Origin of the sequence: Shewanella sp. 8A (assembly GCF_023475945.1) — a bacterium.
Classification (GTDB): domain Bacteria; phylum Pseudomonadota; class Gammaproteobacteria; order Enterobacterales; family Shewanellaceae; genus Shewanella; species Shewanella xiamenensis.
The window spans coordinates 230685-288355 of record NZ_JAMDJP010000002.1 but is presented as its reverse complement, the minus strand read 5'-3'; the positions used below and the strand labels follow the sequence as shown (position 1 = coordinate 288355).

At 46.0% G+C, this 57671-nt stretch carries 58 protein-coding genes (1 of these 58 only partly in view); 19 read left to right on the top strand and 39 right to left on the bottom strand.

Annotation, left to right across the window (positions count from 1 at the left end; genetic code table 11):
* The first annotated feature begins 181 nt into the window (after window positions 1-181).
* Both M0413_RS02815 and M0413_RS02810 read left to right on the top strand, forming a co-directional pair.
* Window positions 182-1177 carry a response regulator gene (locus M0413_RS02815; protein WP_037414066.1) on the top strand — a complete coding sequence of 332 codons (996 nt, stop codon included), beginning with the start codon at window positions 182-184 and terminating at the stop codon, window positions 1175-1177.
* A gap of 18 nt (window positions 1178-1195) precedes the next feature.
* Window positions 1196-2167, top strand: a complete 972-nt coding sequence (locus M0413_RS02810; RefSeq protein ID WP_037430146.1) for a GGDEF domain-containing protein — start codon at window positions 1196-1198, stop codon at window positions 2165-2167.
* 66 nt (window positions 2168-2233) lie between these two features.
* Here the strand turns inward: M0413_RS02810 and rraB are convergent, their stop codons facing one another.
* The 6 genes from rraB to M0413_RS02780 form a co-directional block, all read right to left on the bottom strand.
* Window positions 2234-2641 (bottom strand): ribonuclease E inhibitor RraB, encoded by a 408-nt coding sequence (gene rraB / locus M0413_RS02805; protein ID WP_037414069.1) that lies wholly within the window; start codon window positions 2639-2641, stop codon window positions 2234-2236.
* A gap of 43 nt (window positions 2642-2684) precedes the next feature.
* Window positions 2685-3428, bottom strand: coding sequence for a 1-acylglycerol-3-phosphate O-acyltransferase (locus tag M0413_RS02800; RefSeq protein ID WP_037414070.1), 744 nt, complete (start codon window positions 3426-3428; stop codon window positions 2685-2687).
* A 185-nt stretch (window positions 3429-3613) separates the two neighbouring features.
* Window positions 3614-4387 carry a metal ABC transporter permease gene (locus M0413_RS02795; protein WP_047536041.1) on the bottom strand — a complete coding sequence of 258 codons (774 nt, stop codon included), beginning with the start codon at window positions 4385-4387 and terminating at the stop codon, window positions 3614-3616.
* Between the two features lie 4 nt (window positions 4388-4391).
* A complete protein-coding gene (locus M0413_RS02790) occupies window positions 4392-5300 on the bottom strand; it encodes a metal ABC transporter solute-binding protein, Zn/Mn family (protein ID WP_249553114.1) in 909 nt (302 codons plus the stop codon).
* Window positions 5284-6465 (bottom strand): porin family protein, encoded by a 1182-nt coding sequence (locus tag M0413_RS02785; RefSeq protein ID WP_144376593.1) that lies wholly within the window; start codon window positions 6463-6465, stop codon window positions 5284-5286. The genes M0413_RS02790 and M0413_RS02785 overlap by 17 nt, the downstream gene beginning before the upstream one ends.
* Before the next feature lie 81 nt (window positions 6466-6546).
* Window positions 6547-6837, bottom strand: coding sequence for an ABC-type zinc uptake system zinc chaperone (locus M0413_RS02780; protein WP_249553112.1), 291 nt, complete (start codon window positions 6835-6837; stop codon window positions 6547-6549).
* A 245-nt stretch (window positions 6838-7082) separates the two neighbouring features.
* Between M0413_RS02780 and M0413_RS22915 the strand changes: the two genes are divergently transcribed.
* Window positions 7083-7208, top strand: coding sequence for a hypothetical protein (locus M0413_RS22915; RefSeq protein ID WP_011621366.1), 126 nt, complete (start codon window positions 7083-7085; stop codon window positions 7206-7208).
* 84 nt (window positions 7209-7292) lie between these two features.
* On the opposite strand, the gene M0413_RS02775 is transcribed toward M0413_RS22915, so the two are convergent.
* On the bottom strand, window positions 7293-7622 hold the full coding sequence (locus M0413_RS02775) for a hypothetical protein (protein ID WP_249553110.1): 330 nt from the start codon (window positions 7620-7622) through the stop codon (window positions 7293-7295).
* 221 nt (window positions 7623-7843) lie between these two features.
* On the opposite strand from M0413_RS02775, the gene M0413_RS02770 reads away from it, so the two are divergent.
* On the top strand, window positions 7844-9496 hold the full coding sequence (locus M0413_RS02770) for a mechanosensitive ion channel family protein (RefSeq protein WP_144376591.1): 1653 nt from the start codon (window positions 7844-7846) through the stop codon (window positions 9494-9496).
* Between the two features lie 81 nt (window positions 9497-9577).
* Here M0413_RS02770 and M0413_RS02765 read toward each other — a convergent pair whose 3' ends face one another.
* Window positions 9578-11290: a formate--tetrahydrofolate ligase gene (locus M0413_RS02765; RefSeq protein ID WP_249553109.1), complete on the bottom strand. Its 1713-nt coding sequence runs from the start codon at window positions 11288-11290 to the stop codon at window positions 9578-9580.
* A gap of 239 nt (window positions 11291-11529) precedes the next feature.
* On the opposite strand from M0413_RS02765, the gene M0413_RS02760 reads away from it, so the two are divergent.
* Window positions 11530-12420: an aldo/keto reductase gene (locus M0413_RS02760; RefSeq protein ID WP_249553107.1), complete on the top strand. Its 891-nt coding sequence runs from the start codon at window positions 11530-11532 to the stop codon at window positions 12418-12420.
* 68 nt (window positions 12421-12488) lie between these two features.
* On the opposite strand, the gene M0413_RS02755 is transcribed toward M0413_RS02760, so the two are convergent.
* Window positions 12489-13319 (bottom strand): MaoC/PaaZ C-terminal domain-containing protein, encoded by an 831-nt coding sequence (locus M0413_RS02755; RefSeq protein ID WP_249553132.1) that lies wholly within the window; start codon window positions 13317-13319, stop codon window positions 12489-12491.
* Between the two features lie 658 nt (window positions 13320-13977).
* Between M0413_RS02755 and M0413_RS02750 the strand changes: the two genes are divergently transcribed.
* Window positions 13978-14766 (top strand): methyltransferase domain-containing protein, encoded by a 789-nt coding sequence (locus M0413_RS02750; protein ID WP_088586184.1) that lies wholly within the window; start codon window positions 13978-13980, stop codon window positions 14764-14766.
* A 140-nt stretch (window positions 14767-14906) separates the two neighbouring features.
* Here M0413_RS02750 and M0413_RS02745 read toward each other — a convergent pair whose 3' ends face one another.
* Complete coding sequence (locus M0413_RS02745; RefSeq protein ID WP_241406752.1) at window positions 14907-15803, bottom strand: TraB/GumN family protein; 897 nt, start codon at window positions 15801-15803, stop codon at window positions 14907-14909.
* 48 nt (window positions 15804-15851) lie between these two features.
* Here M0413_RS02745 and M0413_RS02740 point away from each other — a divergent pair, with 48 nt between their 5' ends.
* On the top strand, window positions 15852-16160 hold the full coding sequence (locus tag M0413_RS02740) for a prephenate dehydrogenase (RefSeq protein WP_249553106.1): 309 nt from the start codon (window positions 15852-15854) through the stop codon (window positions 16158-16160).
* Between the two features lie 98 nt (window positions 16161-16258).
* Window positions 16259-18013, top strand: a complete 1755-nt coding sequence (locus tag M0413_RS02735; RefSeq protein ID WP_069453668.1) for a GGDEF domain-containing protein — start codon at window positions 16259-16261, stop codon at window positions 18011-18013.
* A 13-nt stretch (window positions 18014-18026) separates the two neighbouring features.
* Here the strand turns inward: M0413_RS02735 and M0413_RS02730 are convergent, their stop codons facing one another.
* Entirely contained in the window at window positions 18027-18551 is a 525-nt protein-coding gene (locus M0413_RS02730) for a DUF3016 domain-containing protein (RefSeq protein WP_037430174.1), read from the bottom strand.
* 270 nt (window positions 18552-18821) lie between these two features.
* Between M0413_RS02730 and M0413_RS02725 the strand changes: the two genes are divergently transcribed.
* Window positions 18822-19130 carry a hypothetical protein gene (locus tag M0413_RS02725; protein ID WP_037414101.1) on the top strand — a complete coding sequence of 103 codons (309 nt, stop codon included), beginning with the start codon at window positions 18822-18824 and terminating at the stop codon, window positions 19128-19130.
* A 150-nt stretch (window positions 19131-19280) separates the two neighbouring features.
* Entirely contained in the window at window positions 19281-19595 is a 315-nt protein-coding gene (locus tag M0413_RS02720; RefSeq protein ID WP_037414024.1) for a hypothetical protein, read from the top strand.
* 6 nt (window positions 19596-19601) lie between these two features.
* Here M0413_RS02720 and M0413_RS02715 read toward each other — a convergent pair whose 3' ends face one another.
* Window positions 19602-20111, bottom strand: coding sequence for a DUF4240 domain-containing protein (locus M0413_RS02715; protein ID WP_069453669.1), 510 nt, complete (start codon window positions 20109-20111; stop codon window positions 19602-19604).
* 125 nt (window positions 20112-20236) lie between these two features.
* Here M0413_RS02715 and M0413_RS02710 point away from each other — a divergent pair, with 125 nt between their 5' ends.
* The 4 genes from M0413_RS02710 to M0413_RS02695 all read left to right on the top strand — a co-directional run bounded on the left by M0413_RS02710 (window position 20237) and on the right by M0413_RS02695 (window position 22892).
* Window positions 20237-20620 carry a hypothetical protein gene (locus M0413_RS02710; protein WP_069455348.1) on the top strand — a complete coding sequence of 128 codons (384 nt, stop codon included), beginning with the start codon at window positions 20237-20239 and terminating at the stop codon, window positions 20618-20620.
* A gap of 73 nt (window positions 20621-20693) precedes the next feature.
* Window positions 20694-21491 carry a response regulator gene (locus M0413_RS02705; protein ID WP_069453670.1) on the top strand — a complete coding sequence of 266 codons (798 nt, stop codon included), beginning with the start codon at window positions 20694-20696 and terminating at the stop codon, window positions 21489-21491.
* A gap of 147 nt (window positions 21492-21638) precedes the next feature.
* Complete coding sequence (locus tag M0413_RS02700; RefSeq protein ID WP_249553104.1) at window positions 21639-21911, top strand: HU family DNA-binding protein; 273 nt, start codon at window positions 21639-21641, stop codon at window positions 21909-21911.
* Between the two features lie 288 nt (window positions 21912-22199).
* Window positions 22200-22892, top strand: coding sequence for a TorF family putative porin (locus M0413_RS02695; protein ID WP_037414015.1), 693 nt, complete (start codon window positions 22200-22202; stop codon window positions 22890-22892).
* A gap of 45 nt (window positions 22893-22937) precedes the next feature.
* On the opposite strand, the gene rimK is transcribed toward M0413_RS02695, so the two are convergent.
* The 4 genes from rimK to M0413_RS02675 all read right to left on the bottom strand — a co-directional run bounded on the left by rimK (window position 22938) and on the right by M0413_RS02675 (window position 28309).
* Window positions 22938-23843, bottom strand: coding sequence for a 30S ribosomal protein S6--L-glutamate ligase (gene rimK, locus M0413_RS02690; protein ID WP_037414013.1), 906 nt, complete (start codon window positions 23841-23843; stop codon window positions 22938-22940).
* 150 nt (window positions 23844-23993) lie between these two features.
* Complete coding sequence (locus tag M0413_RS02685; protein WP_144345921.1) at window positions 23994-25715, bottom strand: putative bifunctional diguanylate cyclase/phosphodiesterase; 1722 nt, start codon at window positions 25713-25715, stop codon at window positions 23994-23996.
* 9 nt (window positions 25716-25724) lie between these two features.
* Entirely contained in the window at window positions 25725-26159 is a 435-nt protein-coding gene (locus M0413_RS02680) for a response regulator (protein WP_055648652.1), read from the bottom strand.
* Window positions 26156-28309 (bottom strand): CHASE domain-containing sensor histidine kinase, encoded by a 2154-nt coding sequence (locus M0413_RS02675; protein ID WP_069453685.1) that lies wholly within the window; start codon window positions 28307-28309, stop codon window positions 26156-26158. Before M0413_RS02675 ends, M0413_RS02680 begins: the two co-directional genes overlap by 4 nt.
* Window positions 28310-28618: 309 nt before the next feature.
* Between M0413_RS02675 and M0413_RS02670 the strand changes: the two genes are divergently transcribed.
* Complete coding sequence (locus tag M0413_RS02670) at window positions 28619-28795, top strand: PA3496 family putative envelope integrity protein (protein ID WP_011621344.1); 177 nt, start codon at window positions 28619-28621, stop codon at window positions 28793-28795.
* Between the two features lie 502 nt (window positions 28796-29297).
* Window positions 29298-30653 carry a flavohemoglobin expression-modulating QEGLA motif protein gene (locus M0413_RS02665; RefSeq protein WP_069453686.1) on the top strand — a complete coding sequence of 452 codons (1356 nt, stop codon included), beginning with the start codon at window positions 29298-29300 and terminating at the stop codon, window positions 30651-30653.
* A gap of 44 nt (window positions 30654-30697) precedes the next feature.
* Here the strand turns inward: M0413_RS02665 and M0413_RS02660 are convergent, their stop codons facing one another.
* From M0413_RS02660 to M0413_RS02605, 12 genes are all read right to left on the bottom strand, one after another.
* Complete coding sequence (locus M0413_RS02660; RefSeq protein WP_069453687.1) at window positions 30698-32140, bottom strand: MBL fold metallo-hydrolase RNA specificity domain-containing protein; 1443 nt, start codon at window positions 32138-32140, stop codon at window positions 30698-30700.
* 117 nt (window positions 32141-32257) lie between these two features.
* Window positions 32258-33127, bottom strand: a complete 870-nt coding sequence (locus M0413_RS02655; protein WP_037413998.1) for a DUF2927 domain-containing protein — start codon at window positions 33125-33127, stop codon at window positions 32258-32260.
* A 4-nt stretch (window positions 33128-33131) separates the two neighbouring features.
* Window positions 33132-34400, bottom strand: coding sequence for an organoarsenical effux MFS transporter ArsJ (gene arsJ / locus M0413_RS02650; protein ID WP_249553101.1), 1269 nt, complete (start codon window positions 34398-34400; stop codon window positions 33132-33134).
* Window positions 34401-34409: 9 nt separating this feature from the next.
* Window positions 34410-35423: an ArsJ-associated glyceraldehyde-3-phosphate dehydrogenase gene (locus tag M0413_RS02645; RefSeq protein WP_069453690.1), complete on the bottom strand. Its 1014-nt coding sequence runs from the start codon at window positions 35421-35423 to the stop codon at window positions 34410-34412.
* Window positions 35424-35612: 189 nt separating this feature from the next.
* The gene (locus M0413_RS02640; protein WP_037413994.1) at window positions 35613-35849 is read right to left on the bottom strand and encodes a thioredoxin family protein; all 237 of its coding nucleotides are present in this window, start codon (window positions 35847-35849) and stop codon (window positions 35613-35615) included.
* Between the two features lie 9 nt (window positions 35850-35858).
* Window positions 35859-36854 (bottom strand): permease, encoded by a 996-nt coding sequence (locus M0413_RS02635; RefSeq protein ID WP_249553100.1) that lies wholly within the window; start codon window positions 36852-36854, stop codon window positions 35859-35861.
* A 41-nt stretch (window positions 36855-36895) separates the two neighbouring features.
* A complete protein-coding gene (gene arsB / locus M0413_RS02630) occupies window positions 36896-37915 on the bottom strand; it encodes an ACR3 family arsenite efflux transporter (RefSeq protein WP_037413989.1) in 1020 nt (339 codons plus the stop codon).
* Between the two features lie 9 nt (window positions 37916-37924).
* Window positions 37925-38443 carry an arsenate reductase ArsC gene (locus tag M0413_RS02625; protein WP_249553099.1) on the bottom strand — a complete coding sequence of 173 codons (519 nt, stop codon included), beginning with the start codon at window positions 38441-38443 and terminating at the stop codon, window positions 37925-37927.
* A 35-nt stretch (window positions 38444-38478) separates the two neighbouring features.
* Window positions 38479-38823, bottom strand: coding sequence for a metalloregulator ArsR/SmtB family transcription factor (locus M0413_RS02620; protein ID WP_037413988.1), 345 nt, complete (start codon window positions 38821-38823; stop codon window positions 38479-38481).
* 294 nt (window positions 38824-39117) lie between these two features.
* Complete coding sequence (locus tag M0413_RS02615; RefSeq protein WP_037413986.1) at window positions 39118-39462, bottom strand: cytochrome c3 family protein; 345 nt, start codon at window positions 39460-39462, stop codon at window positions 39118-39120.
* 66 nt (window positions 39463-39528) lie between these two features.
* A complete protein-coding gene (locus M0413_RS02610; protein WP_249553098.1) occupies window positions 39529-41199 on the bottom strand; it encodes an FAD-binding protein in 1671 nt (556 codons plus the stop codon).
* 400 nt (window positions 41200-41599) lie between these two features.
* Window positions 41600-42862: an OprD family outer membrane porin gene (locus tag M0413_RS02605; protein ID WP_249553097.1), complete on the bottom strand. Its 1263-nt coding sequence runs from the start codon at window positions 42860-42862 to the stop codon at window positions 41600-41602.
* 252 nt (window positions 42863-43114) lie between these two features.
* Here M0413_RS02605 and M0413_RS02600 point away from each other — a divergent pair, with 252 nt between their 5' ends.
* Window positions 43115-43840: a FadR/GntR family transcriptional regulator gene (locus tag M0413_RS02600; RefSeq protein WP_088586193.1), complete on the top strand. Its 726-nt coding sequence runs from the start codon at window positions 43115-43117 to the stop codon at window positions 43838-43840.
* Between the two features lie 766 nt (window positions 43841-44606).
* On the opposite strand, the gene M0413_RS02595 is transcribed toward M0413_RS02600, so the two are convergent.
* The 4 genes from M0413_RS02595 to M0413_RS02580 all read right to left on the bottom strand — a co-directional run bounded on the left by M0413_RS02595 (window position 44607) and on the right by M0413_RS02580 (window position 48251).
* Window positions 44607-44933 (bottom strand): putative quinol monooxygenase, encoded by a 327-nt coding sequence (locus M0413_RS02595; protein WP_249553096.1) that lies wholly within the window; start codon window positions 44931-44933, stop codon window positions 44607-44609.
* Window positions 44934-44976: 43 nt separating this feature from the next.
* Window positions 44977-45450, bottom strand: a complete 474-nt coding sequence (locus tag M0413_RS02590; RefSeq protein WP_249553095.1) for a GNAT family N-acetyltransferase — start codon at window positions 45448-45450, stop codon at window positions 44977-44979.
* A 124-nt stretch (window positions 45451-45574) separates the two neighbouring features.
* Window positions 45575-47182 carry a DHA2 family efflux MFS transporter permease subunit gene (locus M0413_RS02585; protein ID WP_249553093.1) on the bottom strand — a complete coding sequence of 536 codons (1608 nt, stop codon included), beginning with the start codon at window positions 47180-47182 and terminating at the stop codon, window positions 45575-45577.
* Window positions 47183-47195: 13 nt separating this feature from the next.
* Window positions 47196-48251 (bottom strand): HlyD family secretion protein, encoded by a 1056-nt coding sequence (locus M0413_RS02580; RefSeq protein WP_249553091.1) that lies wholly within the window; start codon window positions 48249-48251, stop codon window positions 47196-47198.
* 97 nt (window positions 48252-48348) lie between these two features.
* Here M0413_RS02580 and M0413_RS02575 point away from each other — a divergent pair, with 97 nt between their 5' ends.
* On the top strand, window positions 48349-49281 hold the full coding sequence (locus M0413_RS02575) for a LysR family transcriptional regulator (RefSeq protein WP_088586195.1): 933 nt from the start codon (window positions 48349-48351) through the stop codon (window positions 49279-49281).
* A 204-nt stretch (window positions 49282-49485) separates the two neighbouring features.
* Window positions 49486-49896, top strand: a complete 411-nt coding sequence (gene mscL, locus M0413_RS02570) for a large-conductance mechanosensitive channel protein MscL (protein ID WP_037413967.1) — start codon at window positions 49486-49488, stop codon at window positions 49894-49896.
* A gap of 85 nt (window positions 49897-49981) precedes the next feature.
* Here mscL and M0413_RS02565 read toward each other — a convergent pair whose 3' ends face one another.
* The 7 genes from M0413_RS02565 to M0413_RS02535 all read right to left on the bottom strand — a co-directional run.
* On the bottom strand, window positions 49982-50305 hold the full coding sequence (locus M0413_RS02565) for an antibiotic biosynthesis monooxygenase family protein (RefSeq protein WP_037413966.1): 324 nt from the start codon (window positions 50303-50305) through the stop codon (window positions 49982-49984).
* 128 nt (window positions 50306-50433) lie between these two features.
* Window positions 50434-53649 carry an efflux RND transporter permease subunit gene (locus M0413_RS02560; RefSeq protein ID WP_249553089.1) on the bottom strand — a complete coding sequence of 1072 codons (3216 nt, stop codon included), beginning with the start codon at window positions 53647-53649 and terminating at the stop codon, window positions 50434-50436.
* Between the two features lie 47 nt (window positions 53650-53696).
* Complete coding sequence (locus M0413_RS02555) at window positions 53697-55001, bottom strand: efflux RND transporter periplasmic adaptor subunit (RefSeq protein ID WP_249553087.1); 1305 nt, start codon at window positions 54999-55001, stop codon at window positions 53697-53699.
* A complete protein-coding gene (locus tag M0413_RS02550; RefSeq protein ID WP_249553085.1) occupies window positions 55001-56353 on the bottom strand; it encodes a TolC family protein in 1353 nt (450 codons plus the stop codon). Before M0413_RS02550 ends, M0413_RS02555 begins: the two co-directional genes overlap by 1 nt.
* Before the next feature lie 222 nt (window positions 56354-56575).
* The gene (locus tag M0413_RS02545; RefSeq protein WP_037428715.1) at window positions 56576-57025 is read right to left on the bottom strand and encodes a hypothetical protein; all 450 of its coding nucleotides are present in this window, start codon (window positions 57023-57025) and stop codon (window positions 56576-56578) included.
* Window positions 57026-57188: 163 nt separating this feature from the next.
* Complete coding sequence (locus M0413_RS02540) at window positions 57189-57392, bottom strand: DUF3012 domain-containing protein (RefSeq protein WP_249553083.1); 204 nt, start codon at window positions 57390-57392, stop codon at window positions 57189-57191.
* 36 nt (window positions 57393-57428) lie between these two features.
* A protein-coding gene (locus M0413_RS02535; RefSeq protein ID WP_023268861.1) for a SpoIIAA family protein crosses the window boundary here: on the bottom strand, window positions 57429-57671 show its 3' portion. It continues 123 nt past the right edge of the window; 243 of the gene's 366 nt are visible here — the last part of the coding sequence; its start codon lies off the right edge, out of view; the stop codon is at window positions 57429-57431.

Sequence of the window (57671 nt, the reverse complement as noted above, 5' to 3'; positions counted from 1 at the left end):
AATTTTAATCGCACTATGCCTTTAGAATTTAATGGCAAGATAAATAAAATTAGCTAATTAAATCTATAAGTTATATATAGATGATGTAAATCAAACTTGCCCGAAGCACATAATTCGTCACTCAAACATGAAGAATTAGTGTTATCTTCAATAAATGGGCAAATAAGGATCTGTAGTCAGCATGACAATCTCTGTACTCATCTGTGACGATTCCGCTATGGCGCGTAAACAAATGGCTCGCACCCTTCCCAAAGAATGGGATGTCGAGATTACCTACGCGACCAATGGTGCCGAAGGATTAGATGCCATTCGCGCAGGTAAAGGCGAAGTGGTCTTCCTCGATCTCAATATGCCCGTAATGGATGGTTATGAAGTACTACAAACCGTTCAACAAAACGATCTCCCCGCCCTTATCATTGTGGTCTCGGGTGACATACAAATTAAAGCTCATGAACGTGTTAAAGCTCTAGGTGCATTGGACTTTATCCAAAAACCCGTCAGTGCTGATGCCATCAGTAATATCCTCCAAGAGTACGGCATTCTTACCCTAACGCAGAAAGATCAGGTGGAAGACACGCCGATGATCAAAGTCGATATGCGTGATGCCTGCCAAGAGATCGCTAACGTTGCCATGGGCCGTGCAGCCGATTTGCTCGCCAAATTACTCGACGTATTTGTCCTATTACCTATCCCCAATGTGAACGTGCTCGAAGTCAGCGAACTGACCATGGCTCTGAAAGCAACAGAAGAAAGCTCAACTGTTTCAGCGCTTTGCCAAGGATTTATTGGTGCAGGCGTTGCGGGTGAAGCACTGTTGTTATTCCATGATTCAAGCTTTAAAGATATGGCCAAGCTCATGGGGGTTGCAAATCCTGAGGATAAGAATACCGAGATTGAAGTACTGATCGACACTGGAAACGTATTGATTGGTGCATTCCTGAATGGGATCTCAGAACAACTCGATATGAAATTCAGCCAAGCCCATCCTGTGGTGTTGGGCCGTCACTGTACAGTGAATGATCTTATCCATGATAATTCGGAAAAATGGCACAGAACATTAGCGATGGAAATCAACTATCGTATTGAAAATCATAATATTCAATGCGACTTACTGTTGCTCTTTACCGAAGACTCTATTCCGACACTGAGCTACAAACTCGGTTATTTACTCGATTAATCAGTTGGACTTTACCTTATGTCAAACGATCAAAGCGCAATGAACGAACTCCATTGGCTAATCGATATGGTACAAACCATAGAAGTGGGTCTCGTGGTATTAGATCGCGATTATAATATCCAACTGTGGAACGGCTTTATGGAAAACCATAGTGGCGTTTCACCCAATTCCATTAAAGGTCAAAACCTGTTTAGCCGCTTCCCTGATTTGCCAGCCACTTGGTTAAAACAAAAAATGGAATCGGTTTTTATGCTTAAAAATCGAGCTTTCATTAGCTGGGAACAAAGACCTTACGTGTTTCAGTTTAAAAACTATCGCCCAATTACTGGGCGCGCCGATTTTATGTACCAGAACGTGACTTTGCTGCCTCTCGCTTCATTAACTGGCAAAATTACCCATATCAGTGTGATTATTTATGATGTCACCGATATCGCCGTCAATAAGTTGCAGATCAAGGCCGCCAACGAACAGTTAGAGCGTCTCAGCCAAACCGATGGATTAACGCAACTGCATAATCGCCGCCATTGGCAACTATGCTTGGAACACGAGTACGATCTCTATGCCCGCTATTCCGGTGTAGCAAGCTTGGTGATGATTGATATTGATCATTTCAAAAATATCAATGACACCTACGGCCACCTTGCAGGTGACAAGGTTATTCAACATATCGCCCATCTTCTGAGTCATTCATTGCGGGAAACCGACTGTGTCGGTCGCTATGGCGGTGAAGAGTTTGCGGTAGTCATGCCCAATACCAGTGGCACCGATGCCCTCAACTTTACCGAGCGTTTGAGGGAAAAGATCGCTGAATCCACCGTAGTGTATGAGGGGCTGAAGATTAAAGTGACTGTCAGCCTTGGCGTATGTGAAATAGGCAAACATATTACGAGCAGTTCAAGTTGGATTTCCTGCTCAGACAAAGCGCTTTACGAGGCCAAACAGAAAGGCCGAAATTGTAGCGTCCTACATGCAGCAGCAATTTCCACTTAATTAGGCTTAATAAAGTAAAAGCCCATCATTGATGGGCTTTTACTTTATAAGAATTATGACAACGTATTAATGTGGAAAACCATCGTCCTGTTCGTCATCTTCTTCGTCTTCATCTTCTTCATCGCCAACAAAGTAAGTACCCCAACCGTCATAATCCACTTTTTGCTTGGCTGCGAGTTGCAATAACTGTTCAGTCGCTTTGTCTAATAATGGAATTTCTAACTTGTGATAAGCAACAGCGTCAAAACAGAAAATCACCGAACCATCTTCCAATTCCATTTCTTCAGCATCATTGACTTCAAATCCAAGTTTGAATGCATCAACCGCAGCCTTTTCTAAGCGCTCAAAATTGCTCGATGAAAAATGGTGCTCAATGGTGTATTCAGCATCTGGCTCTGAGCCATCGTCGAGCAAGGCTTGCACTATGTCACGATTCTCGGCGAATTGGGCTTTTAACTGACTTTCAATAGACATGGACTTGTCTCCGTTAAGATAAAACTGGCTCAAATTGGCGTTATTATACGTCATCAGCCGGGATAGTTTTACCCATTAATGTTGCCGCTTCGCGATTTATCTCGTTAAATTTTGCCGACATAATCTCGTGCACCTGTGCCGAAAAGGCTTTGGCATCAGCTTTATCCAAACCTTCAGTCGGGATTGGCGCCATCATCTCAATAATCACCACACCATTATCCCAACGGTTCAAATCAATATGACTTTGGCATGACGTCAACACGGGTACGACTGGCACACCAGCCGCAATCGCAGTGTGGAAAGCTCCCGCTTTGAAGGGCAACAGTCCGCGCCCCCGTGAGCGCGTACCCTCAGGGAAAATCCACACGGAAAGACGATTCTGCTTAATTTTTTCCGCCGTTTTCGCCATGGTATCAAAAGCACTATTGCGATTTTTTCTATCGATCAGAATATTACCTGAAAGCCAATAGATCTGGCCAAACAAGGGGATCCACACTAAGCTCTTTTTCCCTAAGCTCACAGTGCCTTTAGGTACCGCTTTAGTATGTGTGAATAAATCGAAGTTATTTTGATGATTTCCAAGAAATATATAGGGGCCATCCTGCACTTCCTTAGGCCGACGTACTATGACTTTAAGCCCTAAAATCGGCGCTGCGGATGAAAAGATCTTGGCGAACATATGTACATTGTCACGGTGACGAGGTCGTAATAGGCAAACCAAACCACCAAAAATAAATGCAAGTAACAATGACACCGCCAACAACACAGATCTGACAATTAATAGCACGACATACTCCAAGGGTGAAAGTGGCGACAGTATAGCCACCCAGCCCTAGGGACTCAATATAATGTTTACATCTGTTAGCTGAGTTGCTAACAATCAAACAAAAGCCCATCGTTACTCACGCAATAAGCGTATCGATGGGCTTTTAAATCAATATCAACGCCTAACACTCAGCATAAAACCTAGCGTTAGATCTGACTCACTGTAGCCATTTTGCTTAAGCCTACACGAAATACCAGTGCACTGACTGCCAAGGTTGCGACAATCGCCGCCCCACTCGGTAAATCCATGGTTGCCGATAATACCAGACCAAGTAAGTAACCCATAAGGCCGACAAGATAGGCGTAAAACAAGCCGTTTTTACCTTGGTATTTATTCAGGGCAAGTGCAGGTAAAATCAAGGTACTAAACACTAAATAGACGCCCACCAGCTCAACCGACAACGTAATAACTAGGGCAAATAGGAGATAGAATCCGGCGCCATTTAATATTTGTGGCCGCCAAAAAATCAACGCCAACACCCCTGCATAAACCACTGTCGGTAACACTAATTGCGACCAACTCACCCAAAGGATCTGGCCCGACATCAATTGTTTTAGCAGCTCTGCACCATGGGGATCGTTCGCCAGCAATAGCATAGCGGCCACGGCCGATAGTACATAAAAACAACCGATCATGGCTTCTAACTCACCCGCCATTCGCTTAGATAACCAAGCGATAAATCCCGCCCCCGCAAGGGCGAACAAGGCCGGCATCCACACATTAGAAAATGGCATGTCTTCTAACCTGTGGTCCATGTGGGCGACAATTGCTCCCAACGCGGCGACTTGCGCAATGGCTAAATCGATAAAGATAATCCCACGTTTAAGCACTTGTTTACCAAGTACAATGTGCGTTGAGAGCACTAAGATCCCCGCTGCCAGTGCAGGCAGCAGGATCGACATCAGTTCCAGATCCAACATAGGCTTATTTCACCCCGTTTAAGAGGGAAATCGCGCTGTCGTAGAGGCTAAAGAGATCTTGGCTGCTATCGTTTCCACCTACAGACATAGGTAACATCAGTACTGGAAGATTCGCTTTTTCACCCAACCACTTAGCACCACGTTCGTCCTGATAGGACGCCACAACCACCGCAAGAATATCACCCTGCTCGGCACGGCTGAGCAGACTTGCTAAATGGCCACTGGTCGGCGCTAGACCGGGTTTAGGTTCAAGATCAGCGGCTTGTTCAATCCCCAACCAGTTGAACAGATATCTAAAACTGGTGTGATAGGCGATGACCTTTTTACCCTTTAACGGTTTGGCTTGCTCTTCCCAACGAGGGATCGCCGCCTGCCAACGAGTGCTAAAGTCCGCTAAGGCCTTTTGATAATTAGCCACTTCACTCGGATCAATTTGGCTCATCTTAGCGCTGAGCGCATTCGCGACGCTAAGCAAACGATGCGGATCGAAGTGGATATGCGGATTTCCCTGAGCATGCACGTCGCCCATGCTGCGATCCACACTCGCTAACTTATCTAAGGTATCGATTTGATCGGCGGCGAAAAATAGCCCTTGATCGGTAGAGCGAACCTTGGCGTTGGCTGACTTCATTTGCAGCATCGGCAGCCAACCGACTTCTAAATCGGCACCTGCACAGACCACCAGATCCGCTTGACGCATTTTAGCAATCAAACTCGGGCGCGCCTGCACTTGATGCGGATCCTGTAAGGCCGTGGTTGCCGAATAAATGCTGGCGTTTGGAGCCAACTCTTTTGCCAATGCGGCATATTCGGGTTCACAGGCAAACACATTCAGCTCTGCGTGGGCAAAGCCTGAACAAGCGAAAGACAGGGCCGCTGCGGCCGCTTTAACAACATTAGAATTGATGCGCACCGTGAGCCCCCAGAGACATAATGTATTGAATAGTGAAAACATTGTCGTCTTCGATTCCATCGAAGTTAGTTCCCTTCTGATTGGTGTACTGGAAACGTACTGTCGAGAAATGGCTCGAATGCCACGCTAGACTCACCTCAGATTCCTTTAACTTCTGGCCATGAAAATGCTCGCCATGGAGCTCTTGGGTATCCACCTCGCCGTAACGCACACCCGCAGACCAGCTAGGAGTGAACTGATACACACTGCTCAGATACCAACCTTGATGATAGTCCTTGCTCGGTGCATCTTCGGGATGAAGATCGGTAGGCACAAAGTCAGTCACGCGGTAATACTCACCGCTTAACGTCAGGTTTTGGTATTTATAGTTACCATTTGGTGCCCATTTATACACAAAATCAGCACCATAGGTGTTTTTACCTGTGTAAGATGCCGCATGGCTGTGGTCATGACCTTCCTCAGCGGTTTCGTCTTCGTGCGCATCCCCTTCTTCATGGGCTGTGACTTGACCATTTTCGTTACGTAAGTAACTCAATCCCGCCTGCCATGAACTATTATCCCCTATATCGCCACCGATTTTTGAATATAAGGTGTACACACCGACATTTTTAAACTCACGTTCGCCATGTTCATCGGCGGCGCGCATGCTGTCGCCCTTGAACGCTTCAGCGCCAATGGTCCAATACAGATCAGTTGGAGCAACAAAGTTTAAGCGCACGCCATCATCGAAATAGTGGCCGCCGAAAAATGCACGGTAAGCAATCGGACGGTCGGTGAATGAATCGGTATGTAAATGCTGGTTATTTAGATAACCGATATCCGACAGGAAACGTCCGCCACGGATGGAAAAACCCGCAGGCATTGCCATGGTTTGGATAAAGGCTTCTTCAAGATTAAGCTCGGTTTCACCATCATGCATCTCAACGACGGCGGTCACTTTGCCGTAGAACATGTCGTCAATATTGGCACTCATCGCCAACTCAGTTTCACCTAAACCAAATCCTTCGGCGGTTTCTGCCAATGGGCGTTCAGCCGTTTGATAATAGCCATTCAGCACCGCACTGATCGCTGGATTGGTTAAACTTGAGTCAGCGGCAAATAACGTCGGCGAAGCAAATGCGCACGCCAAGGCCACCAAAGAAATTCGGTTGTTAAAAACAGTCATGATATCTCCAAAATACAACTAGCACTCGATGACTAAGTTAAGTCATCAAGAAATACAATAAGTTAAAATATTAAAGTTGATTTAATGGAGAATAGGCGGCGCACGGCTTAGGTAAACACTGACGTGTTCGAAGAAGGTAACGGGTAAGACAAACTCACAAACATCAAATCGCTGTATCGCTAAATTTAGCGTCTGCGGAGCTGTGAACAGAATTTTATTTAGCTGATGTTGATGGAAGCAGAGCGTACAGTGCGTCTTCGCCCCATCATCAAGGTGAGTCACACTATGGGCTGAGGCAACAAAAGACAGCAGTATCAATACGGCGGCAAGCCATATCGAAATTGTGCGTCTTAAGTGACTATCTAGTCTCACTCAGTCGTCCCCATAGTAAAAAAGTGGCACAAGTTTAAGTCAGGCCGCTAGTAAGTTGCAATAAGGTAATGGTCAAGCAATGCGTTACAAGATATTTACCATTGCAACTGATGACGCCTTAAAAAGAGCACATTATTGGCAAAAAGAGTTATTTAAGATTAGCTTAAGTCAGTGAATCTATTATGTGCCCAGTGTTATACAGGCTAAATATTTAATTCTATTCAACCCAGTAAAAGGCAACCAAAATGCTAGCATTCTTTCGTGAAAACTTAGGATTAATCTTAGGGATAGTGATTTTCGGCGCAGTCATTTTGGGCGGGATTTATTACGTAGAACACTCATTAGAGAGTCAAGAACAGGTTATTCAATAACAGGTTCACCCTGTAAAACAATGTCGAGCCTCAGTGGTAGGCCCCTAAACGGCTCGACAGGGTTAAACCAGTGTCATCCCATCTCTAGCGATACTTTTGCCGTTTATCGCTATCGTCTTCCTTCTCTGGTGCCTCAATCGTTTGCAGCTGATCCATAAAATGGCTCACCAGCAGCAACATCACACAGAAGATCATCACAGGGATCAAAAAATGCCGCGTCGAGGCATCGAAGTAACTGTATAAGCCCGTCAGGGCACTCGCATAAAAACCAAACAATTTTAACTTCAATAACTTAGGACTATGACCAAGCCACGCTGAACAATGGGGACATTGGACTTGGGCGTGAAAGCCCTTTCCGCGCTGCTGGGTAATTTGGGCAATTTTAATCGACTGATGACAATGGGAGCACAGCATGTAAAGTACATTCCTAACTATGGGGCGCTAAGTTTATCAGATCCTTATCCCATTCAGTCGAACTAATTAGCGTCGTAGTTTCAGAGCTTCATTCTATGGCCTAAAGCTGTAAACTGGCGCACAAATTTTAAACATTGTTAGTCTATTATGCTGTTGATATTTTACAGGGTTTAGCTCGACACCTATCATATACCTACCTCTTTTTGTCGAAGATAACGTCTATGCGCCGCTCGCTAATATTGATTCTTGCCCTAAGCTTTCCGCTACTGATGAGTGCCAAGGTATTCGCTGCAGATCCAGACCCCATTACGACCAGCCCAACCGCTTCGGCATCAAACGAAACCCAAAGTGAATTAACCACACTTCAGACCGCCATTAAAGAGGACATTGCGCGCTTAGCTCAATACCAAGGTGAATTACGCACCATTGTTGAATATCGCATTCAAAATAAGACCTTACAGTTACGCAATAAGATTAAAGCACTCTTGGATGATAATACTTACGATAAAACTTTTATGCTGGCTCTAATCCAAGAGCAATTGCAGTTTAATCTGAAAATTAACGACTACTTTAATGATCTCATCACCAAGTTGGCTCAAAAACTTGGCACGGCGGATGATGAGGCCACCTTACTCGAGATCTCCAAACGTGAACTCGACAAAGACAATAACTACAAGCAACGGCTTGAGACCTTAAACTGGCTAACCCAAATTGGCCAAGATGTAACAGCTGAAAAAACACAGCTCACCCAACTCCTGCTTAACCGCGCCGATAACTTCGACAGCTTTGTCACTTACACCCAACAGCAGTTACAAAATGCGGTAAATGATGCCACCAATGCAGGGAAAGACGTTACCGCAGCGCAAACCAGTCGCGTGATACAACTAAAAGAACGTTTAGCACAAAACAGCCAGAGCCTCAGCACCAATATCGAGTTACTGGATGCACTAGGGCAAAACACCGCCTTGCTCAAAAAGACCTTGTTTAGTATTTCAGGTGATATTACGCAGGACGTATTAAACATTGATGTGGCATCGAGCTTAATAGAGCAATGGCTAAATACTGCGAAGGATCAAGCCATTAATCATGGACCAACATTGGTCTTTAAGTTATTTATCTTCTCTCTGATCCTGTTTGTCGCTGGCCTTGCAGGCAAACTGGTGAAAAAAATTGTCAGTAATACCGTTAGCAACTCTAAGTTGAATTTCAGCAAGTTACTACAAGACTTCTTTACCTCACTCTCGGGCAAGGCAGTATTTACTATCGGCGTACTGATTGCTTTATCCCAGCTTGGTATCGAATTAGGCCCCTTACTGGCTGGCTTTGGTATCGCGGGTGTGATCATCGGTTTTGCCCTGCAAGATACTCTGTCCAACTTTGCTTCAGGCATGATGATTTTGATCTATCGTCCGTATGATGTCGGCGATTTGATTAATGCGGCTGGCGTATCGGGGCGCGTTAGCCATATGAGCCTAGTCTCTACCACCATTAAAACATTAGATAACCAGAGACTTATCATTCCCAACAATAAGATTTGGGGGGATACCATCAACAATATTACCGCCGAGCACCAGCGCCGAGTCGATATGACATTTGGCATCGGCTATGGCGATAGCATTGAGCAGGCCGAAGCGGTACTAAAATCGATTGTTGAGGCGCATCCTAAAGTGCAAAAAGTACCGGCTCCACTCATCAAGTTGCACGTATTAGGAGAATCCTCGGTCGACTTTATCGTCCGCCCCTGGGCAAAACCAGAAGACTATTGGGATGTATATTGGGATATCACCCGCGAAGTGAAAATGCGCTTTGATGCTGAGGGTATCAGCATTCCTTTCCCGCAGCGCGATGTGCATATTTACCAAACCAGTAAATAGTCTTTCGTCAAAGCAAATTCTTAACAAAAGGCGCAATCTTTGATTGCGCCTTTTCATCTTTACATTCAAATGGCTAACAAACTAACCTAATCCAGTAATCTCACCATCTGCGGTGATATCTACCTTTAAATAACCAGGGGTTAACCCAAGCCCTGGCATAGTCATCACGTTACCTACCAATGCTGTTATAAACCCAGCCCCCGCATGCAGAACCAATTCACGCACGGGTACCATAAAGCCTTGAGGGACACCTTTAAGCTGAGGATCGTGGCTAATGGATAAGGGTGTTTTCGCCATGCAAACAGGTAAATGCCCATAACCAAGCGAGTTGAGCTCCTGTAATTGCAGCTTAGCCACATCGGATAAGCTCACCCCTGCGGCGCCATAACCCACTTCAGCTAAGGTCGATAATTTAGCTTCTAAGTCCATATCATCAGGATATAACAACCGAAACTCGCTTGGCTGCTCACAGGCACGGATTACGGTTTGTGCGAGGCTAATGGCGCCTATTTCACCTTGGCTAAAGGCCTCGCTAAGTTCGCAACCAAATGCCGCGGTAGCACTTACAGCCTCAATTAACCAGTTAAGCTCGGCGTCCGTATCGGTGGCAAAGCGATTAATCGCCACCACAACGGGAATTCCGTAACGCGCTACATTGTTGATATGCCAGTTTAAGTTGGCAAAACCCGCCTCGAGACGGACTTGGTCTGGTGCATTAATATCCGCATCGGACGTTAGGCCACTATTGGCCTTAAGTGCTTTCAAAGTGGTCACTAATACCGCGGCGCTCGGGGTTAATCCCGACTGACGCGCCTTGATATTACAGAACTTTTCAAAGCCCATATCGGAGCCGAAACCACCTTCGGTCACCACAAAATCGGCTAATTTTAACGCAATATCATCGGCAATCACCGATGAGTTGCCATGGGCGATATTGGCAAAGGGGCCCGAATGAATTAAACAAGGAGCGCCGTTTAAGGTCTGCATTAAAGTGGGCTTTACCGCCTCCGCCATAATCGCCGTCATCGCACCTGCGACACCAAGATCTTCCGCGTTAATGGTTTCCCCTTGACGATTAAGGGCTAGCACTAACTTACCTATACGTGCGCGCATATCCGCCAGATTGCCGCTCAGCGCCAGAATCGCCATTAACTCTGAAGCGGCAGTAATATCAAATCTTGAATGATAAGCGGGACCGTTGTTTTCACCCAATCCCACCTCAATTTCCCGCAAGCAACGGTCGTTATGATCAACCACCCTGTGCCAACGAATACCCTTAGGATCAATATCTAAATACCTTAATCCCGATTGACGCTCATATTCCGCCCGCCCCAAACGCATCTCATGGTAAAGCCGAGAAGCAATCGCCGCCGCACCAAGATTATGTGCGCTACTCACAGCATGAATGTCGCCTGTTAGGTGCAAATTCAGCTCCTGCATGGGCACCACTTGGGCGTAACCACCGCCTGCGGCGCCACCTTTCACCCCAAATACAGGCCCCATACTGGGCTGGCGAATACAGGCACAGACTTTGTTGCCGAGCGCCTTGATCGATTGCGTTAAACCAATAGTCGTCACGGTTTTGCCTTCACCATGGGGCGTTGGCGTCACTGCGGTCACAATAACCAGCTTCCCCTTTGGTTGCCCGGCTAAGCGCTGCTGTACTTGTGGCTCCACCTTAGCTTTGGTATGACCAAATAGCTGCATCTCTTCGGGCAACAACCCAAACTCTGCACCAAGTTGTGCGATATCTTTTAGATGCGCGCGGCGCGAAATCTCCATATCGGTTAGCATGGGTAATATTTTCCTCTGGAACTTTGGTATACAAACTTTTATAGGAAATGAGTATACGGAACAAAAGCGTGCAAACAGTTTGTATCAGCCACCGCTGATTGAATATGGCGGATAGTAGGTGATTAGCTTTAAGATATATAGCCATCGAAAGGGTTAATGAGCGATTCCTTAATCTGCATCAAATAAATAGACCAAGGCCCTTCACCCTACAAAATACAGATTCCCAAAAGAGAAACAACATGAACGGATCCCCTTTTACTTTTTCAGAGTTTGTTGCCGGCTTTTGGCGAATGCACAGTTGGCAAATGTCACCCGCCGAGCGACTTAACCTGATAGAACAATATTTAGACCTAGGTGTGACCACTATGGACCACGCCGATATTTACGGCCAATACCAGTGCGAAGCCCTGTTCGGCGAAGCATTAGCGCTAAAACCAGTATTAAGACAGCAGATGCAATTAGTGAGCAAATGCGGCATAAAACCCGCCTTCAATTGCCGTCCCGAGCGCTACGTGAACCATTACGACACCTCCAAAGCGCATATTATTGCCAGCGTGGAGCAATCACTAAAGTCGTTTAAAACCGATTATTTAGATCTGTTGCTGATCCACAGGCCCGATCCTTTAATGGACGCCGATCTAGTGGCCGATGCCTTTGCTGACTTAAAACAAGCTGGGAAAGTGCAACATTTTGGGGTATCTAACTTCACCAATGCGCAGTTGTCATTATTGCAGTCGAGATTAACTGAGCCCTTAGTCACTAATCAGCTGGAGATCTCTCCGCTAATGATGGCGAGTTTACACGATGGCAGTCTCGATTTATGTCAGGAGCGGCGCATTCGGCCGATGGCTTGGTCCTGTTTAGGCGGCGGAAAAATCTTTGACAATAGCCATCCACAGGCCATTCGCTTGCAACAAACCTTAGCAGTCATCGCCGATGAGATTGGCGCCCAAGATATCAGCCAAGTGATTTATGCTTGGGTGCGGATGTTACCGAGTCGACCCGTACCGATTATTGGCAGTGGTAATATCGCGAGGATAAAAACCGCGGTGGCCGCACGGACGCTCACATTAGACCGGCAGCAATGGTTTAGTATCTGGCAAGCATCAACCGGACACAGCGTGCCTTAACCCACGCAAATCCCCCTCAAACAACACCAACAATAACGGCGCACTTGGCGCCGTTATCTTGATCATGCTTAAAGCTGTACTTCACCACTGAGGTGCGGTCTGCGACCTTTACTGTCTCGCAGCTCAAACACCCACTTGTCTGGCGACTTTTCGTAACCAAATCCCACTTCGGCGGGCATCAGTAACGGCAGCTTAAAGGCAACATCGACCACAAAGGGGCGCTCACCAATCTCAGGCATCAATTCCGCTAAGCAGCGCGCCTTAGACCACATACCATGGGCCAGCACTCGGTCAAAACCAAAACGTTTCGACAGCACGGGATGCAGGTGGATCAGGTTATAGTCACCCGACGCTTTGGCATAACGACGACCTAAATCTTCACTTAACTCCCATGATTGAGGCGAGTCCCAAGCCATTTCAAGTGCCTTTGGTGGACGAACGCGACGACCGGCAGTCTCTATGCGATAGAGGTAAGTCGACAGCGATTCCCACACCAATTCTTCGCCCACAAAGGCCTTAGAAACAAATTCAAACTCTAAGCCCGAATCAGTTTCACGACTGGTTGTTAGCGCGCATTCCAGGGAAAACACGTCATCGACCGTTGTCGGGCGATAAACTTGAATACGGTTCTTTAAATGGATCATCCCAAGTAACGGGAAGGTAATGCCATCATGGGTAAAAATCACCGCGTGCAGGCGAAATGCCATCACATAAAGGTAGGTGGGAGGTAATATTTTACCGTCGAAATCAAAACCACACACTTGCGCATATTGGCTGACTTTTGCCTCGGACACCTGCACATTGGGCGCGCTCACCTTGATATAAGGCAGCGGCTGTTGATCCCAACCGGGTTTACGGCCAAAGAAAATCTTGCGATAAAGAGAAAACAGCGACGGCATCGCGTTCAATTCAACACAATATGCATTATTCAAGTCTGAGTACCTTTTAATTAACTATCCCTATGCACGGATAGCCAGCAATACCCCCGGACAGATGCATAACATCTGGAAAATCAAAAAATCACGAGTGTAAAACAGGCAAAACAGTGTCTTAAAAGGGCTGATGCTGACTCTCCGAATGGACAATTATCCCCAAACAACCTGAAGATGAGGATTCAGCGGGAATGTAACGCTCTTTAGGCAAGGCGGTTATTTGCGGACCTAGTGGACTAAGTTAAAAATAACCAACACAGCATAAAGAGCGTTAAAACCCGCCGAGACGGAGCGCCTAGGGCACTCCACTTCGGTGTTGCATCAATTCACAAGGTGTTCACATTCCTTCATTGATGCGCCTTGAATTGAAGCCCCCTAGACGCTCTGAAACTCATATCTTCAGGTCGCTTGGGTATATTAGAGTCAGGTTTATCGAAAACGACATGATTATACCCTAGAGGATCGAGTTCTGGGTATCCCTAAGTAAAGTAGGATTTTTTACTACCTTTAAAATCAAAAAGTTACACTCACCCCCTAAAGCAACAATCATCGCAGCTACAGGAAAAGTGCGAAAATATGCCGCCTGTGCGACACTATCGCCCCCAATCTTTAACTTAGTTAACCCGTGCAAGATAAGAATTTCGATAAACTCGCGCAAAAATTCGCGAAGAATATTTATGGCACGCCTAAAGGTGAAATCCGTGCTGCCGTGCTATGGCGCGATCTTGCTCCTGCATTAGCGCAATTTGGCGATAAAAAATTACGAATTTTAGATGCCGGCGGCGGTTTTGGTTACTTCAGCCAAAAGCTAGCACGCCTCGGACATGAAGTCGTACTGTGCGATATTTCCGCCGAAATGCTCGCCCAAGCGAAAGAGCAAATCGATGCCAGCGACACGCCATTGGCCATCAGCTTAGTACATTCGCCCATTCAAGCCTTATCGATTGCTGAACATGGCATGTTCGATCTCATCCTCTGCCATGCCGTGGTTGAATGGCTAGTCGATGCCAAGACCACCATGGAAGGCTTATTGACCATGCTTAAGCCCAATGGGCTGTTTTCGCTGATGTTTTATAATAAAGAAGCGATGCGATTCCATGCGCTCGTGTCGGGTAATTTCGACTATGTAGCTGCCGATCTAAAGGTGAAGAAGAAGGTGCGCCTCACGCCAACGCACCCGCTTTATATCCATGATGTTAAACAATGGTTTGCCGAATGGCACATGACCCTGCTGCGCGAGTCGGGCGTGCGAGTCATTCACGATTATTTGAAAAAACAGCAAGCTGCGGATTTTGACTATCAAAAACTGCTGGCGATGGAGCTCGAATATTCGCAACGCGAGCCCTATATTTCGCTCGGTCGTTATGTGCATTTTTTAGGGCAAAGCGCTGCAACGTCCCAAGCATCTGAGTAATATCGCGAAATAATACAGGACGCCTTGGCGTCCTGTATTATTAAATCACCCGATGATTTGCTCCTAACTCAGTGCACCAAGTGCGTTAAAACTCAGAGTCCCAAGCACAATCCCAGTCAAATCACTAAATATCAGTATGATCAGTCACATTGCTCACGCCAACAGGCGGTTACTGTCGCGCCCTTCTGCTTAAGGAGTTGCACCACACTCTTATCGCCAACCACATGGCCCGCTCCCACCACTACAAATAAAGGCTCGCTATCAGTTACTGAACCCATCAATCTTATTATCCCATCAGCCATGACTTTATTACGCTGCCAGAGAATTTTATCCAGCATCTGTGTATCACCCTCGCCACCCAGTTGCTCCTGCATTAGCGTATCCAGCGCGGCTTCATCACCACTGCGCCATGCATCAACCAGTGAGAGCAGCTCAGCATCCGGCGCATCAATAGCTTCACGTACCATTGCCCACTGGATTTGACTATCGAAGGAGGCAAGTAATTGAAACTGTGACTCAGCCGTCTCTAACTCATAAACCGGCTTATCCCCGCGCCCAAGCAACTGCATGTCGACACCATAATCGGTGCTAAAACCTAAGCCATTGTAGCGTAATAGATTAAGTTGAGATGCCTGTAGCCAAGGCGCGAAAGCTTGAATTGACTGACATAAACTCGCTTTATCCCCACAATATTGGTTCATTGTAGTGACTGTTTGTTTATCTCTACTTTGCCAATCAAGCCCTTGCGCTGAATTTGCCATACCGTATTTTTGCAATAAGGCGCGGCTATCAACCTTATTCATATCGATTTCGACAACAAGTCCTTTGGATTTGGCGAACGCCGCCTCAACTTGTGCAGGCATAGGATAAAAATCAGCACGACCAATATGAATAGAGCCCAGCAGATAAGCAGATTTCCCCTGCCATTGCACACGATAAAATGGCGGCTTATCCGAAGGCGCAGCCCAAGTTATCCCACTTGCAAACAGCGTAACACTTAAGAGTACGAGTAATAGTCGCCACCGACTTGTTGCCATATCCTTTGCCCCTTATAATTCCTGCAAATTTTGCAATGAGACGCTGTTATGCCACACACTAAGGTTATAGAGCAACTGAAAGAAAATCTTCAAATCGCCTATCGCCAAGCCATCGATGCCGACGCTAAGTTAGATGAATTGAAAAAAGCTGGCCATGGAAAATTCACGAGTATCTTTACAGCCGAACAAGGGTTTATGGTTTCAAGCAATCGCTTTTTGCCATACGTGCAAGAACTGGTCGATGACTTAACTAAATTGCAGCAACACACTAGCCTTAACCCCGTCGCACTCGAAACCTTAGTGCGTCAACTGGCCGCGCTGCTGCAAACGCTGCACGCCTTTAAAAAGCAAAGTTAATTCCATTTCCACGAGTGGATTTTCAGCCGCACAAATTGTCATCATTTTGTCATTTCTAAGTCATAGACTCCGCAAACATTGTGGCGGGGGCAGAAGTAATGACGAGTTTAGATCTAGCACAAGAGCTTGATAAGATAATTGCGAAGGGGGCAATCAGCCCCCTATTTCAGCCCATTTTCAATATATTGGAACATAAGATCCACGGCTTTGAGGCGCTAAGTCGTGGGCCAGAACACAGCCCACTTTATTCACCCGTTCCCCTCTTTAAAACCGCCGAACATCAAGGCAAGTTGAGTGAGTTAGAAACCTTATGCCGCCGTATTGCGCTGGAGCAATTTAAGCTACGTCAGTTTCAAGGGCGCTTGTTTATCAATATTTCCCCAAAAGCCCTGCTCGATCCGGCTCACCCTAAAGGTATGACGCTGCAACTGTTGCAACAACTCGGGATTTCACCCTCACAAGTGGTAATTGAGCTGTCGGAGCAATATCCCGCCGATGACATTGATTTACTCAAATCTTGCCTGAATCACTATCGTAGCCAAGGATTTATGACGGCTATTGATGATTTAGGTGCAGGCTATTCGGGTTTACGGCTATGGTCAGAGTTATCCCCCGACTATGTAAAAATCGATCGGCACTTTATCCACCAAATTGATTCGACCCCAGTTAAACAAGAGTTTGTGCGCTCGATTGTCGAACTCTGTCAAAGCCTTACTTGTAAAGTGATTGCCGAAGGAATTGAAACCCAAGAAGAACTAGCCGTACTTAAACAGCTAGGAATTGTTTATTGCCAAGGTTATTTGCTTGGACGTCCTGAGGCACAACCAAGTCGCGCAATGAAAGCGACCTTAGTCCCTAACAACACCCAAATTCAGCCAAGATATAGCGAATCCGCTGAAAGCCTCTGTACCAGTGCAATAACAGTGGTGCCGACACTCAAGCTGAAGCACCTAAGCGACACCTTTAGCGCCCAACCCACCTTACAAGCTGTCGTTGTGGCGCAAGATCAACTGCCGCTGGGGATTATTAGCCGAGCCACTCTGCTCGAACTTTTCAGTACCCCCTATGGTCGGGCGCTTCATGAAAATCATGCGGTTAGCGAGGTGATGGATCACCAAGTGCTACAAATTGAAGCTAACGAACCGCTCTCCATTGTGAGTCAGTTATTGACCTCAGAGAGCGCCAATACCGTCGCCCAGCAATTTATTATTCTGCGCCGTGGCAAGTTGCTCGGCATTGGCCACACCAAAGATTTGCTCCAGCGGATCACAGAGCACAGGATCAAAATGGCAAGGCATGCCAATCCCTTAACGGATTTACCCGGTAATGTGCCGATCCAAGAAGAACTAAAACGTCTCAGAACTCAACAAAAGCCTTTCTACTTGGCCTATTTTGATCTCTGTCAGTTCAAGCCTTATAACGATATTTACGGCTTTTGCCGCGGCGATGAGGTGATCTGCGAGGTCGCCAACCTATTAGTGAAATACAAGACGGACAACTGCTTTATTGGCCATGTGGGCGGCGATGACTTTGTGGTGATCAGTACCTGCAATCAACTTATCGATCGTTGCCAACGGATATTGACGGATTTTGAAACCAATAAACCTCTCTTCTATAGTGCCGAACATTGGCAAGCCCAAGAGATGCTGGCAGATGACAGGCAAGGACAAGCTTGTTATCACAAGTTGATCAGCCTATGCGTCGGCGTACTCACACCAGCCCATACCTTTAACTGCAATGAACACAGCCTATCGACCTTAAGTGCCAAGGCAAAAAAACAGGCAAAATCCGCAAGTAACGGATTTTGCTTGTTAGAAGAACAAGAAGAGACTCTTCAAGCCTTGAGTGCTTAGATGGGACTAATGCCTACAACTTAGGCGCAACGGTTTTTTTCAACCAATCGCTGAGCATTTTTGTTTCATACATAAATGGCTTGTCATTCACTGACTGAATGCCGGACATAAAGCCCATGTCGGAGAGTTTTTCATCCCCCGCGATGATCACTTTGTCATTTTCAAGCACTTGATAACTAAAGGTTATACGGGGTGGGTAAAGATCTTTTATCACCCGTAAATCATCAGCTGTCGCCCCAAAGGTTGGACGCATATCGCCCGCTAAGTCGACATCAGTAACTGTCATCTCCAACTTTTGGTTCGGTTTTAAGACTTTTACGGCTTCTTTATTGATATTGGTGGTTAAGGTATCGAATAAACGCTTTTCATAACGGGACTGAATTTCGCCCGAAGATTTAATATCACGAAAATCTTTTGGATTTTGCCAAACAATCTTCACCACTCCGTCTTCAGTCACAGGGTCAGTTTTCGCCTCATCGGCGGCCCACACACTACTGCAACTCAACACACCGGCGAGTAATAGGAACTGGACTTTCATATTTGCCTCCTAGGCCTAATAGTTTCTGCGTTATACCGTACAAAATCTAACCTGAACTCGAGCTTAATGCAAAACGCTCCCCTTAACAGCACATAATCAGTAAGCTTTTGTATAAATTAGTAAATATGATAGAAAATTTCAGATGATATCGTATCTTTTTGTATCCAATACCCAATAAGGGATAAAGTTATTAATTTGTGACTTTTTAACGCGCATATTACCTAAAAAAGTATTATCCTTCGCACACTGTTTTATGACCTCTAATTAAAAATGAAATTCCCCGTTGTACCTGTATTTGTATTGATCCTACTTTCCTGTTTTGCCAGCGCGATTTGGTTTATCTCCTCAGGGGAGAAAGACACGCGCCCAGAAACTTGGTCATCTTTTATTTATACCCATGGTTATGATTCTGGTAAGTATAAAAAAACTGATAATTTCAATAGCTATGAGGCCTGTCGAGACTTTGCCAAAGAGCAATCATCTTTTTACGATAACGTGCCTTGGGAATGCGGTCTAAAATGTGGTTTTGACTCCCGTAAACAGGGATTTCAATGCCAAGAGATGCGTAACGAGCAGTAAGATTATGGTTCAGCCAAGGTTCAAGATATCCCAGGTAAGCTTAATTTCTAAGCAATACCTTTGGTTTTGTTGGTCATGGATGCACGATGAAAGCCAAACGACGATTTAAAAACCAACCGAGTTCTGGTGATTTTAATTTGGAGTTTATCTATGAAGCTAAAAACGGCCCCCATACGCCATGCAGTGATAACAAAGTTTACCTTATGCACTCTGCTCACACTCAGCACACTGATCAGTTTATCCAGCCATGCTGCGACACTGACGGCCGAACAGCAACAAGCAGTAAAATCGCACTTCGATAAACTGGCCCAGTCACAGCAAGTTGCAGAGCAACGCCTGACTGAGCAGCTCGATCAAGAATTTACCCGCCAATTAGCACAGGAGGAGCATCAGTTCATGCGCCAAACGTGTACCCAATACGGCATGACCTTCGACGTTACCAGTAACGCATGTTTGCGCTCTTAGGGCGAATTAAAACGGAAAACGCGCACTAAGCTCAGGATATTGCAGTCTTAAGTCTTTGGGTTTAGTGCTAAATTTTTTGCCTACGGGAGTCGCTTTACCCGAAGGCATAAAAGGCAACTCTTTACCCGTTCGGTCTTCGTATAATTGCCCTGCAATAAGATCGTAATCTTCAATAAAGGGATAGGCATAACCATCCTTTTCTGGCCATGCAGTTAACTTCGCTAACGAATCAGGCTGGGCAATCACAGCCTCATAACTGGCTTGTCCAAGTGATATCAAGAAAGCGCGAAATTCGGCAAAGGCATAATCAGAATCACACCCCGTAATGATATAAGCCGCCCCCCAAACCGACCATAAATAACTTCGGCGCATCTGTTGACCAAACAGCTTATCAAAGACTTTTAGCTCTTCATCACTCAGTTTACTCAGTTTCAGCTTTAATGCCTCAACCAAAGACTCTTGGGATTGCGCTGGTTCACTGCGGGTCACTAAGTCCCAAAATTCTACTTCTGTCATCACTTAACCTAATGTTTAATACCCAAGCAAAGGCGTATTCTACATGATAATACGGTTATGCTGGACTCAGTTCTGGGCTTTTCCTACACTTGCTCCACTTCACATTAGCCAGTAACCCTAACTTTATGCCTAAACGCCTAATCCTATTGATAACCCTTTATACTCTGTTTGCCATTGTTGCCCTGCTACGTGCGGTTGCCACGGGTTCATTCGATCTCTTTAGCTTAGGTGTATTGCTCGTGTTGTTTGGCATACTGACACAAGCACCTTGGTCTAGCTTAGTGCTGAAAATTTATATTGGATTACAAACCTTAGGCCTGTCAGCACTTGGGGTTACTGCCATTATCGCCTATCAGATTACACCTCAAGACGTTAAAGTGGTGGTAGAGGGTCATAACATCCCGATGTTACCGCTGGTGCTGTCTATCATTGCCCTGCTATTAGTACAGTATTGGATCGCATTTTCACGGGTAACCCGTGATTATTTAACTGCAAAATTGAAAGCTTGATTTAATGTGTTGCGAAGCAGTTATTTCTCGCCTAAGTTAACGCCTTTCTAAAAAAGCCCAATAGCTTGTGACTATGACTCATTTATCGCCTAACGAATTATCGATGCTTATTATTGAGCCATCGGAAACCCAGCGCCGCATTATCATCAAGCGCTTACAGCAAGAAGGCATTATTAGCATCGAAAATGCTGCCAATATTGAAGAGGCTAAAGGACTCATTGCTCGACACAAACCCGATCTCATTGCCAGTGCAATGCATTTTGAAGATGGAACAGCGACCGAGTTTTTGAACTACCTGCGCAGCAAAAATGAATATAAAGATATTCAATTTATGCTGATCTCAAGTGAATGTCGCCGTGAACAATTGGAGATTTTCCGCCAGTCTGGCGTAGTCGCGATTCTGCCAAAACCTTTTAATGCCGAACACTTAGGCAAGGCGCTAAATGCGACCATCGATTTGCTCAGCCACGATGAACTCGACTTAAGCCACTTCGATGTGCACGATGTACGCGTGCTTGTGGTTGATGACAGTCGCATGGCACGTAATGTGATCAAGCGAACTATTGGTAATTTGGGGATAAAACTGATTACCGAAGCAGAAGATGGTGCGCAAGCCATTGAATTAATGCGTCATAATATGTTTGATTTAATTATCACTGATTACAATATGCCCAGCGTTGATGGACTGGCATTAACGCAATTTATCCGCAATGAAAGTCAACAATCCCACGTGCCTATTTTAATGGTCTCGTCTGAGGCTAACGATACACATTTAAGTAATGTATCTCAGGCTGGGGTGAATGCCCTGTGCGACAAGCCCTTCGAACCCAAATTGGTTAAGCAACTCTTATATCAGTTGCTCGAAGAATAAAACCTAAGTCACGAATGGCGCAAATACCCTCCAATTTTGTTACTTCGATGACACAAGCCCGCAGCAAAGGGCTTTCCAACGCTTTAACCTTGTGGCATGTTAGGCTCGCTGACTTACATAAATCTACGGAAAGAAGAGACAATAAAAATGAACAAAACTGAACTTATCGCCAAAATTGCAGAAAATGCCGATATCACTAAAGCTGAAGCAGCACGAGCATTGAAATCTTTCGAAGCGGCGATTACTGAATCAATGAAAAACGGTGACAAAATCTCTATCGTCGGATTTGGCTCCTTTGAAACAGCGACTCGTGCAGCTCGTACTGGTCGTAACCCACAAACGGGCAAAGAAATCCAGATCGCTGAAGCCATTGTGCCTAAGTTTAAAGCGGGTAAAACCTTGCGTGATAGTGTGAACTAATTCGCTCGACATTGATTTTATAAAACGCCTCCTCTGTGAGGCGTTTTTTTGCCCTCACGAAAGCATGAAAGATGATTTTTTGCACAAACACAGTGCGTCCACCGCTCTATTTTTGAGCATTTTAAAACATTTAATTAACATAAATTATGTAACCAATTGTTTTTAAAGATGTTCAAATAATGGCATGTGATTAGCAACTCCCTTATCAGAAAAAACCATGATGCACCAATGTCGCCGTATTTAAGTGGCATGAGTGAATCGATAAATAAGTCAATCGAGGGGATGAGTATGAGAAAATCACTGTACAGCGTTTTGGCATTATCGACGGGATTATTACTAACCACTAACGTCTTTGCGGCGGTATCCGGCAATATTGGCGGCACATCAAACTATCTATGGCGCGGAGTGACTCAAACCAATGATGCGGTCGCGATCCAAGGCGGTCTTGACTACAGTCATGACTCAGGATTTTATGCGGGTACGTGGGCATCAAATGTCGATTTTGGCAATGACACTAGCTACGAGTTAGACCTCTATGCTGGTTACGGTGGCAACATCACCGACGATCTCAGCTATGATTTTGGCTATCTCTATTATGCCTACCCCGATGCCGAAGGCAGCATCGATTTTGGTGAGCTCCACGGGGCTATTACCTGGAAGTGGGTCGAACTCAGTTATTCCCACGTGATCAATGCGGGTGATGACGTAGCGGCGGAACCACTCGATAACAAAGATATGAGTTATCTTGCCGCCACAGCATCTTTCCCTTTAACCGAGAAACTTAGCCTGTCATTCCACTATGGCTACTCCACGGGCGATGTGGTTGAAGCTTGGTTTGGTGAGGATAACTATGCCGATTACAACGTAACACTTAGTGCAGATACCAGCATGGGCACAGTCTCTTTTATGGTATCAGATACTGATCTGGCTGATGACGATGCTAAAATCGCTTTAGGTTACTCCTATAGCTTTGATTTATAAAACAAAGAACTAAGAAACACGCCGCGTTAATCGCGGCGTTTTTTATTAAGCGATCACCGCCCGATTCGACTTACGTGCTAACACCATTTTCTCAATATATTCCACAATAGGCTCAGTTACCGAAATACCCGTAGTTTGCTCAATACCTTCGATACCAGGAGCTGAGTTCACCTCAAGGATCAACGGGCCACGATTCGAACGTAAAATATCCACGCCTGCAACGACTAATCCCATCGCTTTAACAGCGGCAACGGCCATCTTGCGCTCTTCTGGCGTAATTTTCACTTTTTCACCACAGCCGCCTAAGTGTAAGTTTGAACGAAAATCGCCCTCTGGCCCCTGACGCTTCATCGAGGCCACCACTTTATCACCCACCACAAAACAGCGAATATCACTGCCGTTGGACTCTTGAATATACTCTTGCACCAAAATATTGGCTTTGAGCCCTAAAAAGGCTTCAATCACGCTCTCAGCGGCGGTTTTCGTTTCCGCTAATACCACCCCAATCCCCTGCGTACCTTCGAGTAACTTGATCACTAAAGGAGCACCGCCCACCATATTAATGAGATCAGGAATATCATTGGGTTTATTGGCAAATCCAGTGATAGGCATACCAATGCCTTTGCGTGAAAGTAATTGCAGAGCACGTAACTTATCCCGCGAGCGTGCTATCGAAATTGAATCGTTGGCGGCAAATACACCCATCATTTCAAACTGGCGCACCACTGCGCAGCCATAAAAGGTCACACTGGCATGAATACGCGGAATAATGGCATCAAACCCTGTTAATTCTTCTCCCTGATAATGAATGCTAGGTTTAACGGAATTAATATTCATGTAGCAATTCAAGGTATTAATCACCACAGCCTCATGACCACGGCTTTCGCAGGCGGCCACTAAACGTCGGGTGGAATACAATTCTGGAAACTGAGATAAAATACCGATTTTCATTACTAAATGACCAAATTAAACACAGTGATTGAAGCTCTGAGCACATTGCATCAGAAAGGGGCGCTGATATTTGTCTATTGCTCAGTGTAAAGCAAGAAAATATTCCTCACCAGACGAAAACCTAAGCCTTAGTCAAACGTAAGATAATCTTCACAATTTAGTGACTAACGGTGTAATGAACCTTGCTTCAAATTCGCTTGCCTCTAGAGGACGAGAAAAGAAGTATCCCTGTAATAGATTGCAGTGCCTTACTGTACAAAACTCCGCTTGCTCGAGGGTTTCAATTCCCTCGGCAACAGAGGTGACGTTAAAGCCATAGGCAAAGTTAAGCAACGCTGTGAGTAAACGAGTGTCCTTTTCGTCCTTATCGTAAGAAGCAATAAAACTTTTATCGATTTTTAACACGCTGATGGGGAACAACTTTATATGTTCAAGGGATGAAAATCCGGTACCAAAATCGTCCAACGCAAATCGCACTCCAAGTTGGGCTATTTTATCGAGGATCTTGGCATGTTCATGGGGTTCTTCAATCAAACAGTTTTCGGTAATTTCCAACTCAAGTGCACTGGGCGCTAGTCCTGTCACGTTAAGAACATGGGCGATTTTCTCATATAAGTTGATATGCCCAATTTGAGATGCAGATAAGTTCACGGCAATGGTAAAGCGATGCGCTGTTGGAGCTAATTGGCTCAGCCAATATTGGGCCTGTCGGCAGGCTTCATACAATACCCAGTCACCTATTTCTTCCATTAACCCAATTTCTTCCGCTATGGGCAGAAATTGGTCCGGAGAAATCAAACCATCTTCGGGATGCTGCCAACGAATTAACGCCTCCATTCCCACCATATGATGTGTTTGCGCGTCAACTTGCACCTGATAATAAACCTTAAACTGATTCTGCCTTAAGGCCATTTTTAAGCTGGACTCGATATGATTGCGGTAGCGGACTTCTTTATCTAGCGCCTCGGAATAAAACTGGATCTGATTGCGCCCCATTTTCTTAGCACGATACATGGCGATATCGGCGCATTTCATTAACTCAGAGCTATCGGAGGCGGCTTCATTATAAAATGCCACGCCAATACTGGCGCCAATCATCACATCGTTATCTCCAAGGCAAAACACTTCTTCAAAAGCTTTAAGTAGACGGTTAGCCACTATCATGGGGAAATATTTGTAGTCATTGTCAGTCACTAACACCACAAATTCATCCCCGCCTAAACGAGCAATGACATCACCATCCCGTAATACGGCACTGAGTCTCGATGCGACTTTCACCAACAAAATATCACCTGTCTGGTGACCTAACGTGTCATTAATCGCTTTAAAATCATCAAGATCAAGTAAAATCACGGCTAAAAAATCATTACTGCGTTTTGCTCTTGCAATGGCGCGATTTAAACACAGCTCAAATCCATAACGATTCATCAATTTGGTGAGTGAATCGTGCTCCGCCAGTTCTTTCAGTTTTTGATGGCTATTTCGTAGGGCAAGTGCCATTGAGGCGCGCTGTTTAGCGTAACGAATTGAACGACTCAGGATTCTTGAGTTAACTTCATCTTTAAGTAAGAAATCTTGGGCACCTAACTCAATACAACGCTGAGCGAGTTTTTCATCTTCGTAACGGCTCAACATCACCACCACAGTTTGATCTTGAGTCATAGAATTGAGCTTGATAAGCACTTCTAAGCCATTAGCATCGGGCAATAGGTAATCGAGTAGAATCCCGTCAAAATGACGCTCCAAGGCAAGATTCAATCCATCAAAAGCACAGTTTGCCTCAACCACATTAAAAGCTAACTTGGACTGTCGTAGCGCTCGAATAATAGCGGTTCTATCAACTTCATCATCATCGATAAGTAGTAAATCCATATACACATCCTATACGCTTGGAAGCTCAACGATGCGCCAGTAGCCTTCCAACATATTAAAAATATTGTGGAAACCATCTTTAATATCTGTTTTAACCATGTAACCAGCCACATGGTGACGGTAGGCTCTCATCCGATCTTCATCGGTACTAGAAGTCGTCAGCATAAACACAACGGAAGAAGACAACGTCGGATCAGAACGAATATGTTCAAGAAATTCAAAACCATTCATTCTGGGCATATTGAGATCGAGCAAGATCAAGTATGACCCCTTAATAGCGTTGGTATGCGTCAGAATTGTAAGTGCTTCAAGCCCATCCCTCGCTCGCACAAGAGGATTAAGCAAACGCAGTTGCTTCATCGCCCTCTGCACCGCCATATAATCCACATCGTCATCATCAACTAACAGAATGGTCACTTGTTTATAGTCATGGCTATTACTCATACCGCCTCCTTGTTGACTATGTGCATCGGCCAGCTAAACCTAAAGCAACAACCTCGCCCCGCTGATTCAAGTAGAATTTCTCCCCCTAGACTTTCAACCGTCTTTTTGACAAGCGACAATCCCAAACCGCTTCCCTCGACTTCGTCTCTTGGTCTAAGAGTTTGAAACATTTCAAATACTTTGTGGTGAAACTGGGCAGAAATTCCAGGTCCATCATCAATCACGCTAAACCAGTAATAGTGGCCTTTTGTTTCACATTGCACCTTAAGTACACCACCACCTCTATCATGGTGTTTAATGGCATTGCTAATTAAATTCCGAACGACTAGTTCTAAGAGCGTTTTAACCGTTTTAAATCGTGGAAAATTACCTTCGATGACCAATTCAAATCCCTGAGGCGGAGCGACCAAAGCGAACATATCTTCGACCAGTTGTCGACAATCGGTGTCAACCATTTCAATATCAACACGCCCAATGCGTGAAAACGTTAACAACCCGTCGAGCAATAACACCATTCTCTGGATACGATTCTGAATTAAGCCTAAGTATTTTTGGACATTTTCATTGGTGTTATCAGCAAGATCTTCACTTAACCAATGGGTTAGTTGCTCAATGCCTCTGAGGGGCGACTTCAAGTCATGGGAAGCAATATAGGCAAATCTATCTAGCTCTTGATTAATACGCTCCAATTCTGCCGTATGCTCGATACGCTGCGCTTCAATCCGCTTACGTTCAGAAATATTATTGATCGTCGTTAAAATGTAGATCCCATTACTAAAGTGAATAGGAGTTAATCCGACCTCGATCGCCAAACGTGTACCATCTTTGCAGCAACCAAACAGATCATCCCGCATCGACATATTCTTCGCGATGGGATGAAGCAAGTAATGAGATAGATGTTTTTGATGGATTTCCCTCAGCGATTCAGGTAGTAACATATTAATTGAACGTCCAAGTAACTCCTCCCTCGTATAACCAAAAAGCCTTTCGGCATGGGTATTGACTAAGGTTATCGCGCCTGTTTTATCAACCATAAACAGTGCACTCGGAGAAGCCTCGATGACTAGACGAAAGCGTTTTTCATTGGCAATTAATTCGGCGGTTAACATTGACTCTTGGTAACGGTTACGAGCCATACTGATAACAGCGTAAAATAAGGCGAGAATAAAAGCGCAACCAATCACTTGCAGCCATATACTCTGCGTTTGCTCAGCACTTGAAATAAAGCGCGACTCAGAAGAAACATCTATTCGCCAAACTTGCCCTTCCATGTTTTCTAGTTTTGATTGATAAAAAACATCCTTCGGAGAGGGAAGCGCTTTGTGGGAACTAAACATTAAACTGGCATGATTTGCCTCTGAACCATCATAAATGGCGAGTTTTAGGCCCGAAAAACGTTTTCCCATAATCCCTTGCATTAGATCATCCATTCGAAAAGGTGCAAAAATAACACCTATAGCCTGTTGTATACGCTCCGCTTCTGTCACGGGTTGACCATGATAAAAAGGAACATACATCAATACACCAGCCTGAGAATTATCGGGTGTTTCCTGCACTAAGGTAACTTTGCCAGACACCTTAACTTGTCCCGAAGCAATAGCGTTTAGAATTGCAGTGCGACGAGTTGATTCGGAACACATGTCAAAACCAAATGCCCGTTGATTTCGCCAGTCGAATGGTTCTAAATATTTGATAACACAGTAAAGCTCTCTATTACCTGTGGGAGTGACACGAAAATCAGTAAATCCCTCCTCTCGGACTTGCTGGGTAAATTGATCCAAGAGAGTAGGCGTAACTAACTCAGCAAAACCAATACCTTGAATACCTGGGTAATAATCAGATAAACGAGCATTGGTTACATAGGTATGCCACTCACTGCGAGTGACGCCGTTGGAGGACAAAAAAAGCCCTACTCCACCACGTAAAACTTGCTCATAGGCCGTCATTCTTCGGGTAACGGCTTCGGACAAATCCTGCACATTATTATTAAACCGCTCTTCGCCTCGATCTCTTAAATATTCCTCTAAAACAAACCAAGAAATACCCATAAAAGTCAGCGCGGCAAATAACATCAGCCAACTTGAACGAATCACACTAACGAAAAAACTTTTTGGGGGGCCGAAAGATTCAGGAAAACGGTCCGTGTCCATATTAGCTTCCCTAGCAAAGTTACATTTGAGTGTCTTCCCCAAGTGTTGTTCGATTTTTATGCAAATTCAAGTTTATCCGACTATTTAAGTAGGGCTTAACATCAATATAAAAAGAAAGTGTTATGCGCTAAATCACAAAATTCAGCAAAAACTTAAATAGCCTTAACTCCCCTAAAAATCCAGTAATGCCATAGGAGTAACACACTGTCGTATGGGAAAAAAAATTTGCGTTTATGAGTAAAATTTTTTGCTTTTCTGCCACACTCTTTTTAGATAGAAAGGCGTTAGGAACAACATGAGGAATTCGTTATGGCTCATATTACTGAAGTCGTGCCCAACGATACTGAAATTGAGGCAATGACCACCCCTAGAAATAGCAAAGCAGCAGAGGCAATGCAGCATAAGCGTGAAATCAAGAAACGCTTAGAAGATTATCTCGAACGTGCCGAATTACGACGCGCATTAGGAGATGATGACTTTTTCTAAACTTCCTACTCCCATAAGGCATTATGGTCGTTTAAGTTCACGACTGTTATCCAAACCTTCACCCAGCTCCTTGGGGCTGGGTGCAAACGTTAACACTGATTTACCAAGCCGACTTTTCCTCATTTTATAAACCTGTGTCAGCCTAGTTTTATCAGCTACCGTTAAATCGGCACCACCAACGCATGCACTGCTGCATCGTTTCTCAAATAGCACAGTGCAGCCATAATCATCTCACACAGACTTTATAACCTTTTAGCATAAACTAATTAGTCTTCATCTCATTGGGATAACACAATATTTAACAGTTACTTGCATAAAAAATATTCGCCATTTTCAGGCTAAAACAATTCATATTGCACCAAAATGATTCACTAAATCGATAGCAGATAAGATACTTAATCGACAAGATTTAATTGTTCTGGGTAAGAAACCTATAAAAACAACGACTTTACCGCTATGATTGAACTAATTTTAGCGCCTAAGTAGCAACAGGATTTCGGGAATGTCAGAGTCACTAGCCCAGTACCAAGAAGATTTACGTCGCTTTTCCGATGAGCTGATCCGCATTCAAACCCCGATCAAGATTTTAGACGCCATCAAATGGCCGCGGGAAATGGAGGAGCGTTTTCTTTCTAGTAAAGGCACGGTTCTGCCAGCAATTACACAGGATTTTTATCAAAAAATTGCTCTGCCCTTCGATCCCGTAAAAACACAGGCTGAATTACTTTCTCTCAAACAAGACATTCATCGACGTTTAGGCAAAAAAGACAAGCTGGGCAAGATATTAGTCGCTAACGTAGACCAGTATCGTCTGGTGGTCGATATGCTGGGTCATCGAGGGACCCCTGTCTTTGGTCAGCTTAGCCAAGAACTCTACGGCAGCGCCAGCCACAGATTACATGGCGATCGCCACACTCTACGTCAATTGGGCGATAAACTCAGTTATATCTTCTCATTGCCCGCTGCGCGGCATATGAATAAGCATCACCCCAAAATCATCAGTGCCCCCGAAGCCGTGAATGTGCTGAGCCAGCGATTGGAAAAATACTTCCATAGCGATGATATGCGGGTGCGTTTGAGTGACGGGATTGTGTCTGACGCCGCAGTGGGAGGCGATACGGTCAAACTCAATAGTAAAGCCATGTTCAGCGAGTCAGATCTCAATGTGTACGAAGTTCATGAAGGTTGGGTGCATGTGGGCACCACGCTCAATGGTCGAGCTCAACCCCATGCTACTTGGCTCAGCGTCGGCTCTCCCCGCGTAGCAGCCACCCAAGAAGGGCTTGCTGTATTACTCGAAATGCTCACCCTAAGCTCAAACCCAGGCCGTGCCCGCCGTATTAGCGACCGTGTCGCAGCGGTAGATATGGCGGAAAATGGGGCCAACTTTATTGAAGTATTTAACTATTTTAGAGAGTTAAATCTTAGCGCTAAGGATAGTTATCGAGTCACACAAAGGGTGTTTCGTGGCGGTATGGTCGAAGGCGGCAGCTTTTTTACCAAAGATATTTCCTATGTGCGTGGTTATGTTGAGAACATCAACTTTATCCGCAGCGCCATCACATCGGGTTTACCCGAACTTATCCCTATGCTGTTTTTGGGCAAACTCGCCATTGAGGATATTCCCGTTCTCTATCAAGCCTGCCAAGAAGGCATCATTACGCCACCAAAATATTTGCCGCCCATGTTCGACAACTTCAGCGGCTTGTATGCTTGGTTTGGTTTCGCCTCAGGATTGGCAGGTATCGATCTGAAAGGGGTGCAACGTCACTTCACCCGCCTATTTAAAGATGTGCCTAGTATCGATCCAAGCTTAGAGTTATTCGACGATACAGAGTTTGATAATAACTCAGACTAATCAAGTCATTTTGCCACAGCCCTCTTCGGGCTGTGGCCTATCGCTTAAGTTGTTATCCACATCAGTTTGGGTAAGGCGTTCAAATCCAACTTATCGCCACGGGTGGCAATAGCCAGTGCCTTAGGTTTAGTTTTCGGATCTTGATTCATGACGGTCACTAATCCCTGTTGTGCTTGGGCCTCGCCATGCACTAGCACTAAAGGTGGTTGATCTTCAAAGTGCCGATACCAACGTAGCAACTCTGCCTGATCCGCATGGGCCGATAAGCCTCCGACGGTATGTAACTTGGCGGCAACTTTGACGCTATTACCATGGATAGTGAGCTCCTCAGCGCCATCGACCAAGGCTCGTCCAGGCGTGCCAAGCGCTTGGAAACCACAGATAATCACATCACATTCTGGCCGCCACAGATTATGTTCCAAATGACTACGGATACGGCCACCATTACACATGCCGCTACCCGCAATAATGATCAAGCCCTGATGCACATCGTTTAATGCGATAGACTCTTCAGTAGTTTGAATAAATTCGACATTCGATAATAAGGGATGTTGCCCCGGATGCTGGCGAGTAAAACGCTTAAAATCATCATCCATTAACGGATAGTTATTAACATATACCCGTGTTGCCTCAATCGCCATTGGACTATCGAGGCAGACTTTCCAGCGAGATAAATCCCAATCTTTAGCATATAAATGAAATAGATATAAAAGCTCCTGCGCTCGCCCCACAGAGAAGGCTGGCAAAAGAATATTACCGCGGCTCTCGGTGACTGCCTTAGCAAAAATCGCCTTTAATTCGGCCAGAGTATCAGTCCAGCTTCGGTGAAAACGATCGCCGTAGGTGCTTTCCATTAACACTAAATCTGCGGTGTCGACTAAGGTGGGATTACGTAATATCGGCATACCCGCCCGGCCAAGATCACCACTAAAGACGATTTTCTTCTGGGACTTACCTTCGCCTAACCATAACTCGACTAAGGCAGAACCTAAAATATGCCCCGCATCTGAGAGGCAAATATCCACATGGGGAATAACCTGAGTCACTTGGCCGTATTCCAGCGGCACAAATTGACTAATGGCCTGTTCGGCATCTTCGACGGTGAACAGTGGCTCTAGGGGGTCAAGATCATGTTTAGCACGCTTTTTATTGGTTCTTTCGGTGTCGCGCACCTGCAGCATTGCCGCATCTTTAAGCATGATCGCGCACAGCTCTGCTGTGGCTTTATGGGTGTAGATTGGCCCATCAAAACCCGCTTTGACTAAGAGTGGTAAACGCCCTGAATGGTCGATATGAGCATGGCTGAGCACAACCGCGGAAATAGACTCAGGATCGAAGGTGAAGGGCTCATGGTTACGCAATTCATCCGCTTTACCACCTTGGATTAAACCACAATCGAGTAATAAGTGTTCATGATCGACCGAGAGCAAATGGCATGAGCCGGTCACTTCCTCTGTCGCCCCTAAAAACTGCAGTGTCATCCGCATGGTGTGCCTCCAACGTGATTACCTCGTATAAAGCTAGACTATGCCCTTATTCCTAAAACAAAAAGCAATAATTAGTCGCATGCGAGCAATGTCAACTTTTGCCGTAACACTCAAGCATCAATAACCTAATAGCGGGTACAACTCACCTTGGCGCACGGTTTTATCGGCATTGATTAAGGTGCCATCACGCTGCCATTGAGCGAGTTGCTCTTGAATGATGGGTTGCACTTCTTTTGCCGTCATCCCCGCGTTAATCTGGCGACTGTAGAGTAATTTCAGCAAAATATAATCGAGCCCAGTGAGTAAGTCCTGCGGGGTTTTATCGTTAAAGATGGACGGAAATACTTTTTCAGAATCATTGGGTAAACCAAGTACTTGAGTGATTTCTTCGACGATACAAGCCACTAACTTACCATGCATTTTTGCCTGATCCACGGGAATAATTACCCAGGCGCGCTCAATCTCATTCTGAGAGTTGAGGGCAAATTTGCCCATACAAACAGAGCCATGAATATTACTGGCGGCACTCGCGCCCATGAGGCGCATCACCTCATCGGCCCATTGGGATTGGCGGGTAAAGACTAAATGTAAATTAGCCTCTTCGAGCTTATCTACCTGCAAAATACTGTGACCCGTGATTTGCGCAAGATGACTTAGATGCATCTGCACCAATTGCGCATGCAGTGCATTGTCGCCAACTTGGTGCTCAACAAAGACGCGCACGGGTTTTTGCCATTTTCGTACTCGGTGCTGATCTTTATCGTATTCATTTTTAAGGGCTATCTCATCGAAAGCTTGGGTGATGTAGGCTGGATTTTTCCAATCTCGAATGGATGTTGAAGCGAGATTGGGTATGTCGGCCTCTTTGGGACTTAACGTTGGGGAAACCGATGCACAGAGTGGCGCAACAAAGGCTGCAAGTAGCGAAACAATACAGACTAAGCCAATCGAACTCTTCCCCTTGAAGTGCTTTCGCCAGATTAACATCTTGTTATTCCTTCGCTTGTCGAGGCAACTTAATAGAAATCAAGGCCGTAGTCGCGATAAAGGCTGTCGACATCCATAAGCAGGCCACCAGCCCATGACTCTGATACACCCAGCCAGAAAGTACAGTTCCCACCAAACGCCCCATAGCGTTGGCCATATAATAAAATCCAACATCGAGGGATACCGCCTCTTCGCTGGCATAACTCACAATCAAATAACTGTGCAGCGACGAGTTCACCGCAAACAGAGCACCAAATAGCATTAAGCCCAGCAACAAACTGGCTTCAGGGTAAAAACTAAACTGTATCGCACTGGCAATCAATGCCGGGATAAAGGCCAAGATACTGGCCCAAATTAACGCGCTGCGACCATCGGGTACAGCACCGACGGCTAAGCTTTGGTGTTGGTGATTCCCAGTGATCTTAGGCGCCAAGGTTTGTACTATACCGTAGCCGATAACCCACACAGCTAAAAAGCCGCCCACTGCCCAATGATCCCAGCCAAATTTACTCGCTAGATACACAGGCAGCGCCACCACAAACCACACATCCCTGGCGGCAAACAGGAATAATCGTGCCGCCGAGAGAATGTTCACACTGCGACTCTTAGAGAAAATCTCCGTAAATTTAGGCTTATTCTTGGCTTTACCTAAATCCTTCTTCAGCATCACTAAACTGAGTAGCCATACGAGCCCGAGCATACTCGCCATAGTGGCGATCGCCAGCTCAAATCCAAGCAAGGCAAGCAAAACGCCACCGAGGAAAAATCCCGCGCCCTTGAGGGCATTTTTAGAACCCGTTAACAAGGCAACCCACTTATAAAGCTTGCCCTGCTCGCCTTTTGGTACTAGCAGTTTGATCGCGCTTTTAGCACTCATCTTATTGAGATCTTTAGCAACTCCAGAAAGCGCCTGCGCCGCCATCACCCAGGGCACGCCCGCGAGCCACAGCGGTAAACTGGCGGCAGGTACCAATAACATTCCTAATGCCATGACCTGCATGCCAAGACCGAGGTTCATGGTGCGATTTAACCCTAAACGCGCACCGAGATAGCCGCCCACCAGATTGGTTACGACGCCAAAAATCTCATAGAATAAGAACAACATCGCAATCGCGAATGGCGTATAACCGAGATCGTGAAAATGCAGCACCACCAACATCCGCAGCGCGCCGTCGGTTAAGGTAAAACTCCAATAATTGAAGGTGATCAGCAAATATTGCCGCACGGCGGCGGGCAATTGCATCAGTTGTTCAAATAGCTTGGCAGCAGGCACTATGCTCTCCTAAAGTGGCACATCAAGCTGACCGACTAAACGGGCGAGCTCTGCCGTACGGTTGGCATATCCCCATTCATTGTCGTACCACACGTAGAGTTTTAGCTGAGTACCATTCACCACCATGGTCGAGAGCGCATCGACAATGCTCGAACGCGGATCGGTTTTGTAATCCACCGACACCAGCGGCCGCTCTTCATAGCCTAAAATCCCCTTAAGCTCGCCCTCAGCGGCGGTTTGTAGCAGCGCATTCACTTCTTCTTCGGTCACGCTGCGTTCAAGCTCAAATACACAATCGGTTAGAGAGGCATTGGCGAGCGGCACCCGCACGGCGTGGCCATTTAGCTTGCCCTTAAGCTCAGGGAAAATATGGGTAATCGCCGTCGCGCTGCCAGTGGTGGTTGGGATTAAACTCAAACCACAGGCGCGGGCGCGACGTAAATCTTTATGTGGCGCATCGAGAATGGTTTGAGTGTTAGTAATATCGTGGATAGTCGTCATAGAACCGTGTTTGATGCCGATCTGCTCGTGGATCACTTTCACCACAGGCGCAAGACAATTAGTGGTGCAAGAGGCTGCAGTGACGATTGGGTGCATGGCTGGGTCATATAACTGATGGTTCACGCCCATCACCACATTTAACACGCCCTCTTCTTTTACGGGAGCAGTGACAACCACCCGCTTAACACCTTGATCTAAATAGGCTTGTAATAAGGCTTTGGTTTTCATCACCCCAGAGGCTTCAATCACTACATCGCATCCCGCCCAATCGGTCTCGGCAATCGTTTTATTACGTGTGGTGCGAATGCTTTTATCTTGAATGTGGATCTGATCATTACTCGCCGTCACGGAATAACACCAGCGGCCATGGACAGAATCAAACTCAAGCAAATGGGCTAAGGTGGCCGCATCCCCCGCGGGATCGTTAATCTGCACAAACTCCACCTCATCCCAGTCCCATGCCGCGCGCAGGGCTAAACGCCCCATACGGCCGAAGCCATTAATGCCGATTTTGATTGCCATGATGATATTCCAATATGCTGATTGTGAGTTTTATATTATTAATTTTTAATATGTTATGAGTATTACGGACTTTTTACTTAAGCGATTACATCGCCATTGCCACCCCTAATAGATGACAATGGCGCATCTTGTTAACAACCATTATTGCTAGGCCAAAGCAAGCCTTGATTGGCTAAAATGGGTTCTAATTTACTCCCTTAGCCATCCTTCAATTTCATCTCGGGTCGGTACTGAGCCGCTGTGGATTAACTCACCATCGATCACAACCGCTGGGGTTTTCATTACGTTAAATTTCAATAGGGTTTGCGGATCGGCATCCTTTTTCACAATCACATCTATGCCCATTTCTTCAGATATATCTGCAATCATTTCAGCGGTTTTACTACATTTAGCGCAACCACTACCTAATACTTTGACTTGTTTCATGTTATTTCCTTAAAGATACGGTGCTGCAAAATTAAACATCCAACCTACTAACGTAAATGCCGTTAATAGCACAATCAACAGCAGCGCCAACAGGCGCCACTGCATAACTTGTTTGAGTAAAATAAATTCGGGAAAACTGGCTGCCACAGTGCTCATACAAAATGCTAGCGTAGTGCCAATTGGCAGACCGTTTGCTAGCAAGCTTTCCATGACAGGAATAATGCCTGTCGCATTCGAATAAAGGGGAATGCCGATTAATACAGCCGCGGGCACTGACCACCATTGACCTTGGCCTAAGTGGGTTTCAACCCACCCCTCAGGTACACAACCGTGCAGGGCAGCGCCAAGACCTACGCCGATAATGACCCACTTCCAGACGCGGCCAAAAATATCAATCGCCTCAGCTTTGGCAAATTGATGACGTTCAGAAAAAGAGAGGGCTCGCTGAGTCGTTGAAACAGCATTTGATGCTGTCATCTGACGCCCACGGACGAGGGCTTCGGCGGCGAAGGATTGCAACCAACGCTCAGCCTTCATCGCATCTAGCAATAATCCGCCGAGCATACCCACTGCCATCCCCACAACCACATAGAGCAAGGTAAATTTCCAACCGAGTAAACTCATTAGTAATAGGACAGCAACTTCATTGATCAAAGGTGAAGTGATCAAAAAGGCCATAGTAATCCCAAGGGGAATACCCGCCGAGGTAAAACCTAAAAACACAGGTATGCTAGAGCAAGAACAAAAAGGCGTGATGGCACCAAAAATCGACCCAAGCAAATAACCCACGCCCTTATTCTTACCCGCTAAATAATTGCGGACTCGCTCAACATCTAAGGACGCCCGCAGCAGGGCGATCACATAAATCATCACCACCAGCAATACGAAAATTTTACTGACATCTTCAACAAAAAAATGCACTGCGTCGCCCAAGGCCGAACCCGCATCGAGGCCAAACACGCCAAACACTAGCCAAGTCGCAAAATCAGTAAATATTTGGAACATATCGCTCCTTAAAACAATGCAGACCTACACCCTGCGATTTATTAAGATTGAAACCAGTGCCGAGTGCGATTCGCAAAATACACCAGCGACAACATCACAGGCACCTCAACTAATACCCCAACCACAGTCGCGAGAGCCGCTCCCGAGTGCAGACCAAATAATGAAATAGCCACAGCGACCGCCAGCTCAAAAAAGTTAGAAGAGCCAATCATGCTCGCTGGTGCCGCAATCGCATGGGTAAGTTTTAGTTTTAAGGCTAGCCAATAGGCCAAGATAAAAATGCCATAGCTTTGAATAATCAAAGGGATAGCTATGAGTAGAATATTCTGAGGTTGACTCACAATGGTCTTCGCTTGAAAACCAAATAACAGCACAACCGTCGCGAGTAGCCCAATCACAGACCAAGGTTTGAGTTTAGCCAGTAACTGCGGCACAGCACTCGTATCATGGCGCGTCTCAAGGCGTTTTCGAGTCGCAACACCCGCAATCAAAGGCAATAACACATAGAGGACAACCGAAAGTAACAGGGTTTCCCATGGCACTTGAATATCGCTCACACCGAGTAATAATGCCGAGAGTGGCGCAAATAAAAACACCATAATGATATCGTTAACAGAGACTTGTACTAGCGTATAGTTCGGGTCACCTTTAGTCAGTTGACTCCACACAAACACCATTGCAGTACAAGGCGCCACACCGAGTAATATCATTCCCGCGATATATTCACTGGCGGTTTGCGGATCAACCCAGTCGGCAAATAGCAACTTGAAAAATAACCAGCCTAACAATGCCATAGTAAAAGGTTTAACGAGCCAGTTGATGAAAAGCGTTAACATCAATCCCTTCGGCGCTTTGCCAACATCTTTCACCGCAGAAAAATCAATCTGCACCATCATGGGATAAATCATTACCCAGATAAACAGGGCGATGACTAAATTAACATGGGCATATTCAAGCGCGGCTACAGCAGCAAATACACCGGGGACAACATTCCCCAACACAACCCCAGCAATAATGCTCAGCCCGACCCAAACACTTAAATAACGCTCAAAAATTCCCATATAAACCTCTTAATCGACTAACGGGTGGGCAAGTACAATTTGCTGTAATGCTGCCGATAAAACCCTAGGCTCGGCCTTTAAATCAACACGCAGCAAAGCACCTATCCGTCCCTCTAACAATCTGATTATTTTAAAAAATAAGACATCTTGATCTTCAACGTTCAGCTGGCTTGGATCGGGTAATCCCCAGTGCAATTTCGGGGTATTTCCTAGCCATAAAGGGCAAGTTTCGCCCGCTGCACTATCACAAACGGTGATAACCAGATCCGGCGAGAAGTCAGCTAACGCCTCCCAACTTTTACTGTGAAGGCCTGCGGTTGAATACCCATGTTGCTGAAGATGTTTCAGGGTCATAGGATGGACCTTGCCCGATGGGGCGCTGCCAGCACTCATAAAAGTCAGTGGCAACCCCAATGCCAGTTGCCGAGCAATGGCCTCCGCTAAAATGCTCCGACAAGCATTATGTGTGCACAAAAAAAGCACGTTAAAATCGGGGTTTAGCTCCACATATTGTTCTATAGCCGCCATGACAAACTCCAATCCTGTACGTTTCAAAAGTTATATTAACAACACGCTTTTGCTCGCTCAGGCCGCCCACCCATTTGACAGAGATTACGCAGGTTCTCCTGCAAAAAGATGTCGTTATCATCACAGGTTTGGGCAAGTACCTGCTGGCACCAAGGCGCGATCTCAGTATTAATCCGATAAAACACCCATTGTCCTTGACGTCGATCGACTAACAGCCGGGCTTTTTTTAACTGAGCCAAGTGGCGCGAAACCTTGGGCTGACTTTCAGACAGCGCAGCCATCAGTTCACACACGCATAATTCCCCTTCCCGCTGGATCAGCAGCAGACATTTCAACCGAGTTTCATCGGCAAGCGCCTTAAAAAATGCGACAGGTTGCATGGTTTAGTCCAAAGGTAGATAAAATTACATATGGAATTTAATATATATGAAAAAACATATATGTATAGTTATTTTTGTAGAAACCACTCACTGGCTTAATAAAACAAACCTAAAAATAAATACCTTAACCGTTGAAGATGATGATGTAGGTACGAAAATAACCCATTGGAAAGGCCATTAAAAAATGGTTACTCAGGCATAAAGTCGTGAAACCCGACCAAAAGAAATGCCAGTTAGCATTAACTGGCATTTTCGATTTGCAATACTTTATATCAAGTTAATGCTGATAAGGTTCTAGGGAGTAACCAAATCAAACCTTGGGTGACAACTTACACATAAATTTTCTGACTTTTGGTGTACGTGGTGGCACTTAGCACAATCCGTCTCGGTAGCAAAGTGACGGTTGTTATGGGGGTTAGTCGGTTTCAGGTTTTCAGTTTTTAGCGCCAGCTTTTCAGTGTTATGGCATTGCACACACTTAAGCATAGGCACAGCTTGACGCTCTCCTGTTCCATGGCAACTGTTACATTTAATCCCTTTTGCAGCATGGGTTTGATCGAGTAGAACATTGTCTTTTGCTATCGCACTTGCTGCGAAAATGCCCAAGACAAGAGCCAAAATAATTGTGAGATTTTTCATTTTTAAATTCCATCATTCATGTCACTGGATGCCAACTAAAAGCAGCCGCTATTGATAATTTGGCGTTTAAAGTTTCGCGACGTATTTGCCCGCTAAGTAGCCAAAGGTGTAGCAACGTCCCAGAGACAGACCGAATACTGTTAATGGGTAATCAACACCACCATAGAAGCCCGCACCCAAGTTGCCGACAATAAACAGGCCAGGAATTTCTTTACCATCCGCATCCAGTACTTGATGATTTTCGTTCACCAGAATTCCTGAACATAAGGTTGAAATTCTCATACGACGATGAATGCCGTAAAACGGCGGTTTAAGCACTGGAACCATTTTGCTGGCTGGTTTACCAAAATCTTCGTCTTTACCTTTTTTGCACAATTCGTTGTAACGATTCACGCTTGCGACAAAGGTTTTGGGATCACATTCCAACTTCACAGCTAATTCTTCTAAGGTGTTGGCGGCGTAGGTATTGGTCAAAGAAGGGAATACACCTTTTTTCTCGCCGGGCACTTCAGGCATATAAACCTTAAGCTCCTCTGGAGAATAAAGATGACCAGGCCAATCCTTAGCTTGTGTCATGTAATCCGAATCAAATACCTGAGAGTAATGTCCCGCGTTATACTCATCTTTCAGGTAGTTATTCATTAATGACATTTCAACTGTTTCATTAACGAAGCGTTCGCCTTTACGGTTAACGGCTAAGAAAGGCATATCGCACATTGAAGCAGGACCCGCGTCGAAGTCATGCAACATTTTGGTATGACCAACAGGTTCAATAACCCCACCGGCCCAATACACCATGGCAAAGCCATCACCGGTACGGTCCATTTGTTTGCGTTCAAAGTTTTTCAGATCTGGAATAAAGAAATCACACATGGCCTTGTTATTTTGGTAATCACCAGAAGACAGGATGACCCCTTTCTTCGCCATGTATTTGTGGTACTTACCATCACGAGTTTGAGCAATAACACCGATCACTTTGCCTGATTCGTCTTGGATCAGTTGTTGTGCAGGAGTGTTAAAGAAGAATTTTACACCTGCCTTTTCCGCTGTTTTTGCCAGTGCACGAATACCATCACCGGTTGTGTAGGGTTTAGGGCCACAGAATGAGGTCACAAAATTTAAACGATCAGATTGGTCCGCAATACCACGAATACCATGTTGTACCTTGGTACCCTGATCGACCACTTGGCCACCACTTTGTTTCATTCGATCAATCACCCAAGTGACTGCTTCACCGGAGTTGTAAGCCCATTGTCTTAATAAACCAGGATGCGAGCGGTGAGCATTATCAGCCATCAAACGGCTTACTAACGCCTCAATAGCCGCTTTATCACTGTTTTTAAGATCGATACCAGCACCAGTGTTTCCCTGTGAAACAGGAATGGCTTGTTTTTGTAAACAGGCAACTGTGGCGCCATTTTCTCTGGCAGATAATGCAGCTGGAACACCAGAAGCTCCGGCACCAACAACAACAACAACGTCAAAGGTTTGAGTCGTTGCGATATCTTTATCTGCGATCGGTTTAGGTTTAGGTAAAAAACTTAAGGCAGCACCGCCAATCTCGGCACATTCAGCACCCACTTGCAGTGGTGCAGCACTGGCAGACCCCATTCCTAAAGAGGCAAAAGCTAAACCACCACTGCCCATTGCCGCTCGAGTCAGAAAACTTCTTCGAGAGATCCCGTTTTGAAGCACACTCGCTGTGTATTGATCAATTTCTTTCGATTTATTACTCATTTGATACTCCTTTGCCCTCATTACGAGTGGTATTGCACTCACAATGGTGCTGGGTCTATTCGTGCCCAGATTTTTTACGTGTATTTAGAAGCTAAAAACCGCTGCGTTGACTTAAGAACACCCAATCAATCGACAATTAAATGTATGACATATGACAATACATAAAAAGAGGTATTAGCAACATCTTTGCAGTACTTCACAAAATATTTAATTTATGGAAAAACTAACCTTATTTAATAAGCAACTTCAGACTATTTTCAAACTCACCATTTAATAGATAAATACTCTAATTTTAATTATCTAATTAAAAAGTAATTTAAAATTCATTTCACAAGAAAAAATAGGTATACCCAAAACAATGGTATACCCTTAAAAAGTTGCAGGGGAGCAGTTTTCAGTACTAATGACCTAAAGTAAATTTATAGTTAATATAGAACCGAACATCATTGAAATTCTCACCTTGATCAAAATCAATAGTGGCATAACGAGCTTTTAACCCTAAACCGGAAAGTGCTCCAGAGAATTTATAACTAATTGAATAGTTCATTTCGCTAAAATCACTACCAGCATTTTCTGGCACATCATATTGACCATAATATGCATAGGCCTCTAATCCATTAAGGCCGAGTTTCTCAAAATCATAGGCTAGTTTTAATGCATTGACTTCTTCATCAGCACGCGCAGATTGATATACCTGTTGAATAACCACTTTTTCATCTCCCCATGGAGTGAGCACAGTGTCATCACCAGTTTTAGCATATAGATAAGTGATATCAGCACCAGCAAACTTGGCACCGAGATGGAAACCATATTGATATGTGTCTAGTGGGCCGCCAGTTTCATCACCCGTTGCTTTCTGAGTTAAGTAAGATGGAGTGAGATAAAAATTAACTGCACTGATGTCAGTGGAAAATTTTACTTTTGCATAGGTTTGATTAAAAACATCTTCCATGCGGTAATGCCAAAGATTAACCTCGGTTTTGACCGCTTCGAAAAGTAACTGATATTTAGCACCCAGAGCATAAACAGGGTTATCTGCCACCTCAGTAATCACACCCGCTCTGGCTAGCTCACTTTGTACAGCTTCTTTAACCGATATGAAGCTGTTATCAGACCATCCCATTGAATCCGTAATATACAATGCGGAAAGAGTGAGATTATTTACGCTATTATTTTCAACAGAAAAACCACGAAAGGTTCTTGGAATGGCTCTAATATCGTGAGGATTCATCATCGGAGTTCTTAATTCTTGAGCTCCAAGTTTAAATTTAGTATTCCACCAATCACCTTGAATAAAATATTCTTGTAATCGATTGACACTATCATGGTCGCCATTTTCATCTCGAGCAACCAAACCATAAACACTATCAGAATCATTAGTCCAAATAGGATTAGCAGAGGCAAAGCTAGTACCAAAACTAATTCCGTTAACTTTAGCAGTATTATAATAAAACAGCCCACCTAATGACGTATCATGTTTTTTATTCGTTGCGCCATCATAATCACGCGTAAAATCAAATAACCGCAATTCTCCTTTAACCGTTCCGTCGCTAAACATTTTATCAATCGTTGTATCTGCGAACGCAGATACAGAAAGAGCAGACAGCACAAAAAAAGATAGGCTTTTCATTTTCATCATCATCTTCCTGTTATTAGTTGACATGTTTGCCATGCCTATACTGGTTAAGAAACAGACTCCAAACCACTTTGGAGAAATGTATGACGTATAACCTTACTTAACAATGAAGACTGAACAAATATGAGAAACTAGTTGCGAAATTTATAGAGATGTTACTTCGATCAACAAAAATGAATGTTTTTTAATCACTAATATAGGAAATGCGAGAGTACATTTTCTGCCTCAAAAGTACTTTTATGTTAAGATGGCGGAACTAAGCATATTGAGGGCAAACTAGTGCATAACTTCAAGCCAATTAAGCAGATAAAAGCATCTAGTGAAGTTGGACAACAGCTAAAAAATGCTATTTTAGGTGGCGATTATAAAGCTGGTGATAAACTACCATCCGAACGCGAACTCATAGAATTATTCCAAGTGAGTCGAACCGTTGTCAGGGAAGCCATTAAGAGCCTTGAAGCGAGCGGCTTGGTAGAAATTCGCCAAGGTGCAACGGGTGGCGCATTTGTTAAACATCTGACATTTGAGCGTTTAAGTGATGCCTGCCATGACATGTTTATGATGGGAAAGTTATCACTCCCCGAATTATGCCAAGCGCGCATTTTGATTGAACCTCAAGTCACCAGAATGGCAGCTAAAAATTGCACACCAGCACAAGCAATTGCGCTGCATGAAGCATTGCGACATGAAAATGACTCGTACGCATATCCCGAGACTGTCGCTTTACGCTCTGAAGTGCATTATTTATTAGCAGAAATGTCAGGCAACCGTTTCTTAGAGGCAATTGTAAAATCACTATTGATTTTACTTAAAAATCAAACAATAAAGTTTGAGCCACCAACGGATGAAATCCATCCCTTAGGCTTACACGATGTTATCGTTCAAGCCGTTATCGAAAAAGATGAAGCCAAAGCCGAAGCCGCCATGTTGGCACATTTAGAAGACTTTAATCGTCGTTTGAAAGAAATCGAATTAAGGTATATCAAGCGGCAAAATAACGCTTAGTACTGCCCGCGATAAATTTTGGCATTACAGTTTGATAAGCCTACTTACTGTAATGCCAAATTCTTCCATTACAACTCTTGACGACTGATTGAATCAACTCAATATCAGTATTATCTAATAAGTTAAGCTCAATTCTCTGCACCATACTCTTAAACATCAACCATACAAAAAATTAAACAATTGATTTTTAATAAATAAAGCTGGTTAATGTGTCAGGTTTTGCCATTTCCTTTGAGCGATTAACCGCGGCATTACACCTTTAAATAAAAACACCCGATGGGGTTCATCAGGTGTTTTAGGAGTCAATCAGTAGCTGCTGATGGCAAACCAGACCGTCGCACAAATTTGATCTAATTGATTGCAGATTTAGCTGAATTGAGAATGCTTATAACCCAAAGCTTCAGGATGTTATTTTTTGCAACGTCCAATATTGGAACCAATAGATGCAACTTTGTCACACTCCTTGGCAGCTTTCTTTTCAGCAGTATTTGTAACTTTCGAGTTAGAGTTAGTATCAGCATTTGTCGATGCACAACCGCTCAAACCGAGAAATACGAGGGGAATAAGGCTCAGTGTCCATGTTTTTAGCATTGTATACATCCGTGAGTTAATTAGTGTTTAACATTTTGTTGCGATAATGAATATCGAAGACAGTAAGCTAACCAATAAAATCTCCTGATACAATGCTATAAACTACAAAGACAATGTAAATTAATACATTCTACTGACGACATAAGGTTTATTAAGCGATAACACGGTAAAACACTTAGACGATGACCTGATGATAGGTTTCGACTTGGAACGACTCAACCAACTCAGGCATCACTTGGTGGAAATAATGTTGAATAGCCTCTTTAGCGCAGTGCTGATCGAAGGCAGTAATATCAACAAACTTCTCCACAAAGGTCACGCGGCGCGGTTCATCACGGCTGACGTTGAGCTCATACCGAATACAACCGGCTTCACGGCGGGTATCGGGGATCAGCGAGGCGAGCGCAGCAATCAAGTCCTCGGTTTTGCCTTCTTTCGCTAAAAAGCTCGCGACGCAAACGAGTTGTTGTTGATTGATTTTATAGTCCGCAACAGTGGTCATTTGATTTCCTTAATAAGAGTAAATTCAGCTAGTTAAAATCAGATTACTTAGGCTGGTAGCGCATATCAATATGGGGAATGCCATCTTCCAAATACATTTCAGAACAGACGTTAAACCCGAGTTTCTGGTAGAAGTTTTTCAGATAATCCTGAGCACCAATTTGGATCCCCGCCTTGGGCCAAGTACTGAGTGCAGATTCGATCGCCCGCTGCATCAACGGCATTGCCAATCCTTTACCTCGTCCAGCAGATGACACCACCACTCGGCCAATGCTGGCCTCGGGATAACTCAGCCCCGGAGGCAAAATACGGGCATAGGTGAGTAACTCGCCCGCAGGTGATAGGCCAATTAAATGCTGGGTTTCAGGGTGTCTATCTTTATCATCAAGCTCTGGATAAGCACAGGCCTGCTCGACCACAAACACATCGACTCGCAGTTTAAGGATTTCATATAAGGTGTTGGCAGTTAATTGATTAAATTTAAGAATTTGCCACTCAACTGAATCTTGTATCGACATAAAAAGGCTCTGCGTACGACAGGAAAAGAGCTCGAGTCTATCACAGCTCAGCGCATAAAAAAGCGCCTTAATTCTGGGGGGAATTAAGACGCAAGGGTTACGCATTGCGAAAACTGACTCAGTGTTATTCGATAACCGCATCGTGGGCGACTGGGCCTTGTGGTTTACGGATAAGCAGCACAGCCACCACGGCAATTAACAACAGGGCCCCCATAATCAAAAACACATCGTTATAGGCTTGAATATAGGCCTGCTGACTCATGGTTTGCCCTAACAATGCCTTGGCCTGCATAGAGGCGGTATAGGGATCCGAGCCACCCTGTTGCAACATACTGGCACTCTGATTCAAATAGTCCTGCACCTGTGTGCTAACCGCTGGCAAAGATTCCTTCACATGGGCCAAATGGCCGCGAGCCAAGTTATCGGTTAAAGTCGCCACCAAGGCGATACCAAAGGCCCCACCTAAGTTACGCATCACGTTCAGTACGGTCGAAGCCGAAGGATTCTCATGGGGCTTTAAATGCGCAGTCGCGAGCATTCCGATAGGCACTAAGATAAAGGGCTGGCCTAAGGCGCGCACCACTTGGGAGGCTATCATCTGCTGCCCAGCGTAATCTGCGGTCATTTGGCTATTCATGTAATAACTTAGGGCAAACATAAAAAAGCCGAAGGCGGCTAAGTAACGCCCGTCGAAACGTTGCATTAAACGTGGCACTAAGGGCAAAACTAACAACTGCGGGAATCCCATCCACATAATCACCTCACCAATTTCCAGTGGTGTGTAATCATGCACTTGAGACAAATAAAGTGGGATCAAATAGATCGCGCCAAAGAGCGCCATCCCCAGTAAAAAATACGCCACGGTTGAAAGCACAAAATCACGTTTACCGAGTAAGCGTAAATTCACTAAAGGATCTTTACGGTTGAGTTGGATCCACACAAACAGCACTAAATTCACCGCGGCAATGATGGCGAGATTGCGGATCAAATCCGAGCCAAACCAATCCTTACGGTTTCCCTCCTCAAGCACCACCTCGAGGCAACCCATGCCCAGCGCCATGGTGACAATGCCTGCTAAGTCGGCATTTTTCAGCTTGTCCCACACCACAGGGCGTTTTTCGAGACCATAGGCCAACATCGCCATAACCAGCAATCCTGGCGGTACGTTGATATAAAACAGGTAATGCCAACTAAAATGCTCAGTTAACCAACCACCTAAGGTTGGGCCAATCGAGGGCGCAAACGTCGCAGTCACCCCGAATAACGCCATCCCCACGGCACGTTTATTCTCGGGTAAAAATTCTAAGATCAGCCGAAAAGCCAGCGGGATCAACGCGCCACCAAAGAAGCCCTGCAACGCCCGAAAGGCGATCATGGCCTCGAGGTTCCACGAAATCGAACACAGGATAGAAGCAAAGATAAAGGCTGCGGTGGTCCACAGCAGATAACGCCTGACCGAGAGCCCAGTGCTTAACCAGCCCGAGAGCGGAATCGCAATCATCTCGGCAACCAGATAAGCCGTTGAAATCCAACTGCCTTCCTCAAGCGTTGCCCCAAGGCTGCCTTGAATCTCCTTCATCGAGGCATTGGTGATTTGAATATCGAGGATCGCCATAAAGGCGCCAATCAAACCACCAAAAACGGCAATCCACGAACGGCGACTACCACGCTCATATTCGCTCGGCGTAGCCCCCGCGGCGATAGCCTCAGGTGCAGCAGCAATTGTGCTCATGTTAACGACCTACTTAGCGACCGACGTTTGCAGCGATAGCTGTCGTCGGATGCGACGCAGTATCGACCTTCACCACCGCACTTAACCCAGGGACGACACGCGCCTCTTCTTCTGAGAGCTCTAAACGGATCCGCACCGGAATACGCTGCACGATTTTGGTGAAGTTACCCGTGGCATTTTCGGCGGGCAGCAGACTAAATTTGGCTCCGGACGCCGGCGACAGACTATCGATAACACCTGTAAAGGTTTTGTCGGGAAACGCATCGAGACTGACCTGCACCGACTGCCCGGGTTGCATATGTTGGATTTGGGTTTCTTTAAAGTTCGCCGAGATCCACACAGCCCCGTCCGGAACCAAACTAAAGAGTGCTTGGCCGGGCTGCACATACTGCCCCACCATCGCGCCGCGTTTACCAATCACCCCAGAGAAGGGCGCGGTCACACGGGTATCATTGAGCTGAATGTTAGCTAGCTCCAATGCCGCATTCGACTGCTCAACCACAGAGCTAGCTTGATTAAGCTGAGCATTAAACACAGCAAGCTCACGTTCTTTAGCCACTAACAGCGCCTTGGCTTCATCGAGGCGCGCAGCAGCAGAATCAAAACCCGCCTGTAATTGGTCGACATCGTCCTGTGAGCTGTAATTGCTGACTTTTAACTTTTTCGCTCGGCTTAATTGTTGCTCGGCACGAATTTTATCAGCCTGCGCCGCCACCACACCCGCACTCGCTTGGCTGATCAGCGCATGTTGCAGATCCACCTTAGCGGCTAAGGTTTGTAGATCGGCTTTGGCACTGGCAAGTGCAGCCTCAGCTTGGCTGACTTTGGCGCTAAACTGGTTATCTTCAAGTTGCGCCAATAACTCGCCCTTACGCACATGCTGGTTATCGGTCACATCGGATAACACCACATAACCTGGCACTTTTACGCTCACATGGGAGATATCGGCCTCAACATAAGCATTATCAGTGGTTTCGATAAAACGTACTTGCGTCCACCAGTAATAGCCGCCACCCGCAGCGGCGGCGAGTAATAGTGGAACGGCGATAATGAGCTTACTTTTGGACATGAATGACTCCTTGATTAGTGAGTACTAGTGTACTACTGTCTCATCAAGTTTATTAGGTAGTTAAAAATCAACCCACTGTTTCACAGGTGTAACAATCATGGATCTCAATCGGGTGCAAATATTTGCTCAAGTGGTAGAGCAAGGTAGTTTTACCGGGGCAGCTAAAGCCCTCGGACTCACTAAGGCAACAGTCAGTCGCAAAATTGCCGAACTAGAAGCCGATACGGGTACTCAGCTATTATTCCGAACGACTCGCGCACTCAAACTCACAGAAGCGGGTTCAAGTTATTACAATCGAATCAATAAGATCTTAAGTGATCTTCAAAGCGCCGAAAATCAGCTCAGTGCCCACCAGCAATTAATCAAAGGTAACCTAAGAATCGTATGCCCTATTGAATTAGGCCAACTGTTTCTTGGGCCGATCTTCGCCCAGTTTTTAACCCTTTATCCCGATATCACCATAGAAGCCGAGCTCACTAACCGTAAAGTGGATGTGATAGAAGAAGGTGTGGATCTGCTATTCCAAATCGCCGACTCGAGTGATACCCGCCTACAAAGTTATTCCTTAGTTAACGCCTATAAATCCTTAATGGCCAGTCCTAAATATTTGGCTGAACATGGCACGCCAAAAGTGCCACAGGATTTGGCTAAACATAAAGCGATTCGTTTACAGTCGGCCCATATTGAAGGGGCATGGAAGCTATTTGATGGTAAAACTTGGGTAGTCATTGAGCCCGTCACGCAATTAACAGTGAATAATGTCACCATTGCCCGCGAAGCTGCCATTGCAGGGCTTGGCATTACGGCCGTGCCGTCGATTATTGCCCAAGAGGCGATAGAGAAAGGCTATTTAGTGCGACTCCTTGACGATTATCCTATGGTGCAAACCAAGGTGGTACTCAGCTATCCCAAGCGAGCCTATCTGCCGCGCAAATACCGCGTTTTTATCGAGTTTATCTACGCCTCTTTGTTTAAACGCTGGGGATCACAAGTATTAGAAGTGCCAGAATTTATCGGTCAGCAAAAATAGACCCATTCACACAGAAATTAACAACTGTAACCTTGAGAGTGTGAAATCTGCCAGTGCAGGATAAATCCTTAATCTCAGAATTGCCTTAATCCTTAAGCCCCTATAAGCTTGGCAAGGTAACAGGCAGCAAAAGACCCTAAGGTTTTCCTGATACAGTTAATACAATAAAATTTAACATTTAATCATATTTTCGGAGGAAACCTAATGAGCTTACTTAAAGAGTTCAAGGCTTTTGCATCCCGTGGCAATGTAATCGATATGGCGGTGGGTATTATCATCGGTGCCGCTTTTGGCAAGATAGTCTCATCCTTTGTGGCCGATATCATTATGCCGCCGATTGGGATCATTTTAGGGGGGGTGAATTTTAGTGATCTGAGCGTTGTGCTCCTCGCTGCCCAAGGTGATGCGCCAGCGGTTGTCATCGCTTACGGTAAATTCATCCAAACCGTTATCGACTTTACCATTATCGCCTTCGCGATTTTTATGGGCTTAAAAGCCATTAACAGCTTAAAACGTAAACAAGAAGAAGCGCCTTCTGCTCCGCCCGCACCAACCAAAGATCAAGAACTACTATCTGAGATCCGCGATCTGCTTAAAGCTCAACAGGAAAAATAAGCCTCAAAAGTCACTTAGGCAGAGTATTGAACATAAAAAACCCATCGATTTCGATGGGTTTTGTTTTTAACCTGTCAGGTATCGATTACTCTGCGGCTTCGTGCACGGTTTCGCTATAATCTTGCACCACTTCGGCGACACGGATGCGATAAGCGTTAAACAAACAAGGCACTATGCCAGTCTGCTCGGCAATGCTGTGGGCCATTTGATTACGCCATTGGGTAATAGAAGCCATATCATCCCAAAACGATAAGCTCAGCACCTTACCATCGTCGGTTAAGCTCTGAAAACGTTCAATCGAAATTAATCCCTTGCGGCCTTCTAAATACTGGCGCATTTCAGCGGCCACATGCAGATACTCTTCCTTTCCTTCTTTCGTGGGAACGACTTCAAAAATGACTGCGATCATACTCTCTCCAGAGATACTTATCCTTAATACCACCGCTAAGCCTAGCCTATATCACACACTATAGCTCGCTGATTTTTAAACTTTAACATTGAGACTTGCCACAAAATCATGCCAAGACTCAGCCACAACTAGTCAGGCAATTTATCGTGTCGATATAACCAGCGGTATAAGGTCGGTAATACCAATAATGTCAACGCCGTTGAGCTAAACAAACCGCCAATGATCACCACCGCTAGCGGCTTTTGGATTTCACTGCCAACGCCCGATGACACTAAGATCGGAATTAACCCTAAGGCAGAGGTTAATGCCGTCATCAATACTGGTCGTAAGCGGCCCACAGTGCCTTCATAAACCGATTCATAGAGCGACTCGCCGCTCTGCCTGCGTTGGTTTATCGAATCCACTAATACCACTCCGTTGAGCACAGCCACCCCAAACAGCGTGATAAAGCCAATGGAGCTTGGCACCGACAGATAAGTACCACTAACAAACAACGCCACAATACCGCCGATGAGTGCTAGCGGCACGTTCGCCATAATCAGTAATACCTGCTTAACCGCGCCGAAGGAGAAGTACAACAGCAAGGCAATCAAGGCGATTGAGACTGGCACTACCAACATCAGCTTTTGCTGTGCCCGCTGCTGATTTTCATACTGACCACCCACAATCACAGTATATCCAGCAGGTAGATCGGCCTTTGGCACCAGCGCGTAAATATCATTTACCACAGAGCCCATGTCGCGCCCTGCCACGTTCGCTTGCACCACCACTCGGCGCTGCACATCGTCACGGCGAATATTCGGCGGCGCCATTTCCACTGCAACGCTGGCCACCTCACCTAAGCGCACAATTGCGCCATTGCTGCCACTCAAGAGCAAATCCTTAATCACATCTGGACTGCTGCGAAACTCGGCGGCAAGGCGTAAATTAATGTCGTATCTGGCGTTACCATCGATCACTTGCCCAGCGCTGGCGCCACCAATACCTTGACTGACGAGTGTCATCACCTGATCGACACTGATGCCATAACGGGCAAGCTGCGAACGGTCTGGCCGTACTACCAGCTGCGCCTCACCACTCACCTGTTCGAGGGACACGTCCACAGCACCAGGGATTTTCGCCACCAGATCGGTCAGCACTTGGCCCTTTTCAGATAAGACTTCTAAATCGGGACCAAAGAGTTTAATCGCTAACTGAGCCTTAACCCCCGAAAGCAGCTCATCGACCCGCGTTGCAATTGGTTGTGAGAAGGTGAGTAGCAGCCCAGGGAAGACACTGAGCTTTTCCTCCATCAGCCGTTGCAACTCCAAACGCGAACTGGCCGATTGCCATTCTTCTATTGGTTTTAGGCCGATATAGACTTCAATATTGCTGACAGGCTCAGGATCGCCGCCTAATTCGGGCGCACCGATTCGGCTTAAGGCATACTCCACCTCGGGGAATTCCAGCAGCAAAGCCTCAAGCTTAGGTGCGACATCCAAAGAGGTGCCAAGGCTGGCGGTGGGTGCTAACGTGACCCTCAGGTTAATCGTGCCTTCCTCTAACTCGGGCACAAACTCGGTGCCGAGTCTAGGCAGCAATGCCATGCTCATGACAAACATCAGCGCCGCACTGAGTACCACCATTTTAGGACGCGCTAGCGTTGCACTGAGCAGTTTGCGATATGCGCTATCCAGCGGCCTTAAGATCACACTTTCTTTGAGCACAACTCCACGTTTAAACAGATATACTGCTAAGGCTGGCACCGCAATTAATGCCACCAGCAAGGCGGAAATCATCGCCAAAATAATGCTGACGGCCATAGGTTGGAACAGCTTGCCCTCAACCCCTTCCAGCGCAAATAGCGGCGCAAACACCACAATGATGATGGCGGTCGCGAAGAAGATAGGACTGCACACTTCTTTCGCCGCCAGCATAATGCGCACGGCCATATTCCCCTGATGTTCGTCATCAGCGTTAACACCCCCATCCTCATCACCATGGTACGGGTCAGTTTCACCATCGGCACGCGCCCTTGCCTCAGCTAAATGACGGCGATCCGGTTGGGTTAAATGTTTGAAAATATTCTCAACCATCACCACTGAGCCATCGACCAACATACCAATGGCTACCGCCAAACCACCAAGGGACATCAAGTTGGCTGAAAGGCCATAGTAAGACATCACCATCAGCGCCAAACCAATGGATACAGGGATAGACAGCAACACCAACAGGGTGGCGCGGATATTCACAAGGAACAGCGCTAAGATAACCACAATAAACACAAAAGCCATCAGCAGCGCATCGCGCACTGTGGTAACGGCTTTATCCACTAAGTCTGCTTGGTCGTAAAACACCTCAAAGGACACGCCCTTGGGCAACGCCTGCTCAATCAGATTAATCCGCGCATCAATATCATCAATCGTCGCCTTAGTGTTAGCACCCATCCGTTTAAGCACTACGCCCGCCACCACTTCGCCCAAGGCTTGCGCCTGCCCCGCCTCATCACGGCGCGTCATCGTCACAGCGCCTACGCGGATCTCACTGCCAAAATCGACCTTAGCAATATCCCCCACTCGCACAGGCGTGCCACGTACTTCAGTGAGTGGAATTTGAGCAATCGAGGCAAGCCCAGCCTCTCCGGCGGGCAACATACCATAGCCTCGAACCACTAATTGCTCTTGGCCTTGGTCCATAAACCAGCCACCAGCATTACGGTTATTGCTTTCGAGCGCCTCACTCACCTGCGCCATCGACAAGCCATAAGCACGCAACTTATTAGGGTCGACCTGCACTTGATATTGGCGAACTTCGCCGCCAAAAGATAACACATCGGTCACGCCGCCAACGGGCATCAAGATAAGTTTGACGAGGTAGTCGTTAAGACTACGCAGCTCGGCGGCATTGATGCCTGCACTTGGATCTGCCCGCAAAATATATTGATAAATCTGCCCCAATCCAGAGGTGTTAGGGCCAATTTCTGGCACACCCACCCCGCTTGGGATCATCTCCCGCGCCGCCTGTAACTGCTCAAACACTTGCTGTCGGGCAAAGTAAATATCCGTGCCCTCAGCAAAAACGACCGTCACAATAGACAAGCCAGTGCGCGATAACGAACGCACTTCAGTCACCGCAGGCAAAGCATACATGGCCGATTCGACCGGATAACTGATGAGTTTCTCTACCTCTTCGGCGGCCAAGCCCTCGGCCTCGGTATTGATGGTCACCTGTACGTTGGTGACATCGGGAAAGGCATCGAGATTCAATTTGGGCAACATGGCCACACTGGCAGCGACCGCCGCCAGCAGCGCCAACACCACTAATAGCCGATTTTTAATCGCGGCTTCGATTGCTTTTTGCAACATAAGAATTCCTTAAGCGAGAATCATAGGCACAGTGATAGGCATCGCGATTAGTGGGCATGAATATCAAAACCAGCTTTCGCCTGCTCCGATGCCAAGAAAAATGCCCCTGCAACTACCACCTTTAATTGTGCCTGCCGTGCTTTATCCAGCTCACTGCCGCGCACTAAACTCAAGCCGCGCTGACGCTGCACCAGCTCCACCTCAATGGCTTCAAAACCATCCTCATCCTGAATAAAAATCTGCCAATCGCCATCACTGCTACGGGTTAACGCTGCATCGGGTAATACAATTCCCGATGAAATACCTGATCCGCTACTCGCCGCGGCCATGTTTTGAGAAGCATCGGCAAAGTAAAGCTCGGCAAATTGCCCTGCGTGCAACACATGATCAGGATTAGGCATACTGACTAACACTTGCTCAGTACGTGTCACGCTATCCAGCTCGTGGGAGCGGCCGATAATCTTACCTGCTAAGGTTTTATCTCCCACCTGAATCAGCGCAGGGGCACCCACCTTCACATTGACTGCCTGCGCAGGCGTTAGCTGAGCCTCAACCCAAAGGTGCGACTCATCGGTCAATTGCATTAATGGCGTGCCAGCGCTAAACACTTGCCCCAGCATGGCGATATCTTGCTGCACACGGCCGTCGATAGGCGCCAGTAATTGATAACTGCCAATGGCTTCAGGCGTTGATTCCAGTGCACGAATTTGCGCGGGCGTCATCTTAATGGCCTCTAAAATAGCCCGTTTAAGTTCGGCATCCACCTGCGCCTGCATTCTGCGACTCACACTCACAGCGCCTTCACTCATGCGGCGCACGCGGCTCCACTCGGCGGCCGCATTGATATATTCCGCCTGCGCCTTGGCGACTTCAGCGCCGCCTAAGGTGAGTAAGGGCTCACCTTTTTTCACCTCTTGGCCGGGAACCACATGGCGCGCTTGTACGCGAACATCGAGCTGTGGCGCTAAGGTCGCGGTTTTATCACGGTCAACCACTAAAGAAGCCGTTGCTCGAACATCGAGGTTTAAATTGGCAAGACTTAAGCTATCGCTGCTCAAGGGTAACAAACGAATTCCCGCCAGCTCCAACTGCGCCGGCGTAAAGGTTAACGCTTGCTCACCATGGTCATCCGGTGCTTGCTCGGCAGCGGTACTCTTCACTGCGGTGTTAACTTGTTTTTCGCCAGCATGATTATGGCCGTCACCAGCAAATGCTGACGTTGGCGTAATCACGGTTAACGAGGTAAGCATCAGTGCCAACGCTAAACGTGATGGCGTAAGCACCGATATGAAACCTGCGGCAGACACATTGGCGAAAGAGTGAAAAACAGATTTAGGAAAAGTTGAATTCATTAGTGTGACCTCACGATTGACTTGGCTGGCACGGCGTTAGTGGGAGAAGTGGCTGTTAACGAATCGATAAAGGGCAGCAGTTGACCGCTGTCCCCCATCCAGGTTAACCAGCTCTGATAAATCGCCGTTTCGAGGTTTAAACCGACCAAATAACTGGCCGCAAGTTGTCGCCGACTCTGTAAATACTCACTGGTGCTCACATCGCCCGAGCGCCACTGTTCACTTAAGGATTTAGCGGCTTTACTCCCCGAGGCTGCGACTCGCTCACGCCAATCTTGGTAACGCGCCAGTAAACGGGGTAAGGCATTGTTAAATTGCGCCTGTTTAGCAGTAAGTACTCGCTCACGGGCTAAGTAGGACTGCTCTGCGATAGCGATGCCCTTATCTGCAACCGACTGTAACTCACTGTAGTTATTACGAACCTGCAGGGGGATAGCCACACCGACGCCAAACTTGTTGTCAGAGCCTTCCCGTTCGAGACCAAGGTTGATGGTGGGATCCGCCGCTGTATCAGCCTTAACCTTCATGGCATTGGCCTTGGCCAATAACACCTGCTGATGGGCACTGGTCAATGCGGGTAATTCCGCTTTCGGGGCAATCATCGACACAAATTGGCCAATGTCAGAGATGAACTCCCTAAACTTGAGCTTATCAACCCCAAGTAACTCAATCACTTTACCTTCGGCGACTAAGGCCGCTTGTTCGGCTAGAGCATAGTCGGCGGTATTGCTTGCCAGTTCGAGTTTAAGCAGTTGCAACTCAACATCAGACAAATCTCCAGCGGCAAAGCGCTGCTCGGCAATATTGAGCTGTGCCTGAGTAAATCTTAATTGCTGCTCTGCAAAAGTAAGCGCCTTGTGGCTTTGCGACTGCTCGGCCAGCGCTAATAGACGCTCGGCCAACATCTGACTGCGTTCTAACTGTATATCCGCTAACAGGATCTGCGCCTCAAGCTGGGCAAGGCGGGTTGCTACGCCACGCTTATCGCCCCAATCGATGGTTTGGCTCAGCCCTAGGCTGTAGGTATCTGTGTCGGCGTTTTGATAATTGAGTCCAAGTTCAGGGTTATAGACGGCGCGATCCGCCGCGGCAATCACCAGCTCAGCCTGTTGCTGCCGAGCAATTTGCGCCTGCACCTCTGGCAACTGGTTAATTTGCTTGAGTAACTCTGGCAACCACTGATTCAGCGAGGTTTGAGTTTCTTGGCTTAATAGTTCGCCTTGCGCTACTGCATCTAGCTCTTTGACGTCTAGGCTTGAGCTTGCTGCAACAGCGTAGTTCACCTGTCCACCAACGAGCACTAGCGTACTCAACAGGCCAAACAAGGTCTGGGCGATAATGGTTTTCTTCATCGCAATTCCTAACAATATCTAAATAGGATTGGCCCCACGCTATCGACGTGCGGATACCAATCGAATGCTCCCCAGAGGCAAAATGTCGAATAAGCTCAAAGCGCTAGCGCGAGCCAAACACGTTCGAGGTTAATAAAACCTTTGCTTTGGGGATAAATTAAGGGCTTATTGCGGCGCGCCCGAACAATAGATACGCAACCAGAAATAAGCAGATATTGAGAGTTAAGCGATGGGTGGGCGGTACTTAGGTAATTGATCTGGAGGGAAATAGGCTAAATCCGTTGGCATGTAAGCCGTTTCGAATGCCGTTAGGGTTTGGCTTTCAAAATGAGATAGTAACGCCACATGGCCGCCATGGCATTGGCAATCAAGGCAAAGGTCAAAGTTTTGAATTTCAGTGGTTTGCACTAAATGAGAGTGGCTACTAGCACTGGCAGTCGATACGCCCGCATTGAATGCGGCTTCACCAAACTGCTCGGTGCTGAATCCGGGAGTCTGCTCATTGGGGCACACACAATCCACACATTGAGCTAAGGTGGTCACAGGAGCACTAAATTGTAGGTGGGGATGATTCTCGGCTTCTTCAACGCCATTGCCCGCATGTAACTGATGGGCACCCAAATTCGCGCCCGCAAATTGCAGCACGATAATGGCTATCAGTAGGGTCACCATTCGGCTAAAGAATGGCTTAGCGGTCGAAATCAAATATCACCTTTGGACGATTTAGTCATAATTCAGCAATAGCTTGTGCAAACTTAAGACAAGGATTTTAAGCATAAGTTCACAGCTTGCAAGGATTAATCTGTCAAGCTGTGACACTATTCGCTTGAAAAACTTACTTAAACACGCAGTGTTTGGCGTAATCGGCCGCTTCGTTCGCAGTCCAATCACCTTTAGGTTTTTCCTTCATTTGCTTACACCAAGCATCACTACCTACCTCTGGCGCACAGGCACTTAAGCCTGCGGTAAAGGCCAACACTAGGGCGATAGCGCATAATTTAGCGGTCGGTTTGGCAGTCATAGTTTCCAACAAAGACATAGTTAATTCCCTATAAGTTATACCCACCATGGGTCATTAAAAAGTTGAACGTTTAGCGATCCACGCAATGGCTTTGGCTTTCTGCTCCAAGGGGAACCAAGCCACTTCGCCCTGCATAAAGGGGCCGAGTAAGCGCACAGCATTACCCACCCAATCTGGGCCGCCAACAAATACTAAAGCTTCAAAATTAGGAAGTTGGACTTCACCACTGCCCGTTAGCGACTCAAATTCCCAACCTTCGAGTAAGACATCCGCCTCGATATACAGGCAAACCTGTCC

Coding starts and splice junctions, on each gene's coding strand:
- M0413_RS02545 (WP_037428715.1), bottom strand. CDS start 57,025: ATGGTGACCCTACTGATAGCCATTATCGTGCTGCAATTTGCGGGCGCG.
- M0413_RS02620 (WP_037413988.1), bottom strand. CDS start 38,823: ATGCAACCTGTCGCATTTTTTAAGGCGCTTGCCGATGAAACTCGGTTG.
- M0413_RS22915 (WP_011621366.1), top strand. CDS start 7,083: ATGCTAGCATTCTTTCGTGAAAACTTAGGATTAATCTTAGGGATAGTG.
- M0413_RS02625 (WP_249553099.1), bottom strand. CDS start 38,443: ATGGCGGCTATAGAACAATATGTGGAGCTAAACCCCGATTTTAACGTG.
- M0413_RS02540 (WP_249553083.1), bottom strand. CDS start 57,392: ATGTCTTTGTTGGAAACTATGACTGCCAAACCGACCGCTAAATTATGC.
- M0413_RS02580 (WP_249553091.1), bottom strand. CDS start 48,251: ATGTCCAAAAGTAAGCTCATTATCGCCGTTCCACTATTACTCGCCGCC.
- M0413_RS02610 (WP_249553098.1), bottom strand. CDS start 41,199: ATGAGTAATAAATCGAAAGAAATTGATCAATACACAGCGAGTGTGCTT.
- mscL (WP_037413967.1), top strand. CDS start 49,486: ATGAGCTTACTTAAAGAGTTCAAGGCTTTTGCATCCCGTGGCAATGTA.
- M0413_RS02730 (WP_037430174.1), bottom strand. CDS start 18,551: ATGAAAGTCCAGTTCCTATTACTCGCCGGTGTGTTGAGTTGCAGTAGT.
- M0413_RS02640 (WP_037413994.1), bottom strand. CDS start 35,849: ATGAAACAAGTCAAAGTATTAGGTAGTGGTTGCGCTAAATGTAGTAAA.
- M0413_RS02740 (WP_249553106.1), top strand. CDS start 15,852: ATGCCACACACTAAGGTTATAGAGCAACTGAAAGAAAATCTTCAAATC.
- M0413_RS02555 (WP_249553087.1), bottom strand. CDS start 55,001: ATGAATTCAACTTTTCCTAAATCTGTTTTTCACTCTTTCGCCAATGTG.
- M0413_RS02670 (WP_011621344.1), top strand. CDS start 28,619: ATGGCTCATATTACTGAAGTCGTGCCCAACGATACTGAAATTGAGGCA.
- M0413_RS02635 (WP_249553100.1), bottom strand. CDS start 36,854: ATGTTCCAAATATTTACTGATTTTGCGACTTGGCTAGTGTTTGGCGTG.
- M0413_RS02695 (WP_037414015.1), top strand. CDS start 22,200: ATGAGAAAATCACTGTACAGCGTTTTGGCATTATCGACGGGATTATTA.
- M0413_RS02755 (WP_249553132.1), bottom strand. CDS start 13,319: ATGCCGTCGCTGTTTTCTCTTTATCGCAAGATTTTCTTTGGCCGTAAA.
- M0413_RS02705 (WP_069453670.1), top strand. CDS start 20,694: ATGACTCATTTATCGCCTAACGAATTATCGATGCTTATTATTGAGCCA.
- M0413_RS02715 (WP_069453669.1), bottom strand. CDS start 20,111: ATGACAGAAGTAGAATTTTGGGACTTAGTGACCCGCAGTGAACCAGCG.
- M0413_RS02710 (WP_069455348.1), top strand. CDS start 20,237: ATGCCTAAACGCCTAATCCTATTGATAACCCTTTATACTCTGTTTGCC.
- M0413_RS02685 (WP_144345921.1), bottom strand. CDS start 25,715: ATGGATTTACTACTTATCGATGATGATGAAGTTGATAGAACCGCTATT.
- rimK (WP_037414013.1), bottom strand. CDS start 23,843: ATGAAAATCGGTATTTTATCTCAGTTTCCAGAATTGTATTCCACCCGA.
- M0413_RS02775 (WP_249553110.1), bottom strand. CDS start 7,622: ATGCTGTGCTCCCATTGTCATCAGTCGATTAAAATTGCCCAAATTACC.
- M0413_RS02770 (WP_144376591.1), top strand. CDS start 7,844: ATGCGCCGCTCGCTAATATTGATTCTTGCCCTAAGCTTTCCGCTACTG.
- M0413_RS02550 (WP_249553085.1), bottom strand. CDS start 56,353: ATGAAGAAAACCATTATCGCCCAGACCTTGTTTGGCCTGTTGAGTACG.
- M0413_RS02735 (WP_069453668.1), top strand. CDS start 16,259: ATGACGAGTTTAGATCTAGCACAAGAGCTTGATAAGATAATTGCGAAG.
- M0413_RS02585 (WP_249553093.1), bottom strand. CDS start 47,182: ATGAGCACAATTGCTGCTGCACCTGAGGCTATCGCCGCGGGGGCTACG.
- M0413_RS02675 (WP_069453685.1), bottom strand. CDS start 28,309: ATGGACACGGACCGTTTTCCTGAATCTTTCGGCCCCCCAAAAAGTTTT.
- M0413_RS02700 (WP_249553104.1), top strand. CDS start 21,639: ATGAACAAAACTGAACTTATCGCCAAAATTGCAGAAAATGCCGATATC.
- M0413_RS02745 (WP_241406752.1), bottom strand. CDS start 15,803: ATGGCAACAAGTCGGTGGCGACTATTACTCGTACTCTTAAGTGTTACG.
- M0413_RS02720 (WP_037414024.1), top strand. CDS start 19,281: ATGAAGCTAAAAACGGCCCCCATACGCCATGCAGTGATAACAAAGTTT.
- M0413_RS02615 (WP_037413986.1), bottom strand. CDS start 39,462: ATGAAAAATCTCACAATTATTTTGGCTCTTGTCTTGGGCATTTTCGCA.
- M0413_RS02725 (WP_037414101.1), top strand. CDS start 18,822: ATGAAATTCCCCGTTGTACCTGTATTTGTATTGATCCTACTTTCCTGT.
- arsB (WP_037413989.1), bottom strand. CDS start 37,915: ATGGGAATTTTTGAGCGTTATTTAAGTGTTTGGGTCGGGCTGAGCATT.
- M0413_RS02605 (WP_249553097.1), bottom strand. CDS start 42,862: ATGTCAACTAATAACAGGAAGATGATGATGAAAATGAAAAGCCTATCT.
- M0413_RS02810 (WP_037430146.1), top strand. CDS start 1,196: ATGTCAAACGATCAAAGCGCAATGAACGAACTCCATTGGCTAATCGAT.
- M0413_RS02590 (WP_249553095.1), bottom strand. CDS start 45,450: ATGTCGATACAAGATTCAGTTGAGTGGCAAATTCTTAAATTTAATCAA.
- M0413_RS02645 (WP_069453690.1), bottom strand. CDS start 35,423: ATGGCAATCAAAATCGGCATTAATGGCTTCGGCCGTATGGGGCGTTTA.
- M0413_RS02815 (WP_037414066.1), top strand. CDS start 182: ATGACAATCTCTGTACTCATCTGTGACGATTCCGCTATGGCGCGTAAA.
- M0413_RS02565 (WP_037413966.1), bottom strand. CDS start 50,305: ATGATCGCAGTCATTTTTGAAGTCGTTCCCACGAAAGAAGGAAAGGAA.
- M0413_RS02660 (WP_069453687.1), bottom strand. CDS start 32,140: ATGCGGATGACACTGCAGTTTTTAGGGGCGACAGAGGAAGTGACCGGC.
- M0413_RS02795 (WP_047536041.1), bottom strand. CDS start 4,387: ATGTTGGATCTGGAACTGATGTCGATCCTGCTGCCTGCACTGGCAGCG.
- M0413_RS02785 (WP_144376593.1), bottom strand. CDS start 6,465: ATGACTGTTTTTAACAACCGAATTTCTTTGGTGGCCTTGGCGTGCGCA.
- M0413_RS02765 (WP_249553109.1), bottom strand. CDS start 11,290: ATGCTAACCGATATGGAGATTTCGCGCCGCGCGCATCTAAAAGATATC.
- rraB (WP_037414069.1), bottom strand. CDS start 2,641: ATGTCTATTGAAAGTCAGTTAAAAGCCCAATTCGCCGAGAATCGTGAC.
- M0413_RS02760 (WP_249553107.1), top strand. CDS start 11,530: ATGAACGGATCCCCTTTTACTTTTTCAGAGTTTGTTGCCGGCTTTTGG.
- M0413_RS02560 (WP_249553089.1), bottom strand. CDS start 53,649: ATGTTGCAAAAAGCAATCGAAGCCGCGATTAAAAATCGGCTATTAGTG.
- M0413_RS02665 (WP_069453686.1), top strand. CDS start 29,298: ATGTCAGAGTCACTAGCCCAGTACCAAGAAGATTTACGTCGCTTTTCC.
- M0413_RS02655 (WP_037413998.1), bottom strand. CDS start 33,127: ATGTTAATCTGGCGAAAGCACTTCAAGGGGAAGAGTTCGATTGGCTTA.
- M0413_RS02595 (WP_249553096.1), bottom strand. CDS start 44,933: ATGACCACTGTTGCGGACTATAAAATCAATCAACAACAACTCGTTTGC.
- M0413_RS02680 (WP_055648652.1), bottom strand. CDS start 26,159: ATGAGTAATAGCCATGACTATAAACAAGTGACCATTCTGTTAGTTGAT.
- M0413_RS02575 (WP_088586195.1), top strand. CDS start 48,349: ATGGATCTCAATCGGGTGCAAATATTTGCTCAAGTGGTAGAGCAAGGT.